Source organism: Actinomadura meridiana, from assembly GCF_039537545.1.
In the GTDB taxonomy this organism is placed as follows: Bacteria; Actinomycetota; Actinomycetes; order Streptosporangiales; family Streptosporangiaceae; genus Spirillospora; species Spirillospora meridiana.
The window spans coordinates 819,544-876,120 of record NZ_BAABAS010000005.1 but is presented as its reverse complement, the minus strand read 5'-3'; the positions used below and the strand labels follow the sequence as shown (position 1 = coordinate 876,120).

Here is a 56,577-nt window from a genome sequence, read left to right as displayed (position 1 = left end):
GACGGCAAGCCCGCCGTGATGCTGCACGGCGGCCCCGGTGCCGGTTGCACCCCGGACCACCGCCGCCAGTTCGACCCGGAGGCGTACCGGATCGTCCTGTTCGACCAGCGCAACTGCGGGCGCAGCCTGCCGCACGCGAAGGACCCGGAGGTGTCGCTGGAGGCGAACACCACCTGGCACCTCGTCGCCGACATGGAGCGGCTGCGCGAGCATCTGGGCGTCGACCGGTGGCTGGTGTTCGGCGGGAGCTGGGGCAGCGCGCTGGCGCTGGCCTACGCGCAGACGCATCCGGAGCGGGTGTCGGAGCTGGTGCTGCGCGGGATCTTCACGCTGCGGCCGTTCGAGCTGTACTGGTTCTACCAGGAGGGCGCGTCGCTGCTGTTCCCCGATCTGTGGGAGAAGTACGTCGCGCCGATCCCCGAGGACGAGCGTGAGGACCTCATCTCGGCGTTCCACGAGCAGTTGGAGTCCCCCGACCGGGACGTGCGGATCGCGGCGGCCAAGGCGTGGTCGACCTGGGAGGGCGCGACGATCACGCTGCGGCCCAACCCGGAGATGGTCGCCGACTTCGGCGAGCCCGACTACGCGGTGGCGTTCGCCCGCATCGAGAACCACTACTTCGTCAACGAGGGCTTCCTTGAGGACGAGCAGCTGATCCGGGACGTCGCCAAGATCCGCGACATCCCGGCCGTGATCGTGCAGGGACGTTATGACGTGTGCACGCCGCCCGCGACGGCGTGGGATCTGCACCGCGCGTGGCCGGAGGCGGAGTTCCATCTCGTGGACGACGCCGGGCACGCCTTCACCGAGCCGGGCATCCTGCACCGTCTGATCGAGGCGACCGATCGGTTCGCCGGGAAACTCTGAGTCTCTTCCTCGGACGGGTCGACGCCCCGTCGCGGCGTGAAACGGACCAGTCGGAAAGTCTCGGACGGCGAGACCGGAATCACCGGCCGGAGGGGGCCTCCGGAACCAGGTTTTGGAGGCCCCGCAAACCGTCCAAATTGCCGCAATTCTTACTATTTCGCCATCCACCTATTACCGTTTTGCCGGTAAAGATGCCACGTGATGGTGAGCCGAACCGATCCCGGGGACACGCCGTGGCGCCCTGTCCCACACCCGTCCCAGGGCACCCGCGACCGGACGACCTCGTCCGATACGACGTGACGCTCGCCGCACCCGAGCCGTTGACATGAAATCAAAGTGACTTACCTCACACAACCGATACACAAATCCGCTCCCCATGTCGCGACAGAACATTAAGGTGGCGTTCAGGAAGCGTCCGGGCGCAGTCGCCGCCGAAGGCGGCAGTACCTCCTGCGTATCACGGGGAAAAGCGGACAATCGTCAGTGTGAACGCTCACGGAATTGCACCGAATTCGGCAAAGCCCTTAACCCTACCCACCGCGGTAGGGCGGTAAACATCCTGCCGATAACATTACTCTGCGATCACGGCGCGAGATTCGCTAAGTTGCCTGGACATGGCAACGCAACCCCTGGAATCACCGACCCGGCGCCCCGGCGCAAGCGAGACGAACGCGGCCGTGCTACTCCAGGAGCCGAGCCCCGCCGACGGCCCGGAGCTGTGGCGACTGGCCCGGGACTCACGGGTCCTGGACGTCAACTCGCCATACAGCTACACCCTTTGGTGCCGCGATTTCGCCGAGACTTCCGTGGTGGCGCGCGACGATGACGGCGTCCCCTGCGGATTCGTCACCGGATACGTCCGCCCATCACGTCCGGACACGTTCTTCGTGTGGCAGGTGGCCGTCGGCCGCACCCACCGCGGCCGCGGGCTCGCCCGCCGCATGCTCGACCGCCTCGCCGACCGGCTCGCCCCGCGCGGGCACCGGTTCATGGAGGCCACTGTCACACCGGACAACGCCGCGTCGACCGCGATGTTCGAGGCGTTCGCCCGCGGCCGCGGGTGTCGACTCGCCCGCAGCCCGTTGTTCGGCTCAGAGCACTTTCCCGAGACGGGACACGCTCCCGAGGTGCTGTTCAGGATCGGCCCGATCGCCGGCGCGAACTGATGACACGTCATGCCCCGTCCGTCGCCCACCGCCTACCCTGCCTTGGAGGCAGAAATGGACGTCTTCGCCCGCCTGGAATCCGAAGTCCGCGGCTACTGCCGAAGCTGGCCCACGGTGTTCAACACCGCCAGCGGAAGCCACATGACCGATGAGAACGGCAAGACCTACCTGGACTTCTTCGCCGGCGCGGGAACGCTCAACTACGGGCACAACAACCCGCAACTGAAACGCAGGCTGCTCGACTATCTCGCGGGCGACTCCGTCGTTCACAGTCTCGACATGTACACCACGGCCAAACAAGACTTCCTGGAACGATTCAACGACATCGTTCTGCGGCCCCGCGGTCTCGACTACAAGGTCCAGTTCCCCGGCCCCGCGGGCAACAACTCCGTCGAGGCGGCGCTGAAGCTCGCCCGCAAGTACACCGGCCGCGAGACCGTCGTCAGCTTCACCAACGCCTTCCACGGGATGACGCTCGGCGCGCTCGCCGTCACCGGCAACTCGATGAAGCGCACCGGCGCGGGCGTCCCGCTGGGCAACAGCGTCGCGATGCCCTACGACAACTACCTGGACGGCAGGACGCCCGACTTCCTGCTGTTCGAGACGATGCTGGACGACAGCGGCAGCGGCCTCGACAAGCCCGCCGCCGTCATCGTGGAGACGGTGCAGGGCGAGGGCGGCATCAACGTCGCCACCGCCGAGTGGCTGCGCGGCCTCCAGGACCTGTGCCGCCGCCACGACATCCTGCTCATCGTCGACGACGTGCAGATGGGCTGCGGCCGCACCGGCGCGTTCTTCTCCTTCGAGGAGGCGGGGATCGTCCCGGACATCGTCTGCCTGTCCAAGTCCCTCAGCGGCTACGGGCTGCCGTTCGCGGTCACGCTGATGAAGCGGGACCTGGACGTGTGGGACCCGGGCGAGCACAACGGCACCTTCCGCGGCTTCAACCCCGCGTTCGTCACCGCCGTCGCCGCCCTGGAGGACTACTGGCGCGACGAGGACCTGGAGAAGCAGACCGTCGCCAAGGGCCGGCAGGTCCAGGCGGCGCTCGAGTCGATCGCGCTGTCGCACGCGGGCGCCGTCGACTCCGTCCGCGGCCGGGGCCTCGCGTGGGGCCTGGTGATGAACGACGCCGAGATGGCGCCGAAGGTGTGCGGCGAGGCGTTCGCGCGCGGACTGCTGATGGAGACCTCCGGTCCGGAGGGCGAGGTGGTCAAGCTGCTGCCGCCGCTCACCACGACCGAGGCCGAGCTGGACCGCGGGCTGGAGATCATCGCGGACTCGCTGGAGGCCGTCCGCCAGAAGGTCACCGTCTGACCCGTCCGCGATCCGCGGTCCACGTCCGCCCGGCGTGCCGGGGCCCCGGCGCGGGGCCCCGCCCGGGCACACCCGGAAAGAGGAGATTCATGATCGTTCGTTCCCTTGACGAGATCATCGGCACCGACCGCGACGTGCAGGCCCCGACCTGGTGCAGCCGCCGCTTCGTGCTCGCCAAGGAGGGCGTCGGATTCTCGCTACATGAAACGATCTTGTACGCGGGCACCGAGACGAAGATGTGGTACGCGAACCACATCGAGGCCGTCTACTGCATCGGCGGCACGGGGGAGCTCACCAACGACGAGACCGGTGAGAAGCACAAGATCGAGCCGGGCGTCATGTACCTGCTGGACGGTCACGAGCACCACACCCTGCGCGCCCACACGGATCTGCGCACGGTCTGCGTGTTCAACCCGCCCTGCACCGGCCGGGAGGTCCACGACGAGAACGGGGTGTATCCGCTGCTGACCGAGGAGGACGCGTGAGCATCATCGAGTCCCACCCGACCATCGACGACGCCTACCCCACCCGCAAGTGCGCCGAGGCGGCGCTGCTGTACCGGCAGGACCCGGTGGTGCGCGGCGGCCCCGCCGACGGCCCGGTCGACGAGGCCGACCTCGACGGATTCGAGGCGAACGGCTTCCTCACCGTGGACCAGTTGCTCGCCCCCGAGGAGGTCGAGGATTTCCGCGCCGAACTGCGGCGACTGTCACGCGACCCACAGATCCTGGCGGACGAGCGAACGGTCACCGAGCGGGGTTCCGACGAGGTCCGTTCGATCTTCGAGGTTCACAAGATCAGTGAGGTGTTCGCGAGCCTCGTGCGCGACCCGCGCGTCGTCGGCCGGGCCCGGCAGATTCTCGGCTCGGAGGTTTACGTCCACCAGAGCCGGGTCAACTACAAGCCAGGATTCACTGGCAAGGACTTCTACTGGCACTCGGATTTCGAGACCTGGCACGCGGAGGACGGCATGCCCCGGATGCGCGCGGTGAGCATATCCATCGCGCTCACCGAGAACTTCGTGCACAATGGCGGACTAATGATCATGCCTGGTTCGCACCGGACCTTCGTGGCCTGTGTCGGTGAGACCCCGGACGACCACTACAAGGAGTCCCTGCGCGGCCAGGAGATCGGGACGCCCGACCCGGCCAGCCTGTCGATACTCGCCGACAAACACGGCATCGAACTGTTCACAGGGCCCGCGGGTTCTGCCACCATGTTCGACTGCAACTGCATGCACGGGTCGAACGGGAACATCACCCCGTTCCCCCGCTCGAACGTGTTCATCGTGTTCAACAGCGTCGAGAACACGTGCGTCGAACCGTTCTCGGCTCCCGCACCGCGTCCGGAGTTCATCGGCGCCCGCGACTTCACCCCAGTGGGCGGCTGAATGAAGACAACAATTCAATAACCCGACACATCAACCCCGCGCCCGCCCGGGGGACCGTTCGGTCCTCTGGGCGGGCGCGGAGTTCACACATCCAGGAGATCGATGATGACTTCCTCGAGACGCGACTTCCTGCGCACCGCCGTGCTGCTGTCCGCCGCGGTACCGCTGGCCGCGGCGGGCTGCTCCACGACGGATCCGGAAGAGGAGCGTTCCGGCGGGGGAACGTTGCAGAAGGCGAAGGACGCGGGGTCGATCACGGTCGGCTTCGCCAACGAGGCGCCGTACGGCTACACCGACAAGTCCGGCAAGCTGACCGGGGAGGCGCCGGAACTGGCCCGCGCCATCTTCAAGACGCTCGGGATCGACGAGGTCAAGGGCGTCCAGGTCGACTTCGGCGGGCTGATCGGCGGGCTCAACGCCAAGCGCTTCGACGCGATCGCCGCGGGGATGTTCATCACGCCGGAACGCTGCGCCTCGGCGGCGTTCGCCAACCCGGAGTACGTCGCCAAGAGCGCCTTCATGGTCCGCAAGGGCAACCCGAAGGGCCTCAAGGGCGCCAAGGACCCGGCCGCGAAGGGCGTCAAGGTCGGGGTGATGACCGGCGCGGTCGAGGCCACCTATGCCGAGAAGACCGGGGTCTCCAAGGGGAACATCAAGACGTTCGCCGACCAGCCGAGCGCGTTCGAGGGGCTCAAGGCGGGCCGCATCGACTGCATCTGGCTGACCCGCATCTCGCTGGCCGACCTGCTGTCCAAGCACGAGAACGAGGGCTTCGAGGTGACCGAGCCGTTCACCCCCGTGATCGACGGCAAGGAGCAGTTCGGCGCGGGCGCGTTCGCGTTCCGCAAGGCCGACTCCGACCTGCTGACCGCCTGGAACACCGAACTCGACAAGCTGAAGCAGCAGAACAAGCTGCTGCCGGTCCTGCAACCCTTCGGGTTCACCCAGGCGGAGATGCCCACCGCGGACGACACCGCCGCCAAGTTCTGCAAGGGCTGAGCCGGTGGCTGACGTCCTCGACAGCTACCAACAGTGGCTGGACGGCGCGTGGGTCACGATCAAGCTCACCCTGCTCGGCGGCGCGCTGGCGCTGGGCCTCGCCCTGATCTTCGGGCTGGCGGGCACGTCGCGACACTCCTGGGTGCGGGTGCTGAACCGGGTGTACGTGGAGTTCTTCCGCGGCAACGCGACGCTGGTGCTGCTGTTCTGGTTCTTCTACGCGCTGCCGCTGCTCGGCCTGCGGTTCACCACCATGTTCGCGGCGATCCTCGCGCTCGGCCTCAACGTCGGCGCCTACGGCGCGGAGGTCGTGCGCGGCTCCATCAACGCCGTGCCGAAGGCCCAGTACGAGGCCACGGTGGCGCTGAACTTCACGCCCTACCAGCGCATGCGCCGCGTCATCCTGCCCCAGGGCATCGCGCTGATGCTGCCCCCGTTCGGCAACCTGATCATCGAGCTGATGAAGGGCACGGCCATCGTGTCGCTCGTCGGCCTGGTCGACCTGACCCGCGTGTCGAAGAACATCCAGGGCAGCACCGGCCAGACCGTCGCGGCGTTCTCGATGGTGCTCGTGCTGTACTTCGTCATCGCACAGATCCTTCTGTTGTTCGTCCGGTACGCCGAGCGGCGCGTGGACCGCATGCTCGGACGCCGACCGTCCCGTGAACCGTCCCTCGGGACGATCGCCGCGGGCGCGCCCGGAGCGGGGGTGGGCGGCTGATGAACGTCGAATGGGACTGGTCCTACTCGTGGGACATCCTGCCCGACCTGCTCGACGGCCTGCGCTACACGGTCATCGCCACGCTCGCTGGCTACGTGATCGCGCTGGTGCTGGGGCTCGTGTGGACGCTGCTGCGCCGCTCCCCCAGCCGGATCCTCAACCAGACCGTCCGGTGGATCACCGAGTTCATCCGGTGCACGCCGCTGATCCCCCAGCTGTACTTCGTGTTCTTCGTCCTGCCCGCCTGGGGCCTGACGATCGGATCGCTCACGGCCGGGATCATCACGCTCGGCGTCCACTACTCGACCTACACCGCCGAGGTGTACCGGGCCGGGATCTCCGACGTCCCGAAGGGCCAGTGGGAGGCGGCCACGGCGCTGAACCTGCCGCGGTCGCGGGTCTGGCTGGACGTCGTCCTGCCGCAGGCGATCCGCCGGGTCATCCCGACGCTCGGCAACTACCTGATCGCGATGTTCAAGGACTCGCCGTACCTGATGGCGATCAACGTCGCGGAACTGCTCTTCTCCGCCAACAAGGTGGGCGCGAAGACGCTCCAGTTCCTGGAGCCGATCACGATGGTCGGTCTCCTGTTCATCGTGGTCAGCGTCATATCCTCGATACTCGTCCGCCGCCTGGAGAGGCGCTATGCCACCAACTGACACGACACCCGACGACCCCACGCCCAATGACCCTCAGGGCGCGACCTCGGCGGAGGATGCGGGCACCGGCAAGGACGTGCCCACGCGCAAGGACGACCCGGCGAAGAGCGACCTGACGAAGGGCGACCCGGCCAAGGGCGTCCCGGCGAAGAGCGATCCGGCGAAGAGCGGGGCCGCCGCCGACCTGCCGCACGGCGAGGCGCCGGGCATCCGCTTCGAGAAGGTGGTCAAGCGCTTCGGCCAGAACGTGGTGCTCCGCGAGCTCGACTTCACCGTGGCGCCGGGCGAGCGGGTGACGCTGATCGGGCCGAGCGGATCGGGCAAGACCACGATCCTGCGGCTGCTGATGACGCTGGAGAAGCTCGACGAGGGCGTCATCTGGATCGGCGACGAGATGCTGTGGCACATGGACAAGGGCGGCAGACGCCTCCCTGCCAGCCAGAAGCACCTGCACGAGATGCGCAAGCAGGTCGGCATGGTCTTCCAGCAGTTCAACCTGTTCCCCAACATGAACGTGCTGCGCAACCTCACCGAGGGGCCGGTGCGGGTGCTGGGCGTGTCCAAGGACGAGGCGGTCGAACGCGCCAAGGGCCTGCTCGACATGGTCGGGCTCGCCGACAAGATCAACTCGCATCCGACCCAGCTGTCGGGCGGCCAGCAGCAGCGGGTGGCGATCGCGCGGGCGCTCGCCATGCAGCCGCGGGTGCTGCTGCTGGACGAGGTCACCTCCGCCCTGGACCCCGAGCTCGTCGTCGGCGTCCAGGACCTGCTGCGCGACATCGCCCGGCAGAGCGACCTGACCATGCTGTGCGTCACCCACGAGATGACCTTCGCCAGGGACATCTCCAACCGCGTCCTGATGTTCGACGAGGGCCAGATCGTCGAGGAGGGTCACCCCGACCAGATCTTCGGCGAACCCTCCGAACAACGCACCCGGGACTTCCTCCAGGCCGTCCTCGCCTCCTAGACGAACCGCCCCGACGACCACGAGCCGCCCGCGTCCCCCCACGGGACGCGGGCGGCTCGCGTTTCACCTGGACGCGGGCGGATCGTGTTTCGTCTGGACGCCGATGGGCCCGTGTTTCGGCTGGCCCCCGGCCTCAGCGGTCGGGGAGGGTGAGGTTCATGCGGGTCGCGGCGCCGTGCAGGAGGGCGGACAGGCCGCGCTGGAAGCGGTCGCGTCCGGACACGCCGCCGGTCAGGTGCGACCAGACCGTCGCGGGGTCGTCGGCACCGCTGAACAGCGCCTGGATGTGCGGGTAGTCGCCGGTGGCGATCTGCGCCTGGGCGAACCGGGCCGCGGCGGTGTCGGCCGTGGGCTCTCCCCCTGAACGCGCTTCGTCGGCGCGCAGGGCGCTGCCCTGGACGTAGTCGTCGACCATGCCGAGCAGCGCGAATCGCGAGGGCGCGTCCAGCCCGGTCCCGGCGACGGCGGCCAGCGACTGCTCGAAGTGCCGCATCGCGTTCGGCCCGGTCGGGGCGTTCCGCAGATGGTGCGGCGCCCACGGATGGCGCATCAGGACGTCCCAGGTGCGCGTCGCGATCGCGGTGAGCCCGTCGTACCAGCCGGGCGGCAGCTCCCCCGGCGGGATCAGCACCTCGGCCATGATCGCGTCGTCCATCAGCGCGACGAGCTCGTCCTTCGTGCGGACGTAGTGGTACAGGGTCATCGTCCCGGCGCCGAGGTCGGCGGCGATCCGACGCATGGACACCGCGGCGAACCCCTCGGCGTCGGCGATCGCCAGCGCGGCCGCCGCGAGCTGGTCGCGGGTGAACTTCGGCCGCCGAGTGCCGGGCTCCGGGCGGGTCCAGATCAGCGCCCCGTCCTCAACGCTTGCCATTCGTACACCGTACCGCTAGCGTTATTCGTACGCCGTACTAGAAGTTGGTACATTGTACGAAGGAGAGTGCCATGACGGATGTCGACGTGCTGGTCGTCGGAGCGGGGCCGACCGGGCTGACGCTGGCCTGCTGTCTCGCGGCGCGGGGCGTCACGTGCCGCGTCGTCGACCGGGCGGAGCGGTTCGCGGGCGGGTCGCGCGCCGACGGCATCCAGCCGCGCACGCTGGAGGTCTTCGGCGACCTCGGCGTGCTCGACCCGATCCTGTCCGCCGGGGACCTGGGCATGGTCATGCGCGCCTACCAGGGCGACGAGGTCGTCTGGGAGGGACGGATGACCGAACCCGCCGACCCGGCCCCGTCCGTGCCGTACCCGAACGTCTGGTTCGTCCCGCAGTTCCGCACCGAGGAGATCCTCCGCGAGCGGCTCGCCGACCTCGGCGGGCGCGTGGAGCCGTCCACCGAACTGACCGACCTCGCCCAGGACGCGGACGGCGTGACCGCCACGCTCTCCGTCGACGGGACGCCGGAGACCGTCCGCGCCACGTACCTGGTGGGCGCGGACGGCGGATCGAGCACCGTGCGCAAGCGCCTCGGCATCGCGTTTCCCGGCGAGACCGACGAGAACACCACGATGCTGTTCGCGGACGCCCGGGTGGACGGGATCACCCACGACCACGGGCGGATCTGGCCCTCCGGCGGCACCCTGGTGATGGCGACGCCGCTCGCCGGGACCGACCTGTTCGTCGTGACCGCGCCGCCGCCCGAGTCGCCCACCGCGTCGATCCACGACCACCTGCAACACCACATCACCACGGCGTCCGGACGCCAGGACATCCTGGTCCGCGAGGTGACCTGGCACACCGTCTGGCGGGAGAACACCCGCCTGGCCGAGCGGTTCCGCGACGGCCGGGTCTTCCTCGCCGGAGACGCCGGGCACGTGCACCCGCCGACCGGCGGCCAGGGCATGAACACCGGCATCCAGGACGCGTACAACCTCGCCTGGAAGCTCGCCGCCGTCCTGTCCGGCGCCCCCGACAGCCTTCTGGACAGTTACGAGCCCGAGCGGATGGCGGCGGCGCGCGCCGCGCTGGACATCAGCTCGGCCCTCCTGGAAAAGCACAAGCGCGGTGACGACGACGCGCACGTGCGCGGCCCCGAGGTGTACGGGCTGACGCTGAACTACCGGGGCGGGCCGCTCTCCCGCGACGACCGCGACCGGCCCGGACCGGTCACGGCGGGCGACCGGGCTCCGGACGCCCCGGTGACCACGGCCGACGGCCGCGCGTCACGGCTGTTCGACCTGTTCCGCGGCCCCCACTGGACGCTGCTGGGCTTCGGCGCCGCGCGTTCCGGTGCGGTCGCGGCCCTCGGTGACCGGCTCGGCGGGGCGCTGCGCGGGTACACCGTCGTCCGCCCGGGCGAGCCGGTCGGGGACGATGCCGTGCTCGACGTCAACGGACATGTTTCGGAGGGCTACGCGGCGGACGACGGCACGTTCGTGCTCGTCCGCCCGGACGGCTACCTCGGGCTGGTCACCGACAACGCGGAACGGGTCGTCGACTACTGGACGGCACTGCACGGCACCGATCGGGCGGTGGCCGTCCGGAGCTCCTAGGCCCCGGACGGCCGACCAGCCGATCCCGGAGGGGTCACCACGCCAGTCCCGGAGCGGTCACCACCAGGGCGCGGGCTTGCCCGGGGTGTGGAGCCAGACGTTGAAGAAGGCGTCGAGGTCCTGGCCGGAGATCTTCTCGGCGAGGGCCTCGTACTCCTCGGTGGTGGCATTGCCGTACCTGTGGTCCGCGAGCCAGGTGCGGGTCAGGTGGAGGAAACGGTCCGTACCGATCCTGTCGCGGAGGGCCTCCAGGGCCATGCCGCCGCGGAAGTAGATCGCGCGGTGGAAGATCTGGTCGCGGGTCGGGTCGGCGATGACGACGTCCCAGAACCTCCGGGCGCGGTTCCGGCATCTGCGGCGGGTCGGCGTAGATCTGCTTGAACGATTCCAGTGCGGACGGGCCGCCGTGCCACTCGGCCCAGAACTTCTCCGTCCAGAGCGCGTAGCTGCGGTGGCGCGTTGATGACCAGGCGGTCGCCCCGGGTCTCGGCCCTGGTGCCGAGGGCGGCGCAGGCGCGGGTGAAGCGGTCGGCGATCCAGCGGTCAGGACAGCGGGCGGCCGGGTCCCTTCTTGATCTGCTCGGCGAACAGGGCGGCGAGGGCGTGCTGCCCCGCGATGGTCGGGTGGTAGCTGCGCGGTTCCGCCGCGAACTCCGGCAGGTTCAGCAGCAGGCCGTTCATGTAGGCGTTGCCGCTGCCCACCTCGTGGCCCGCGAACGCGCTGTAGGCGTCGACGAACTCGACGCTGCCGGTGCCGTGCCGGGCGGCGATCCGTGCGTCGGTCTCCGCCGCCGACTGGCGGATGAGCTGTCCGAGGTCGTAGGCCCGCGCGTTCAGCCACCGCTGGTCGGACACGCTGATGTTGTCGCCGCCCACGCCGTCGACCTCGGAGAACGCCTTCGGATACCCCATCAGGATCACCCGCGCCCGCGGCGCCCGCGTGGTGATCTTGTCGAGCAGGCCGGGCAGGTTCTGCCGCAGCGCGGCCATCTGCCGGGCGACGTCGTCCCCCTGCCGGGTGCAGCTCCGGCTCCACGGCAACTTGATCACACACCCGGCGAGGACCCTGGAGAACCCGACGTCGTTGCCGCCGATGCTCAGCGTGACCAGGCTGGTGTCGGCGCCGATGCGGCCGAGCTGCGACGGCTCCCCGCCCCGCCCGTTCAGGAAGTCGGGGATGGTCGCGCCGGAGCAGGCCCAGAACGAGCTGCCCTTCGCGAACCGGAACGCCCGCGACACCTCGTGGTAGTACGCCTTCGACGTGCGGTGACACCGGTCGAGAGGGTTCTTGTCCCCCACGGTCGCCTCCGCGCCGAGCCCCGCCGAGTACGAGTCGCCGAGGGCCACGTAGGAACCCCAGGTCGCCGCCTCGACCGGCGTCGGCGGCTGCTCGGCCGCGACCGGATCGGCGCGCGCCTCCATCGGCTGGGGCTCGCGGCAGCCGCTGCCGAACATCTCGCAGCGTGCCGCGGGCAGCGCCACCAGCGGCAGGAGGGCCAGCGCCAGCAGCCCCACCAGCAGGACGATCCCGAAACGCCGTTCGCCGAGGCGGTCGCGCAGCCATGCCACCGGGTTGATCATCGTCCTCCCTCGTTCCATGAGCGGGACGCTCGCGGCGCTCTCCCGGTTCCCGCCTTTACGTTGTAGATCACGTGAGAGGTGGTGCCCACATCACGAGCCGCGCCCCCGACCGGTGCAGCCCGGCCCCGATCTCGGCGTCCCAGTGAGCCCTGATCCCCGGCCCCCACCGCTCCTTCGACAGCTCGACGAACCCGTGTCTGGCGTACCAGGGTCCGTTCCACGGGACGTCCCGGAACGTCAGCAGACTCACTCCCCGCGCCCCGGCCCGCGCCCTCACGGCGTCCAGCAACCGGACGCCGATCCCGCGCCCGACCAGGTCGGCACGTACCGAGATCTGCTCCAGGTGCGCGGCCCCGTCGACCTCGTCCAGGGCCGCGAAACCAACCGGCGGATCACCGGCCACCAGAATCTCCGCGCCCTTGTCGATCATGTCCTCCACCACGGTCGGTCCGGGTGGGAACACGATCCCGACCTCGGCGAACATCGCGTCGCCCGAATTCTCGATCGCCGCCAGCCCCGCCAGCTCCCCCGGCCCCGCCGCCCGAACCCGATAGTCCACCCCATGATCGTAGGTCGCCCGTCCCGCCGCCGCGCCGTCATCGGCCGTCATCGCGGGGCGGAAAACCAGATGCGGGCGGGCCCCGGCCGTGATCATCCTGGGGCATGGGATGGACGCTGACCGACGATCTCGACGTGTTCCTCGACCGGGCGGGCGATTTCCTGCGCGACGACCCCGTCGCCAACACCGTGCCCCTCACCGTGACCCAGGCCATGCGCGCCCGCGGCCCCGGCCTCTACGACTCCGCTCTCTTCGGCTGGTGGACGGACGGCGGGCGGGTCGGCGCCGCGATGCTCTGGACGTCCGGTTACCCGCCCCTGCTGAGCGCCATGCCGGAGCAGGCCGCACGTGAACTGGCGGGCGTCCTGGCCGGGCGCGACGGGGCGGCCGTCCCCGGCATCGAGGCGGCCTGGGGGATCGCCGAGACCTTCGCGCGGGCGTGGACGGACGCGACGGGCGCCGCGAGCCGCGTGGCGCTGCGCGAACGCCTCTACCGGCTGACCCGGCTGGCCGCCCCCGACCCGCCACCGGAGGGCGCCGCGCGCGTCGCGGGCGCCGCCGACCGCGACCTGGTGCTGGACCTGCACGCCGCGTTCCACCGCGACGCCGGGGGGCACGGCGAGATGAACCGGAAGGTCGTCGAGGGCAAGCTCGCTGAAGGCTGCCTCATGCTGTGGGAGGTGGAGGGCCGCCCGGTGGCCCTGGCGGGGCGAACGCCCGTCGTCGCCGAAATGGCGCGGGTGGCACCCGTGTACACACCGACCCGACATCGCAACCGAGGTTACGGAGCCGCCGTCACCACCGCGGCCACACGCGCGGCGCAGGACGCGGGCGCCGCACACGTCGTCCTGTTCACCGACCTCGCCAACCCCACCAGCAACGGCATCTACCAACGCCTCGGCTACCACCCGGTCGAAGACCGAGTCGTCATCGCTTTCACCTAGAACCCACCCCAAGACGGCCACGAACCCCCCGCCGCCCACCCCACGGCCACCCGCAGCCACCCGACCCCCGGCCCCTCGTGTGGGCGCGTTCGTTTGACGCTCGGGCTTCGGTGGGCGGGGTTACTTGACGCCCGCTTCCTTCATTTCGCGGAGTTCGCGTTTCAGTTCCTTGACCTCGTCGCGGAGGCGGGCGGCCAGTTCGAACTGGAGGTCGGCGGCGGCCTGGTGCATCTGGGCGGTCATCTGGTCGATGATGGCCTCCATCTCCTCGCGGGGGCGGTCTCCGACGAGGTCGGCGGCGTGCCTGCCGACCTCTCCGGTGCGCGCCGACGTGCGGGACGCGAGGCCGGGAACGGGGGCCTTGCCGCGGCTCTGCTGGCGGCCCGCGCCGCCGATCAGGGTCTCGGTGTCGGCGTCCTCGCGGGCGAGGGAGTCGAGGATGTCGGCGATGCGCTTGCGGAGGGCACGCGGTTCGATGCCGTGCTCCTCGTTGTAGGCCTTCTGCTTGGCGCGGCGGCGGCTCGTCTCGTCGATCGCGCGCTCCATGGACGGGGTGACCGAGTCGGCGTACATGTGGACCTGGCCGGACACGTTGCGGGCCGCGCGGCCGATGGTCTGGATCAGGGACGTCTCGGAGCGCAGGAATCCCTCCTTGTCGGCGTCCAGGATCGCGACGAGGGACACCTCGGGCAGGTCGAGGCCCTCGCGCAGCAGGTTGATGCCGACCAGGACGTCGAACTCACCGGCGCGCAGCTCGCGCAGCAGCTCGATGCGGCGCAGCGTGTCGACCTCGCTGTGCAGGTAGCGGACCTGGATGCCGAGTTCGAGGAGGTAGTCGGTGAGGTCCTCGGACATCTTCTTGGTGAGGGTGGTGACGAGGACGCGCTCGTCCCGCTCGGTGCGCTCCCGGATCTCGTGGATGAGGTCGTCGATCTGGCCCTTGGTGGGCTTGACGACGATCTCGGGGTCGATGAGGCCGGTGGGGCGGATGACCTGCTCCACGACGTCGCCCTTGACGCGGTTCATCTCGTAGGGGCCGGGCGTCGCGGACAGGTACACCGTCTGGCCGATGCGGTCGAGGAACTCCTCCCACTTGAGGGGACGGTTGTCCATCGCGGACGGCAGCCGGAACCCGTGCTCGACCAGCATCCGCTTGCGGGACGCGTCGCCCTCGTACATCGCGCCGATCTGCGGGACCGTCTGGTGGGACTCGTCGATCACCAGGAGGAAGTCTTCGGGGAAGTAGTCGAGAAGGGTGTTGGGCGCGGTGCCGGGGCCACGGCCGTCGATGTGCCGGGAGTAGTTCTCGATGCCGGAGCAGGTGCCGACCTGCCGCATCATCTCGATGTCGTAGGTGGTGCGCATGCGCAGCCGCTGCGCCTCCAGCATCTTGCCCTGCCGCTCCATCACGGCGAGGGTCTCGGCCAGTTCGGCCTCGATGCCGCCGATGGCCCGCTCCATCCGTTCGGGCCCGGCGACGTAGTGGGACGCGGGGAAGACGTACAGCTCGTCGTCCTCGGTGATCAGCTCGCCGGTGAGCGGGTGCAGGGTGGCGAGCTTCTCGATCTCGTCGCCGAACATCTCGATGCGGACGGCGAGTTCCTCGTACTGGGGGATGATCTCGATGGTGTCGCCGCGGACGCGGAACGTCCCGCGCGTGAACGCCAGGTCGTTGCGCGTGTACTGCATGCCGACGAGCTGCCGGAGCAGGTCGTCGCGCTCGATCTCCTGGCCGACGCTGAGCCGGACCATGCGGTCGACGTACTCCTGCGGGGTGCCGAGGCCGTAGATGCAGGACACGGACGCCACGACGACCGTGTCACGGCGGGTGAGGAGCGAATTGGTGGCCGAGTGCCGCAGCCGGTCGACCTCGTCGTTGATCGAGGAGTCCTTCTCGATGTAGGTGTCGGTCTGCGGGATGTACGCCTCTGGCTGGTAGTAGTCGTAGTACGACACGAAGTACTCGACGGCGTTGTGCGGCAGCATCTCGCGCAGCTCGTTGGCGAACTGGGCGGCGAGCGTCTTGTTCGGCTGCATGACCAGCAGGGGCCGCTGCACCTTCTCCACCAGCCACGCGATCGTGGCGGTCTTGCCGGTGCCGGTGGCGCCGAGCAGCACGGCGTCCTTGACGCCGCCATCGACGCGGGTGGCGAGCTCGGCGATCGCCTGCGGCTGGTCGCCCGACGGCGTCATCTCGGTGACGACCTCGAACGGCGCCACGCGCCGTCGCAGATCCGTGATCGGCCGCATCGTCGCCCCTCCCCTGCTCCGGCGGTTTTCAGCTTCCCCAACAGTACGCAAGCCCACCGACATTCCGAATCCGCCCAGCTCAGCCCCGATATTCGGCGGTCAGGACGCGGGCAGCGGGATCCTCGCCCGGACGGAGTAGCCGCCCTTGCGGGGCCCGGCCTCGAAGCTGCCGCCGAGGGCGGTGACGCGCTCGCGGAGACCGACCAGGCCGTTGCCGCCGCTCGGCAGCCGGTGCTCGGGGGCGGCGGTGGGCCGGTCGTTGGCGACCTCCACCTCGATCGCCTCGGGCAGCAGGTCGAGACCCACGCGGGTGTCGGCGGCGCCCGCGTGCTTGTGGACGTTGGTGAGCGCCTCCTGGACGAGACGGTAGACCGTCCGTCCGACGGCGGCGGGCATGGGGCGCTCGTCCCCGCGGATGGACAGGTCGACGCGCAGGCCCGCCGCGCCGGACTGCCCGACCAGTTCGCGGACGTGCGCGAGGGTCACGGCCTCCTGCGGCAAAGCTTCCTCGCCCTGCCGCAGGACCCCGATCACGTGCCGGAGTTCCTCCAGCGCCTGCCGCCCCATGTCCCCGATGACGGTGGCGGTCTCGGCGGCCCGGGACGGGTCGCGGACGGCGATCGCCTTGAGCGCCCCCGCGTGCACGACCATGACGCTGATCCTGTTGGCGACGACGTCGTGCATTTCCCGGGCGATACGGGTGCGTTCCTCTCCCCGCGCGCGCTCCGCAAGGAGGTGCTGTTCCCTTTCGAGGCGCGCGGCCCTTTCCCGGAGCGAGATCACGAGTTGCTTGCGCGCGCCCATGTACAGGCCGAGCAGGATCGGGACCCCGACGAACGCGATGCCGCTGATGGCCTGCACGACGAACGAGTCCGTCGACGTGGTCGGCGAGGGAAAGGCGAGCAGAACGATGTAGCCGAGCACCGCCACGGTCAGGACCGTCCGGCGGGACGCGGTGTAGGCGGCGAGCGAGTACAGGATGACGAGCGAGGCGAACGCGCCCCCGCCGGTGACCGCGCCGAAGACGAGCGCGAACACGGCGAGCTGGACCGGGTGGGTGCGCCGCACGACGAGGGCCAGGCCGAGGATGACGCTGCACCCCGACGTGACGGGCGGCGGAAGCCAGAAGTCCTGCTCGGCGAACCACATGAAACAGCCGTCGCCCGCGGCCAGCGTCACGGCGATGATGACGTCGAGAATGCGTGACCGCCGCTCGGGCCACGCCGACGACCACCAGCCCCGCGCCTGCATGCGATGAGCCTATAGCGACCTCTGGGGAGCCACGGACGTCCTGGTGGCGAAGGCCACGGGGGACGTTCTCGCAGGACACGGGAATCCCCTCGCCCACGGGACTTTCCCGCCCTCCCGCCCCTGTGGTTACGATGACGACGCCTCCGAGTAGGACGGGACGATTACTGAACATGGGCCGCTTCGCCAATTGGCTCGGGAAGAACGCCGACGCCGTGATCGCACTCGTGTTGGCGGTCGTCGTCGCGGTGGTCGGCCTCGGGGTGCAGTTCGACAACGAGTCAGAGATCACCAACAGCGCGATCCTCGCCGTGATCGGCCTGCTCGCGACGTCGGTACTGCGGGACCGCGGCCGCCGCCTCCCCGTCGAGGCGGAGGTGCGCGACACGCTGCGGGCGTCCTCGGCGACCCTCGACGACCTGAGCGGCAAGCTCACGCACATCGAGGGGTTCGAGAACGTCCTGTCCGACACCAAGCGGGCCCTGGACGAGAGCACCGTCGTGCGGGTCATCAGTGGCGTACAGGTGGCCCACGTCCTCGAAGAGGCCCGCCGCGACACCGACCGGTGGTTCTTCAAGGGCGGGACGGGCACCTACATCCGGGCGCGGACCCTCCCCGAATGCGTCGCGACGGCGCGCAGGGAGCGCCGGACGCTGCTGTTCCGCATGGAGATCCTCGACCCCACCAATGTGGAGGTGTGCGAGGCGTACGCGCGTCACCGGCGTTCGGTGTCGGATGGCCCTGACGCGACGGGCGAACCATGGACGCTGGAACGCACCCGCAAGGAGGCGTACGCCACGATCCTGGCGGCCTGCTGGCACAAGCAGCGGTTCGCGATGCTCGACATCGACATCGGTCTCGCGCGGACGATGACGACGCTGCGCTACGACCTGGCGGCGTCGCGGGTCGTGGTCACGCGCGACGACCCGCGCGGTGAGGCGCTGGTCGTCGACCACAACAAGTTCTATTACAGCTGGGTGAGCGCGGAGCTCCAGACCAGCCTGGACCAGGCCCGCCGCGTCCCCATCGAACAGGCGAGGCTCGCGCCGCTGGACGACGAGCCCACCGTCGAGGAGGTCCGCAAGCTGTTCGAGGTGATCGGGATCGATCTCGCGCCGGGGTACACCGACCGCGACGTGATCGAGATCATCCGGAAGGCGCTGCGGCCCAAGGACCCCTACGAGTGACCGTGCACGTGACCGTGAACTGGTGACCGGGTGAGGTACGAGCAGATCCGCAAGGAGATCGACGCGGGTACGGCGGCGCGGACGCTGCCGGTATGGGCAGGGCGTGTGTTAGAGGATGTCGCGGCGGGCCGCTCCTGCGTCCCGGCTGTACGCCACCCGCTCGGGTTCGTGTGCCTGCCAGTGGAACGCGACGGCGATTTCGGGGTGTGCCTGCACATCTGGACACCGGAGATACGTCCGGCACCGTCCACCACGTCGCCGGTGCACTGCCACAGCTGGGATCTGCTCAGTTTCGTCTTGTACGGGACGGTCCGAAACGTGCGGATGGACATCCAGTCGGGCCCCGACACGGCTCCCCGGGAAACGGCCCAGCAGATCTTCGAGGTCGTCAGCCAGGGGGACGTGGACGAGTTGAGGGCCACTGGGCGCGTCGTCCGTCACTCTCCTGGCGGTTCCAGCACGCACCGGACCGGCGAGTCGTACACGCTTCCGGCGGGCGTCTTCCACGCCACCCTCATCGAGGACGGCCCAGAGGCGGCGACGGTCGCGCTGGGCCGCCAGACGCCCGGCGGCGGTGATCTGTCCCTAGGCCCCCTGGACACGCCCACGCACCGGGTGCATCGTTCACCGTCCGAGCACGCCGACGCCGTGCGCGCCCTCCGCCGATCCGCCCAACAGATAGCCGACGCACACCCCACCCATGCACAGTCCGGACCAGACTCACCGTCCGACCACCATTCCGACCCCTGCGAGCGGCACCACCGCTCAGCGCGCCGGTAGACGGCTTGCCGGACCGATAGGAAAGGCAGAGTTCGATGAGATCTATGAGCCCGTCAGCGGCACTTCCGGTTGATCTCTTCGCGGCGCGCAGCGTGGCCGTGGCCGCGGCTGAGGCCGCGGGCGCGTTGCTCAGCGCTAGTGTGGGCGGGCCCTTGGGTATCCGTGCGAAGGGCTCGGACGGCGATGTGGTGACCGATCTCGACCTGGCGGCCGAGAAGCTGATCCTGGAGCGGTTGCGGGCGGCGTATCCGGGTCACCGCGTCATCGCCGAGGAGTCCGGGGTTCTCGACGGGGCTCCGGGCGAGGAGATGGTCTGGCTCGTCGACCCCCTGGACGGCACCAACAACGTGGCGATCGGCATGCAGGTGTACGCGGTGGGCCTGGCGTTGTGTGCGCGCGCCGAGCCCGTCTTGGGAGTCGTCCACGACCCGGCGTCCGGACGGACGTGGTCGGCGGTGCGGGGCAAGGGCGCTCTGGGGCCGGACGGTGCGCCGCTGGCGTTGGCCGACCGTCCACGGCCGGAACGAAAAGGCAACCCCGTCCTGGCGTGGACGCAGGGGCATCAGGTGACGGCGTCCGACCCGGTCGCGTGCGGGCTCCGGTCCGCGCTGGAGGCCCGGTGCACGCGGCTGCTCCAGCTGTGGGCGCCGTTGGTGGCGTGGACGATGCTCGCACGCGGTGACATCGACGGGATCGTCGGCTACCAGCCCGAGATCGTGGATCTGCCCGCCGGGGCGATCCTGGCCGCCGAGGCGGGCGCCGAGCTACGCCGCCTGGACGGACGGCCCTACGACCTGAGCATCGACCGTTCCCCAGCCGACCTGGGTTTCGTCGCCGCACGCCCCGAACTGCTCGACCAACTCCTGGAGACCACGGCGAAGTACTGAGCCGTCACCCGGCGACCAGCAGAACGGGAACGGTCGCCGCACACCCCGCCACAGCAAGAACCGTTCCAGTCAGGACGAATTTGCGCATGGGGACGCGCACGTCCCAGCGGCGGCACCATTCGAACCACAGCAGCGTGGCCAGCGACCCCCACGGAGTGATGACGGGCCCCACGTTCGTCCCGATCAGCAGTGACAGAAGCTGGTCCTTGTTCGACACCGGGACGGCCGACTCTCCAGCCACGTACGCGGGCAGGTTGTTCAGGACGTTGGAGAGCCCGGCACCGGAGAACGCCGCCCGGAACGCCCCGCCAAGACCATCGTCCTCGCCGACCAGCGCGCGCATGGCGTCGTCCAACCCGAATCGTTCAAGGGTAGGGACGACCAGAAAAAGACCCGTGACGAACACCATCAGCTGCCATGGGATCAGGGCGAGCCGCAGAGCCCCCCTGTCGCGGACGGCGAAGGCCGCCACGGCGATCACGGCTGGGACGGTCGCGGCGATACCGAGCTGGATGCCTGTGTGCACGCCCGCGAGGATCGCGCCGATGAAGATCAGGCTTGCGAACCCGGTGGCGGAGAACAGCACGCGGTCCCGGATGGGCGCGGGTTCCGGAGGGTCGTAGGAGTCGGCGCCGCGCATCCGGCGGCGCCAGTAGAACGCCCACAGGAGCGCCATGGTGACGGCCAGCACGGCCAGTTGCGGCGCCCACATGCGTGCGGCGAACGCGCGGGTCTCCAACGCGATCCTGTCGGCGGCGAGCAGGTTCGTCAGGTTCGACACCGGCAGCAGGAGACTCGCGGTGTTGGCCAACCACACCGTAGTCATGGCCAATGGGAGGGTCGCGATTCGCGCGCGCGCCGCCAACGCCAGCATGACGGGTGTCAGCAGCACGGCCGTGGTGTCGAGATTCAGGAAGATGGTCGTGGCCGACGCGAACGCCACACACAACAAGAACAAGGCGCCGTAGTTGCCACGTCCGGCCCGTGCCAGCCGTTGCGCGATGGCGTCGAAGACCCCCGCTTCCTTGGTCAGTTCAGCCAGGATGATGACGCTGAACAGGAAGAGGAGCAGAGGCGCGATCCGTCCGACGCTGGAACGCGCCGTGTCGGTGGGCAGCGCCCCGGTGGCGACGAACATGACGCCGAGAACGAGGACGGTGATCCGGATCCAGTCGAGGACACCCAAAGAGCGCGCCGCATGGCGCACGGTCTCGATCCGGGGTGACACCCGCGACATGATCCCATAGGCGGCACGGCGACCTGCTTTGGCGGTCCCGCCGCGCGATACTGGCGGCATGACACCCCCCGGTGGCCAGTCCAGGCAGGAGCGTCCGACCGACTTCTTCATCAGCTACTCCCCCGCCGACGAGCGGTGGGCGTCGTGGATCGCCTGGCAGCTGGAGGCCGCGGGGCACCGGACGATGATGCAGGCGTGGGATTTCGTACCCGGCACCAACTTCATCGACTTCATGGACCGCGGTCTGTCGGAGGCCAAGGCAGTGGTGGCGGTGCTGTCCAGCAACTACCTGCGCTCCCGGTACGGGCGGCTGGAGTGGATGGCGGCGCTGCGGGCCGACCCGGACGACCCGGCCCGCAAGCTGGTGACGGTCCGTATCGAGGACTGCCCGATCGACGGGCTGCTGTCCACGATCACCTACGTGGACCTGGTCGGGATCGACGACCCCGACGAGGCGCGCGGGCTGCTGATGCGGCGGATCGACCAGGCCCTCGCGGGCCATGCGCGGCCTCAGAACGGCCCAGGCTTCCCCGGACCGGACCGGGGGCTCCCGAGTAGCCGGGCGCCGCTCCCGGGGAGGCTGGAGAGCGCTGAGGGGCAACCGGAGGGGGCGCCGGGGCCCGAGGCGACCGGGGAGCGGGCCGTCCGGCGGGCGCCCGTGGCGGCGCCGCCGTTTCCCGTCGTGGATGGCGGCGACGGGCCGCGCGACCACCTCAGCGTCCTGCACGTCTCCGGCCCCCGGTTCGGCCGGACGCTCGCCGAGCCCGGCGAACCGACCACCGCCACCGAGTTGCAGGACCGCATCTGGAGCGACGTGACGCGGCTGGCCGATTCCGGTGTGCCGCGTCCCGATCTGCTGGTCGTCACCGGCAACCTCACCCATTCGGGCAGCCGCCGGGAGTTCGCCGAGGCGTTGTCGTTCCTGACGAGCCTGCGCGCGCTCCTGGGCTTGGAGGCGCAACGCGTCGTGGTGGTGCCTGGCACCCACGACGTGACCCGGGCGGCGTGCCAGGCGTACTTCTCCAGTTGCGAGGCCGACGACATCCAGCCCCAGCCGCCGTACTGGCCCAAGTGGCGGCACTTCGCGGGCTTGTTCAAGGAGTTCTACCAGGGCATCGACGCGCTCATCTTCGACAGCGCGCAGCCGTGGACGCTGTTCCCCATCCCGGATCTGCGGGTCGCCGTGGCCGGGCTCAACTCAACATTGCCGCAGACCCACCGCGAGTCCGACCGGTACGGGCACGTGGGTCGGGCCCAGGCCGCGTGGTTCAACGAGCGCCTGCGGCACTTCGAGGAGGAGGGGTGGCTCCGGCTGGGAGCGGTCGAACACACGCCCGTCCCAGGTGAACCGGGTGCGCTGCGTGACCCCGAGACCGTCGAGATGCTGCTGAGTGGGCACGTCAACCTGTTCTTCCAGGGGGCGCAGTCGGAATTCGGCGCGATTCCCCTACTGGACAGCGGTGTCCCGTCCGTCCCGGCGCTCGGGCCCGGACGCCACCAGATCGTCGTCCTACGCCGCGACGGTCTGGACCGGTGGATCCCCGAGGACGCCGCGCGGCGAGGGTCCGAGCGTCTCGATGTGCCCTGGTCGAGCGTCCACGGAACGTTCCCGGCCCCGGCCGCCGCCGAGACTCCGCCCGCGCCGCCCGTGCCTGAACTCGGCCCGGAGACCAACAGGACCCTTGACCCGGTGCCCGACCCCACGGCGCAGCTTCTCGACCGTCTGACGGAGGCGTGCGAGACGCGCTTCGAACGCGCCACTATCCGGCGCATCGTCCCGTCCCCGGGTGAGGGCGGCCGTTCCGACCCGCCGCACCTGCTGCTGACCCACCTGGAGGACGGGTTCGTCCGCCAGTACCGCATCGGCGCCCACGTGGGTCAGGTGACCGAGGCGGATGTGGAGGCGTTCGTCCGGCATGTGCACGCCGACGGCACCGACCATGGTTCCGAACTGGTGTACCTGGGTCCGGCACCCGCGCGGTCACTCCGGGAGGACGCCCTCCGGCGCGGCATCCGCGTGCGCAGCCTCACCGAGTTCCAGGGCCTCGTCGACCTGTCGGAGTACGTGACGGCCCAGACCGGACGTCTCTCCGCAGGGGGCCTGTACCCGCCGACCCTGTACGTCCCGCAGCGCTACCGGGAACTCGACCGTCTCCGCCCGGACGCCCCGTCCAACTCGGCGAACGGCGACGTCCACGACGACGTGGTCGGCGAGATGTTGCGCCTTCTGGCCGCCGACCACGGCCGGTTCCTGTTGCTCCTCGGTGACTTCGGGCGCGGCAAGACGTTCGCCCTGCGGGAACTGGCCCGTCGCATCCCCGAGGACCTGCCGCACGTCGTCCCGATCCTGATCGAGTTGCGCGCCCTGGACAAGGCGCACTCCGTGGACGGACTCGTCGCCGCGCACCTCGCCAACCACGGCGAGGAGCTCATCGACCTCAAGGCGTTCCACTACATGCTCCGGCAAGGGCGCATCGTCCTGCTGTTCGACGGGTTCGACGAGCTGGTGACGCGGATGACCTACGACCGCGCCGCCGACCACCTCGACACGCTTCTGCAGGCCGCCCAGGACAAGGCCAAAATCGTGGTGGCGAGCCGCACTCAGCACTTCAAGTCCCAGGCGCAGGTGCTCACCGCCCTCGGCGAGAAGGTCGGCGTCCTGCCACACCGGCGCGTCCTGGGCCTGGAGGACTTCGCACCCACGCAAGTCCGTTCGTACCTGGTGAACCGCTACGGGGACGAGGACACGGCGGAGGCCCGCCTGACCCTGCTGTCCGGCATCGAGGAACTGCTGGCTCTGACGTCCAACCCGCGGATGCTGTCGTTCATCGCCGACCTGCCCGCGGAACGTCTCCGCGCTGTCGCGCAGGCCCGCCGGGCCGTCAGCCCCGCCGACCTGTACCAGGAGATCCTGTCGTCGTGGCTGGCGTACGAGGCCGACCGTGTCGGCGGCGCGGGCGGCCCGTCCGGGCTGAAGGTCGACGACATGTGGCGCGCGGTCGGCACGCTCGCCCTGCGCCTGTGGGAAGGCAACGAGCAGTTCCTGCGCCTCGCCGAGCTGACCGACGTCGGCGACACGCTCACCGGCCTCGCCGGGGGCCGCATGTCACCGCAGCAGGTGACGCACGCGGTCGGTGCCGGAAGTCTGCTCGTCCGCACCGACGAGGGCCTGTTCGGGTTCATCCACACGTCCGTCATGGAGTGGCTCGTCGCGCGGCACATCGCGGACGAGTTCGCCAAGGGCACGGCACCCGACGCGCTGGGCCGACGCGCGTTGACCCAGCTCGCCGTCGACTTCCTGTGCGACCTCGCCGACGCCCGCTCCTGCCAGGACTGGGCCGCCACGATCCTCGCCGACCCTGACGCCGACGACATCGCCCGCGCGAACGCCATCCGCGTCACCACACGTCTGCGCACACCGGCCCACACCGATCTGCGCGGCGCGCGCCTCCAGGGCGAGGACCTGTCCTACCGCGACCTACAGGAGGTCGACCTGACGGGAGCCGACCTCAGCGACGCGCAACTCGTCGGCGCCAACCTGTCGCGCGCCATCCTGCGGGACGCGTCCTTGGCCGGGGCCCGCTTGGACGAGGCCGTCCTCACGGGAGCCGACCTGCGCGGCGCGGACCTGTCACGGGCCCGTCTCGCCCGCGCCGACCTGCGGGACATCACCGTCGACGGCAGCACGTGGACGCGCGCCGCCCTGGTGGACGCCATCCTGCCCGACCGAATCGCCGACAGGCCCGAGTTGCGCGAGGCCGCGATCGCCCCCGGACGACCCATCGACCTCCAGGTGCGCCCAGCGGCAGTGGGCGTCCCGTACGGGTTCCACTTCCAGACCAGCCGCCTCCCGCAGCCACTCGCCTACAGCCCGGGTGGTTCCGTCCTTGCTGTGGGCAACGAGGACGGCGGCGTCCTGGTGTGCGACGCCATCACCGGCACTCCCCTGCGCACGCTCCAAGGCCACACAGACCGCGCCTACGCGGTCGTGTTCAACTCGTCAGGCAGCCTTCTCGTCACCGGCGCGGCGGACGGAACCGTCCGCCTGTGGGACCTTGCCACCGGCCACACCACGCACACCTTCACCATCCACCCGGAGGGCGTGTGGCCCGTAGTCGTCGGAGGACGCTCCCCCTCCGGCGCCGAACTCATCGCGGCGGGCGCGGCCGACGGCACCATCCGCATCTGGGACGCCGAGTCCGGCGCCCTACTGCACGAACTGTCCGGACACACCGCGCCCGTCTACACGGCGGTGTTCGACCCGGCGGCACCCCTGATGGTGACCGGCGACAGCGCCGGTACCGTCCGCGTGTGGGACCTCACCACAGGCGAGCTACGCCAGGAACTGACCGGCCACCGTGGCGCCGTGTACCGGGCCGTTTTCCACCCCAACGGCGCCCTCCTGGCCGCAGGAGACGCCGCGGGCGTCGTCAGGCTCTGGGACATCCGCACCGGCGAAATCAACAAGGAACTCCTAGGCCACACCGGCCGTGTCTACGCCATCGCGTTCCACCCCGAAGGAAACATGCTCGTCACCGGCGACACGGCCGGGTCCGTCCGCGTCTGGGACGACGAAGGCAACGACAAGCTCCTGAACGGCCACGGCGGCGCCATCTACCAGGCCACGTTCAGCCCCGACGGCGGCCGCCTAGCCACCGCCGACAGCTCCGGATCCATCCGCCTGTGGGACCCGCGCACCGGACGGCAACGCCTCGAACTCACCGGACACCGTGGCGCAGTATGGCCGTTCACGTTCCGCCCGGACGGCGCCCAACTCGCCACCAGCGGCAACGACGGCACGGCCCGCATCTGGGATGCCGAGACCGGACAGTGCCGAGTCGTCCTACGCGGGCACGGTCGGCGGGTCACCGGCGTCACGTTCAGCCCTGACGGCGGCATGCTCGCAAGCAGCGGCAACGACGGACTCGTCCGACTCTGGGACCCGCGCACCGGCCGCATGATCCGCGAACTACGCGGAGTCGCCGACAACCTCACGTCCGCCGCGTTCAACACCGGCGACTCCCAGCTCGCCACCGCCACCAACGACGGCGGCGTCCACCTTTGGCAGGCCGGGACCGGCACGTTCGAACGGGAACTCAACGCCGAGACCGACCACGTGTGGGCGCAGGCGTTCTCCCCCAACGGGACCGTCCTCGCCACCGCCAACGACGACGACACCGTCCGACTCTGGTACTGGACGACCGGCCGCGAGACCGTCAACCTGGCGGACCACCGGGGCCGCGTCCGTTCCATCGACTTCCACCCGGGCGGCGACATGGTCGCGACCGGCTGCGATGACGGCCTCGTCCGCCTGTGGCACCCCCGCACGGCCGAACTCACCACCACCCTCAGCGGCCACACCGACCGCGTCTACCGTGTGGCGTTCTCCCCGTCTGGCGAGACCATCGCCAGCGCCAGCAACGACGGCACCACCCGTGTGTGGGACCCGTCGACCGGCGAGACCCTGCACACCCTCACCGGACACACGGGCCGCCTGTGGACGACCGCGTTCCACCCGTCCGGCACGCTCCTCGCCACGGCGGGCGACGACATGATCGTCCGCCTGTGGGATCCGTCCACCGGCGAAGCCCTCCACGCCCTCACCGGCCACACTCGCCGCATCTGGTCGGTCGCGTTCAGCCCGGACGGAACCGTCCTTGCCACAGCAGGCGACGACGGCGCCATCATCCTGTGGGACGTCACAGACAAGACAACGCCCACGCACCGCGCCACCCTGCTCGGCCTGGCCGAAGGCTGGGCCGCGCTCGCCCCAGACGGCCGCTACAAGTCGGAAGGCAACTCCACCGCCGAATTCTGGTACGCCGTGGCCATGTGCCGTTTCGAACCCGGCGAACTGGACCCCTACCTACGCGACGTCCACCAACTCCCCCTGGACGCCCCGTTCTGACGCACCCGCACCATCAGAAGTCCAGGACATGCCCGTGCGCGATCCTGGCGCAGGCGTCGTTGGGGATGGGGCACCACACTGATCTTGATCACGGTGCCCGGCTCGGCAGGCGCCACGTCAGCCGCCGCAGCGGGCGCCAGGGCGGCGACACCGCCCGCGACCAGGCTCAATCCCAGAATCATCCGAAGCGCGGCGCGCGTCATGACAACTCCTCACCGCTAGAGCGAACAAAGCAATTACACCACCGACTAGAAACTCTCCCCCGTCCGAAACCGGCCATGTTCGGACGCTCCATGACCATTTCCGCATTTTCCGTCGACCGCCCGGAAGCCCTGGTCAGCCACTGAGAATTTCTGACCACACACGGAAGCTCCGGATATAACATCCGACCCCCTTCCAGTGATCACCCAACGAACAAGCACGACCGCGCAGCGTGCACCGTTACGTACGTCGGCCGCGACCGCTCAATGAATCTGGACACGGTCCACCCACCGTGCCAAGGTTCCGCCATGACACGAGTCAGATCATTCAGCAAACCGTGGACGCTCCTGGTCGCGATCATCCTCGTGATCACCACAGTGGGCCTGGCCGCCCCGGCCTCAGCCCAGCAACAGGTCGTCGAACCGCTGTACCGCCTCTACAAGGGCGCGCCGAGCTACGACCACTTCTACACCGCCAGCGCCGCCGAGAAGGACAACGCCGTCAAGAAATACGGCTACCGATACGAGGGGATAACAGGCGACGTATTATCGTCGCCTGACTCGGCGCTAGTCCCCCTTTACCGACTCTATCGAGCCGCGATCTACGACCACTTCTACACCACCAGCGCCACAGAAAAGAACAACGCCGTCAAGAAATACGGCTACCGATACGAAGGAATCGCCGGTTACGTCTACCCGGCCTCATCCAAATCCGGTACGCCCCTGTACCGCCTCTACATCGGCGGCTCGCACAGCGACCACTTCTACACGGCGAGTGCCGCCGAACGCGACAGCGCAGTACGCGGCGGCTACAAGTACGAAGGCGTCGCGGCCAGACTCTGGTGACCTGAACAGTTGAAACGGCCCGCCCTCTGCGAAACCTGGGTCTCAGGGGGCGGGACGGCGGGTGAGAGCGTCCCAGAGGGCGTCGGTTTGGGCTCTCAGAGCGTCGAGGGTTCCGGAGTTGTCGATGATGTGGGTCGCGACGGCGCGGCGGGTCTCGCGGGACGCCTGGCTGGCCATGCGGGCGCGGGCGTCCTCCTCGGTCATGCCGCGACGGGCGACGAGCCGGTCGAGCTGGACCTCCTCGGGCGCGTCCACCACGACGACCTCGTCGTACTGCGACTCCAGCCTGTTCTCCGCCAGCAGCGGGACGTCGTAGACGACCACCGCGTCGGCGGGAGCGGCGTCCATCAACTGCTTCGTCCGCTCCCCCACCAGCGGATGGACGATCGCGTTCAGCGCGGCGAGCCGCTCCGGGTCACCGAACACGATCCGGCCCAGCTTCGGACGGTCGAGCCCACCGGACGGCAACAAAACGTCCGCGCCGAACTCCGCGACCACGGCCGCGAGGCCCGGCGTTCCCGGCTCCACCACGTCACGGGCGATCCGGTCGGCGTCGATGACGACGGCACCAAGCTCGCGCAGCTGCGCCGACACCTCGCTCTTACCGGACCCGATTCCCCCGGTCAGCCCCACTTTCAGCACGCGCTCACCCTATTTGGTCAGGCGGTTCCAGCGGGGACGAGGGGTTTGCGCATGTGAACGAGCGTCAGATGCGCCGCCACGCGCTCACGGTGTGTCTCGCTGTAACCGAGACGGCGATACAGGCGCAGATTCGCTTCACTGAGATGCCCCGTGAACAGCACGCAGGAGTCGGCGCGTCCGCCCACCTCCGCCTCCAGCGCGCCCAGGAGCCGTCCCCCGATCCCCTGACCCTGGAGGTCGGGAACGACGACGAGCCGCCCCACCAGACACGTGTGGTCGCTGAACTGGGCGCGGACGCCGCCGACGAGGCGTCCGTCCAGCACGGCCTTCAGCACGACCGCGTCGCCGGTCAGAACCTTCCTGAACTGCTCGACGGACTCGACCAGCGGGGGAATGAACGGGTCGCCGTACAACTGCGCCTCCGCCACGTACGCGGCGCGCTGGACGGTCATCAGCTCTCCGGCGTCCTGCGGGCCCGCCCGTTCGATCTCGACCGTCGCTTCGCTCATGGGGACGACCCTAGCGGCGGAGCGGAGGGCGGGTCCGGTCAGCCGCCGATCCGGACGGTCACCGCGACGGGATAGTGGTTCGAGGCGTCCGACACCGGCACGTCGTACTCGGTGACGAGAATGCCGTCCGACCCGAAGATCCAGTCGACGTGCGCGCCGTCCGACCTGGTCGGGGACGAGTCGCCCCCGATCACGGCGCTGCGCAGGTCGGTGCCGTCGGTCATCGCGGCCAACTCCGGGCTGCCGGGCTCGGCGTTGAGGTCGCCGCCGATGACCGTGCGGGGCGCGCCGCCCCAGGCCCGCAGCAGCGTCACGATCGACCGGCGCCGCTCGTCGACCTTGTCGTCGCCGCCCTCCAGGTGTGTCGACCACACGTCCATGGTCGTACGGCCTACGCCGAGCCGCGCCCACACGTAACCACGGATCTCCGACCAGTCGCCGCGTGACATCCGACCCGTCCCGGAACTGCGCACCGGAAGGGACGTCAGGATGGCGTTGCCGAACTGACCGTCAGCGGCGGGACCCCAGATCAACGTCATGCCAAGCCGCCGCGACAACCACACACCCACGTCGGCGGTACCGGACAGCAACGACCCACGCCCGGCCTCCTGCAACAGGACAACCTGCGCCCGCTGCCCTTCAATGACACGCGCGACGCCCTCCGGGTCAAGGCGCCCGGACTGGTCAACGGCGTCGTGAATGTTGTAGCTGAGCACCCGCACCTGTCCGGGAACGGCGGACGCCTGCGCCTTGCCGTCCGGCGCGGCCACGGTGAACACGACCGTCCCGAGCAGCAGACCAAGCGCGGCGACACCCGCCGTCAGGGCCCGCAACGGCGCGCGCGCGGGCAGCGGACCGCCCCGCGCGGCGGCGATCGCCGCAAGCGCACCAAGCAGGATCCCGGCCAGACCGGGAAGCACATTATTCGGGAACGGCAACGGCGAAATGGCACTGACCTGGTAGGGAACAAGCACCACAACAATGAGCAGCCCACCGAGCGCCGCCCCAACGTCGATCCGCCACACGGGGCCGCCGGTCCCGGCACGCCGCAGCGGCGCCCGGCACGCGACCGCCAGCAGCCACGCCGACAGCACCTGCCCGAGGATCACGATGGCGACGACCTCGACGCCGGAGACCGCGTACGTCCCGGCGACGGCGCCCGCCCCAACCCCGAGGACGGTCCCGCCCAGCACGCACACACCGCCCGGCACGGCCCGCACCGCGAGCCCGGACGCGAGGAACGCCAACGCGAGCCCCTGCCCAACGACGATCACGACATGCGCGACGGCCAGCGACCGCCACCCCGACGACGCCACGAACGCGGGACTGGACAGCACGAGCACCTGCAACGCAAGGAACGGCCCGAACGCGGCGGCGCCGAGCGCGTCCCGCCAGGAGATCCCGGGCGCGGCGACCGGCCCGGACGACACCTCCCGGTACAGCGCGGCGGCACCCAGCCCGACGAACGCCAGGCACGCCAGCCACGGACCCACACCCGACCGCCACACCGGGTCCCAGGTGGCGAAGCACATGCGCACAGCGGTGTCGATCGACAAACCCGCCACGGTAGCGGTGGCGAACCCGACCCCCGACAACCCACGCGCACCCTCGTACAGTGCGGCGACGGCGACCATGCCGATGGCCGTCCCGGCGAACGCCAGCCAGATGCGCGGATCGATCGCCTGCGCGAGGAGCCGGACGGCGAGCAGCCCCCCGACCCCGCTGAGCATCAGGGCGCGCGGCCCCGCGTAGCGACGGATCAGCGGCGCCACGAAACCCGCGAGGTACACGGCCAGCACACCCGCGGCTGCCGCGCCGGTACCGGCGTCGTCCGCGAACCGGTCGAGTTGGGGAAGCGAGAACCGCAGCGTCTGCGCGAGCACCGCGACGGTCACCGCGATCAGCGCGAGCCTGGCGGGGCCCCGCGGGACGATCGGCGGCCCGGCCGGGGCGGGACCGCCGGTCCTGACATCCGCGGCGGTGTCGGCGTCTGTGCTGGCCAATTGAACGATGCTCCCGGGGGACGAGCGGACCTACGGGACGACGGCGAGGCTATCGAAAACGGCACGGCCGGGGACGGCAAGAGGCCGATCCTTTCGGATCGGCCTCCGGCCGTACTCAGAACGTCACCGAACGGGTGTCACTGACCGCCGGACAGCTTCTCCCGCAGCGCGGCGAGCGCCTCGTCGGTGGCGAGTGCGCCACCGCCGGACTCGCTCTCCCCGCCACCGGAGTAGGAGGTCTCGCCACCACCGCCGCCGCCGCTGCCGCCCGCGGGCTCGCCGCCGGCCTCGGCCTCGGCCTTGCGGGCCTCTTCGATCTGCTTGCGGTGCGCGTCGAACCGGGACCTGGCCTCGGCGTACTGCCGCTCCCAGGTCTCACGCTGCTCGTCGAAGCCGTCGAGCCACTCGCCCGTGTCGGCGTCGAAGCCCTCGGGGTACTTGTAGTTCCCCTGCTCGTCGTACTCGGCGGGCATGCCGTACAGCGTCGGGTCGAAGTCCTCTTCCTCGATGCCCGCGGCACCCTCGTTGGCCTGCTTGAGCGACAGGCTGATCCGGCGCCGGTCGAGGTCGATGTCGATGATCTTCACAAAGATCTCGTCGCCGACCTGGACGACCTGCTCGGGGATCTCCACGTGGCGCTCGGCCAGCTCGGAGATGTGCACCAGGCCCTCGATGCCCTCCTCGACGCGGACGAACGCGCCGAACGGCACCAGCTTGGTGACGCGGCCCGGCACGACCTGCCCGATCTGGTGGGTGCGGGCGAACTGCTGCCACGGGTCTTCCTGCGTCGCCTTGAGCGACAGCGAGACCCGCTCGCGCTCCATGTCGACGTCCAGGACCTCGACCGTGACCTCCTGGCCGACCTCGACCACCTCGGACGGGTGGTCGATGTGCTTCCAGGACAGCTCCGAGACGTGCACCAGACCGTCGACCCCACCGAGGTCGACGAACGCCCCGAAGTTGACGATGGACGACACGACGCCCTTGCGGACCTGACCCTTCTGGAGGGTGTTGAGGAAGGTCTGGCGGACCTCGCTCTGCGTCTGCTCCAGCCACGCGCGCCGCGACAACACCACGTTGTTGCGGTTCTTGTCCAGCTCGATGATCTTGGCTTCGAGCTCGCGTCCGACGTACGGCTGAAGGTCGCGGACCCGACGCATCTCGACCAGCGACGCGGGCAGGAAGCCGCGCAGGCCGATGTCGAGGATGAGGCCGCCCTTGACGACCTCGATGACGACACCGGTGACGATGCCGTCCTCGTCCTTGATCTTCTCGATCGTGCCCCAGGCGCGCTCGTACTGGGCGCGCTTCTTGGACAGGATCAGCCGACCCTCCTTGTCCTCCTTCTGGAGGACGAGGGCCTCGACGTGGTCGCCGACGGTCACGACCTCGTTCGGGTCGACGTCGTGCTTGATGGACAGCTCACGCGAGGGAATGACGCCCTCGGTCTTGTAGCCGATGTCGAGGAGGACCTCGTCACGATCGACCTTGACGACAGTGCCCTCGACAATGTCGCCGTCGTTGAAGTACTTGATGGTCTCATCGATCGCCGCGAGGAAGGCTTCCTCGGACCCGATGTCATTGACCGCTACCTGCGGGATGGTCGAGGTGGCCTCGGTGCTGCTCGTCATGTGTCGGCTGGCTCCGGTACGGACATGGAAGTCGTGATGGGCGTTGCGCGGAGGGCCGTTATCCGCCCTGCCGAAGACCGGAAGGAACGCGGTCGCTGCCGCGTCAGTGAACCGAACCGTTGTCGCCGACCTGACCGAGCGCGAGCCTGCTCCGTCCGAAGCTCGCGCAGGCCCACAGCGCAGCGATCAGGATATGGGACCAGGCTCGCGGGGTCAATCCGCAGCGGGGCGGCGGCGATCAGTATGTCCGCGCCCGGCGCCGGTACTCCTTGGCCAGCCGGTCCTCGGCCGTCTTGGGAAACGTCACGGTGTTCGGATCCCCGTCAGATGTGTACCGCTCATCGGGGTTCTTGTCCAGGTACTCCAGCCAAGCGGTCGAGCAGTACTTCGTGCAGTCGTTCTCCTTGATCTTGCCCTCGGACCGCACCCGGTCGATGTTCCACCGGTCGAACTCGTCCGCGAACGGCGACACCGACGGCCGCCACCCCGCGAGGAAGATCCCCTGGAAGGAATACCGCGAGCCGTCCTTCCGAGCCCACTTCCCCTTACGCGGGACGGCCCCGAAGGGGTAGGCGAACGTCGTCGTGTGCCGCCCGGCGAGCTGGACGATTCGGTCCTCCATCCCACCGATCTCCTTGTGCACGCCGTCCTCTGACATGCCGGACAGATCAGGGTGCGTCACCGTGTGGTTGCCAAGCTCGAACCCGTTCTGAACAAGCCACCTCAGCCCGGCGGCTGCCTGCGCGTCCGCCATCCCGAACAGCTCCTTGTTCAGGTAGAACGTCGCCACCGGCCGGAACCCCGGGTTCTCCGCCGCGACCCGCTGGATGATCGCCACCGCCGTGTCCGCTTTCGGCCGCCCGGCCGCGTCGAGCGCGAAGTGCCCGGGCGTGCTGTCGTCGAACGTCAACACCACGGGGTGCTTGCCCGCCGGAACATTGATCCACCCGCTGACGAACTCCGCCGCCGTGATCGGCACGTACCCGCCCTTGGCGAGCCGCGTCAGCTCGTCGTAGAGCTCCTTGGTCGACCGGTCGAGCGACATCTCGGGCTTCGGCACGATCCGGTGGTACATCAACACCGGGATCTGCCCCAACTCGTTCGCCTTGACGGCGGCCGCCCCAGGCGCCGCCGCCGGAATCGGCTTGAGGGGCGTAGCGGACGCCGTCGGAGACCCACTCGGCGCAGGCGACCCGCTCACCTTGGCCGCCGGAGCCGCCGAGGACGAGTTCCCGACCCGCCCCGCTGGACTCTCCTTCTCGGCCCCCCGCCGATGCGCGGGAAGCGTCAACCCGAGCACCACCGCGCAGACGACCACAACGCCAGCGATCTTGTGAAGCAGAGGCACGCTACCCCCCGCCGGTCGACCCGAACAGGACCCGGGGACAGCGTACGGCCCCCCAGACATCTACGGACACCCGCCCGGATACCCGCATGATCCCTACGCACCCACCACCCCCCACGCTTTTAACCCACTCCCCCAACACCTTGACCCAGAAGATCAAACCCTGAACTCCCCATGGCGAGCCCCACAACCACCCAGACAAACCCATGACCCGCGCCGACCAACGAGTTGAGGACGCACAATCACCGCTGGTAGCGTCCTCCACATGTCGAGTCCCGAGGCATCCAGAAGCTAGCCACCGGACGACCGGTGGCGCCCTTCCCAGTCGCGTGCGCACTCGCGCCATGAGATGACCCAATTCCTCTGGCCACGCCACATCAGCGACTGATCAGCCACCGCACGACATTCCACCTCATTCACCTGAGCCCCATGCCTCAGGAATCGCCGTGTTCAGTCGCTCCCTCGCGACTGTCCCGCGGAAGTTTCCAACTATCCTTTCGCCACAGTCGTGGAGTCTTCTCGTGCCCTTCGTCATCTATGTTCTCGGGCTCGCAGTATTCGCCCAGGGAACATCAGAATTCATGCTGTCCGGTCTGCTGCCGGACATCGCCGACAGCCTCAACGTGTCCGTCGCGACCGCGGGCTCGTTGACATCGGCGTTCGCCATCGGAATAGCCGTCGGCGCCCCACTGGTGGCACTCCTGGGCCGCCGCTGGCCCAGGCGAGTCGCTCTACCGGCATTCCTCGTCACCTTCGAGCTGATGCACGTCCTGGGCGCCACAACGAGCAGTTTCCCCGTGCTACTGATCACCCGGCTGATCGCCGCCCTCGCCAACGCGGGCTTCATCGCCGTCGCCCTAACGACGGTAACGGCCATGGTGGACGAGAACTCCAAGGGCCGCGCCACATCGGTACTGCTCAGCGGCGTGACCGTCTCCCTGATCGCGGGCGTGCCACTCGGCGCGCTCATCGGGGCCCACTGGGGCTGGCGCGCGGTGTTCTGGACGGTGGCGGCCATCTCCATTCCGCCCACCATCGCCATCCTGCGGGCAGTACCCGCCGACACCACACAGCCGAGTGAACGAAGCACACGCCACGAACTTCACGCGCTGACCCGCCCTGGCCCGGTCGTCCTGCTCCTCCTTGGGGCACTGGTCAATGGCGCGACGTTCTGCACGCTGACCTATTTGGCTCCTGTGATCACCGACCTCACCGCACTCAGCGCGTCCTGGATACCCGCCGCCCTGGTGGCATTCGGAATCGGCGCTTTCACCGGCGTCACCATCGCTGGTCGCCTAGCCGACACCAGACCCACACAACTCCTGGCGGGAGGCACAACAGTCCTAGCAGTCGGTTGGCTCCTGTTCGCAATGAACCCGACCGACCCGACCACAACATTCGTCTTCGTTTTCATCCAAGGCGTGTTCTCATTCGCGGTAGGTTCCACCTTGTTGTCCCAAGTCCTCTACAAGGCGGCGGACGCCCCAACGCTCGCAGGCGGCTTCTCGGTCGCGGCCCTCAACGTAGGCACAGTGATCGGCCCCATCCTCGGCGGCCTAACCCTCAACACGGCCCTCGGCTACCGCGCCCCAATCCTGGTAAGCGCAGCCCTAACCTGCACAGCCCTACTCCTAGGCACCGCAACCCTGGCACGCAAGCCAATTCACACCCTGATCACCGGAGGGCCCACCGCCGAAGAGGCTCGCGGCGGGCCCTCACCTACCTCCCGACGTTCCTCCGAACGACACTGATCAAGTCACCGAATTTTTCGACCAGATAATCACGAACTCCCGACTCAATCAGATCCCCGACACCCCCACAGTCACCCAAGCACTCAATAAGCCGCCACATGACGAAGTGAGTGGAACTGATCTCGTACACAACCTTCGAGTCTGCCGAAGCACTCGGTGGAACGTTCACCCCGGCGTCCGGAAACCTCTCAACGACATTCTCACCAACCGCCTCCCAGGCCGCCCCAGTGTCAGGATAGCGACGGAGAACACAGAAAAGGTCGACACTAAAAGAGCGACCACCAGCAAGACCCGAGAACTCACACTCCATCCGCCAGAAATGCCAGTGCACCACTACCCGTCCTCCATCTTTCGAGCCCCCACCGCCAGGTGACCTAACGAACGAAGCCGATGAACCGGAACAACCCCGTCCTCAAAGAGCTTCTCAAACCACTCCAGCTCGTTCCGCACTGTTTCGAACTCCCCAACGATGACCCGATTCACGGGCGGTTTCCTGACACTCCAGACATCACGTTCGGTGCGGATGATGTCCCAATCCGGAAACCGGATGCGCAAGACTTCCAGTTGCCAGCACATCCAGGCGATACGGAAAACGCGCATTCAAAGCTCCCTCCTGACTTGATCCTGGCGCCGACCGTCAAACGTGGACTTCGAACCAGACGTTGCGTCCATGCTCATCCACGTGCGTTCCCCACCCATCCGCCAGCGTTTCAACGATGAACAGCCCCCGCCCGCCTTCCTTCTCTATATCCTCTCGTGCGTCAATCTGTGGCGCACTGTCCTTCGCCCCGTCGTCGATGACCTCGATGCGAATCTTTTCCGGCAGTTCCACGATAACGAGCATGATGGTCCCGGTCTCGCCATCACTCTTCGAATCCGAGTGAACGATCGCATTCGTGACCGTCTCACTTGCGCACTGTTCTACAAGCTCTACGACATCTCGCCGATAACCGGAAAGAGTCTGTCGGATCGTCCGACGCGCCAACAACACTTCCTCCGGGCAGCACCTCAGAAGCAGTCCCTTCATAAGGGGTGCGGGCGCCTCCGCCGTAAACGCCTGATGAGTCCGCTTTTGTCGCACATGCTCGCCCATGCCCGATATCACCTCCCAGCACAGTTTCTTTTTGCCGAACAGCGAACAGCATGGGCCACAGCGAGGTACGTTCGCTACGTTCTAGAAGCAACCGCAACAAGGGAGATCAGCAATGGCCCTCCGTGACGCTCTCGACCCAGACCGCTCGATCTGGCACTTCATCGCCGTCCACCTGCGCCGTTACCGAGAGGCAAACGGACTTTCCGGGCAGGCACTTGGTGACCTACTTGACTGTGACCGTTCCACTGTTTCGCGTTATGAATCGGGGCTCCTCAAGATCCCCCGGAAGCACGCCAAGATCGTTGACCGCGTATGGCAAACAGAGGGCATGTTCACAGCGTTGATCAGGTTCGCAGAGCAGGCAGCTGACGGAGACTGGTTGATCGGTCTAGCTGAGTACGAGAAGCGCGCAACACGCATCCGTCTGTGGGAGGCTCTGCTAATACCAGGGCTGCTGCAAACGGAGGACTACGCAAGGGCCGCGATCTTGCGCGGCGTAGCGGAGGACCCAGAGGAGACGCTGCGGGTTCGCATGCAACGGCGGGCGGACGTGTTCGACAAGGACAAGCCCCCACGCTTTACCGCATTCTTGAACTGGACGGTCCTAGCGCAGCCCGTAGGGCCGCCTGAGGTAATGCGCAAGCAGATTGCACACCTGATCGAGATGAGCGACCTTCCGCACGTCAGCCTGCGCGTGGTGGAGAGAACCGCCGGTGCACACCCCGGTCTTGACGGCTCATTCAAGATCGTCACGGTCGATGACCGGGAACTCGCCTACGTGGAGGCAGCAACGCGCGGGCGGTTCCTGATGGACCCCTACGACCTCCAGGAAGTCGCAGTAAGGTACGACCTGATAAGCGACATCGCCGCCCCAGTGGGGCCATCTCGGACCCTGCTAGAGCAAGCATTGGAGAGCTATACATGAGCGAGTGGCGCAAGTCGAGCCGCAGCGGAACCTCTGGCGGTGACTGCGTGGAGGTTGCAAGCCTCGCGGGAGACATCGGCATGCGAGACAGCAAGGACCCACACGGCCCCAAGCTCACACTCCCCTGCACAAGCTTCCACAAACTGGTAACCGCGATCAAGCAGGGAAACCACGACCTGCCCTAACAACGCACGAGCACCACACGCGGAGCCCCGACTTACCTCGGCAGATCGGGGCTCTACGTTGGATAAGTCCGAGCGACCAGTAGCCGCTGAGGCCTTCAACCATCACGAGCCCGGACGAAAGTTGGTCGAACAAGTTTCAGCAACACGCCGGGCCAACAACACAACCGGCGGATCGCTGCAGAATCTGCCTCCAGCAAGAGCTTCTCCCCTCCACGTACCAGCAGCTTTACCATGGGGCCCTCATCACCCCTACGAGGGTTCGCAACTTGCCCTGCGATGGTCTGGCCACTACCTGGGAGGAGGAGGCCAACGCCGGGATGGGTACAAGTCGGCCTCGTCCAGGACCATCACAGCTGGGGCAACGAATCGTGGGCTTGGACGGGGCTGGCGCCGCGTGGGGTTGCTTGTGGGCGCTGCTGGGGCGAAGGGGTGCCGTATGGGCACTTGGTTGTGCAGGTCGGGTGGGTGTGTTCTGGTTTGACTTAGAGTGCGCTCTAACTTTTAGGCTGCTTGTGTGGCTGAGGACGAGGCGGAGCTGATTCGTCCGGAACTCGGGGAATCAGCGTCGGTACTCGTCGGCGGATGTGGAGTGGGTGAAGTTTCTGCTCCGGCTGCGGGAGACGGGGACGCCGATCGCGCGGATGCATGAGTACGCGGAACTCCGAGCACGCGGGGCGGGCACTACCGTTTGCGTTTGCTTGAAGCCCCATCAGACAGGGCTGCGGGAGCAGATCGATCGGCTGCGCGCGCCTGAGAAGGCGTTGGCCGAGAAGATCGCGATCTATCGGGGCGATCTCGCGGCGCTCCAGGGAAAGCAAGAGAAGGGGTCTGAAGATGATTGAGGCGACGGAGCGGCAGCGGCGGTTTGACGAGGGCAAGGCGGTTCTGGACGCGATCGACGGGGAGGCCGGGGCGAACGTCATCGAGGCGCTCGGTGACATCTCGCCAGAGCTTGGTCAGCAGGTCGTCGCCTGGGGCTTTGGGGAGATCTACTCTCGGCCCGGCCTGGAACCGCGTGATCGGCAACTTGTGACGCTTGGGATGCTCACCGCTCTCGGTGGTTGCGAGCCGCAGTTGGAAGTCCACGTCAACGCTTCGCTCAACGTGGGGCTCACCCCGCAACAGATCATTGAGGCGCTTCTGCACTCGGCTGTTTATTGCGGGTTCCCGCGTGCGCTCAACGCCACTTTCACTGCGAAGAAGGTCTTTGCCGAGCGGGGGCTGCTGCCGGTCGAATGACCGCTGCTCAGTCCGAGTTGAACCACATCAGGATGCCGGGGCCGTCCGGTGTGATGACCGGGACCCACGCCTCGTCGGCCTCTTGGATCCGGCTCTCGTCCAACCGCAGGCCATGCGGTTCCTCGGTGGTACCGTCGCACGCCCAGTAGCGGACGGTTCCGATGATGCCGCGGAGCCTGGCGCGTTCGTCGTCCGACCACGTGTGGTTCCAGGTGCCGGCACCACGGAAGCCCGTCTCGAACAGGTCGCGTAGGGCGTCCAGCTCGTCAGGGGCGGACAGCGGTACGAGAAAGCCCTCCGCCTGACCCTGCCGACAGGCGGTTCCGCCGTACTGCTGCTGGTAGAAGACTCCAGTGTTCGCCTGGACCACTACGTGCAACCAGCCGCCACCACTGGTGCCGTCGGGGTCGAGGAAGACGAAGCGTCGAGAGCTCATGGCGGCAGCCTTCCGGGCTGCCGCTGTGAACTCAACGGTGGGTGGTTAGTGGGCTGCGTCTTGCCAGGTTTGGCCGGTGCCTATGGAGATGCTCAGGGGGGCTCTTAGGTCGTAGGCGGTGGCCATTTCTGTGGTTACCAGGGTTTTCAGGGTCTCTAGTTCGCCTGGGGCTACTTCGAAGACCAATTCGTCGTGGACTTGGAGGAGCATGCGGGATGTGAGCTTCGCGGAGCGGAGGGCTCTGTCTACGTTGAGGCTGGCTACCTTGATGATGTCTGCGGCGGAGCCCTGGATGGGGGCGTTCAGGGCCATGCGTTCGGCCATTTCGCGGCGTTGGCGGTTGTCGGAGTTGAGGTCCGGGAGGTAGCGGCGGCGGCCGAGGATGGTTTCGGTGTAGCCGTCCTTGCGGGCCTTGTCGACGATGTGGCGGAGGTAGTCGCGGACGCCGCCGAACTGTTCGAAGTACTCCTCCATCAAGCCGCGGGCCTCGTCGGGGGCGATGCGGAGTTGTTGGGAGAGGCCGTAGGCGGACAGGCCGTAGGCGAGGCCGTAGTTCATGGCCTTGATGCGGGCGCGTAGTTCGGAATCTATTTGTTCGGGTGGGAGGCCGAACACTCGGGACGCGGTGATGGTGTGGAAGTCGGCGCCGGAGTTGAAGGCCTCAAGGAGGGCCTCGTCCTCGGAGAGGTGCGCCATGATGCGCAACTCGATCTGCGAGTAGTCGGCCGTGAGGAGGGACTCGTAGTCCGGGGAGACGACGAACGCCTCGCGGATCTGGCGGCCCTCGGCGGTGCGGATCGGGATGTTCTGGAGGTTCGGGTCCGTGGAGGAGAGGCGGCCCGTGGCGGCGATCAGTTGGTTGAAGGTGGTGTGGATGCGTCCGGCGTCGTCGGCCATGGGGATGAGGGAGTCGACGATGCTCTTGAGCTTGGCGACCTCGCGCCAGCGCAGGATGTGTTCGAGGACGGGGTGCGGGTCCTTCTCCAGGAGGTTGGTGAGGGCCTCGGAGTCGGTGGTGTAGCCCGTCTTCGTGCGCTTGGTCTTCGGGAGGTTCAGCTCGTCGAACAGGACCTGCTGGACCTGTTTCGGGGAGCCCAGGTTGAACTCGTGGCCGACGGCGTTGTGCGCCTCTTGCTCTTGCTCCTTGACCTGGCCGCCGAGGGAGGCGGAGAGGTTCGCCAGGTGGTCGTTGTCCACGGCGATGCCCGCGCGTTCCATGTCGGCCAGGACGGCGGTCAGGGGCAGTTCGACCTCGCGGAGGAGGCGGGTCGCGCCGCGTTTGTCGAGGTCTTTGTCCAGGACGTCTGCCAGTTCGGTTACCGCGCGGGCTCGGACGGCCAGGGCTTCTGCCGCTTCTTCCTCGCCGGAGCCGTCGAGGGTGAGCTGGCCGTTGTCTTCGGTTTCGCTGCGCAGTTCGCGGTGGAGGTAGCGGAGGGCCAGGTCGGCGAGGTCGAAGGTGCGCTGGCCGGGGAGGGCCAGGTAGGCGGCGAGCGCGGTGTCGCTGGTGAGGCCGGTGAGGGTGATGCCTCGGGCGGCCAGGGCCAGCGTCGGGCCCTTGGCGTCGTGGATCGCTTTGGGACGGTCGGGGTCGGCCAGGTAGGCCGCCAGGGCGCGTTCGTCGGCCTCGATCAGCTCGGCCGGGTCGAGGTGGACGGCGGGGCCCTTCGCCGATGCGAGGGCCAGGGCGGTGATCTCGCCGGTGCCTCGGCCCCAGGTGCCGGTGACGGCGACGCCCAGGCGGTCGGCAGAGTTCGCGTCCAGCCAGGTGGCGAGGGCGCCGGGCTCCAGGGCGTCGAGTTGGACGTCGAAACCCTCGTCGGCCTCCGGCTCGGCCGTGGAGAGGGTGGCGTACAGGCGTTCGCGCAGGACGCGGAACTGGAGCGAGTCGAACAGGGTGTGGATCTCGTCGCGGTCCCACTGGCCCATGCTGAGCTGGGGCGGGGTCAGTTCGAGGCCGACCTCGGTGTCGAGCTTGTTGATCTGGTGGTTGCGGAGCACACCGGACAGGTGTTCGCGGAGGCTCTCGCCCGCCTTGCCCTTGATCTCGTCGACGCGGTCAACGAGGGTGCCCAGGTCGCCGTACTTGGTGAGCCACTTGGCGGCGGTCTTCGGGCCCACGCCGGGCACGCCGGGCAGGTTGTCGCTGCTCTCCCCCACCAACGCGGCCAGTTCGCGGTAGCGCTCGGGCGGGACGCCGTACTTGGTCTCGACGGCGGCCGGGTCCATCCGGGACAGCTCGGACACGCCGCGGATCGGGTACAGGACGGTGACGTCGTCGTTGACGAGCTGGAACGCGTCCCGGTCGCCGGTGACGATCAGCGTGCGCATACCCGCGTTCACGGCCTGGACGGACAGGGTGGCGATGATGTCGTCCGCCTCGAACCCGGCGACGGACATCCGCGGGACGCGCAGCGCGTCCAGCACCTCGAAGATCAGGCTGACCTGGCTGCGGAACTCGTCCGGCGTCTTCTGCCGACCCGCCTTGTACTCGACGTACTGCTCGTGCCGGAACGTCGGCTCGGAGCGGTCGAACGCCACGGCGATGTGGGTCGGTTCCTCGTCGCGCAGGACGTTGATGAGCATCGACGTGAAGCCGTACACCGCGTTCGTCGGCTGCCCGTCGGTCGTGGAGAAGTTCTCCACGGGCAGCGCGAAGAACGCCCGGTAGGCCAGGGAGTGCCCGTCGAGCAGGAGGAGCCGGTCACGCTTGTCAGGGGTCGCTGCTTTCTTCGCCACACCAGGACTCTAGTCTGCGTCGACGACACTTTTGTGGAGCTCCGACGCGGTGACGGGAAGGTGGACGCGGTGACTGACACGGGGGTGGAGATCCTCACCGGGGGAACGCAGGGCGACCTGGCGAAGACGATGGGCATCGAGTTCATCGAGGCTTCGGCGGAGCGGTTGGTGGGCCGAATGCCCGTCGCGGGCAACACCCAGCCGTACGGGCTGTTGCACGGCGGCGCGTCGTGCGTGCTCGCCGAGTCGCTCGGGTCGATCGGCGCCGCGCTGTACGCGGGGGCGGGACGGATCGCCGTCGGGATCGAGATCAACGCCACCCATCACCGGGCGGTGAGTGAGGGGCATGTCACGGGCGTGGCGACGCGGGTGCACGGTGGGCGGACCCTCGCCACCTACGACATCGTCATCAGCGACGACCGCGATCGGCGGGTCTGCACGGCTCGCCTGACGTGCATGCTCCGGGACGCTCCCAAGTCGTGATCCAGTCTTTCTTTGCGGTGCGCGGCCCGGGGTCTGTAGCGTGGATCGGAACGGCCCGGGGTCACCGAGTAGACAACGTACGCGCCCGGGGAAGGTTCGTACGGCCCCAAAGGTGACCCCGGGTCAACGCATGTCCGGGGACATTCGAGCCACACCCGGTGCGACACCGGTGTAGGTCCGTTGGTGGTTGCGGTTGCGTTGCGAAACGTCCCAGGCCGTTCAGGTGCGCGCCGTTCGGTCGTAGCGTCCGACATATGCGCCTCCGTGACACACGTCCGTGGGCACCCGCCGCGATCGTGCTCGGCTCCGCCGTCGTCGCCGCCGCCGTCGCGCTGCCGGGCGGCTCCGGGTCCGAGCACGCCACGACGACGCCCACCTACCATCTCCCCGCCGAGAAGGTCCGGGAGAGCGAGGCCGTCCCGGAAGGTAAGACGGGACGCAGCGCCGACATGCTGTACACCGTCATCGGCTTCCGCGAGGGCATGACCGAGGTCATGGGAACCCACGCCGCGATGGAGTCCCGAGGGACGTTCACCCGGATTCGGCTTCTGGCCGTGAACGCCGGGCGCGACATTCAGGTTTTCGACGTCTGGCAGCAGCGTCTGGTCATCACCGGAGGGAAGGTGCTGTCGCCCGACGTCAACGCGACCATGATCAAACGGCAGCCGGAGCGGTTGTCGGTCGGGGCGGCCATGCGCGTCGAGTTCGATCTGTGGTTCGACGTGCCGCGCGGTGCGAAGGTGGGGGCCGTCCGGCTGTACGGGTCGCCGCCGGTGGGCGCCGTCAGCGATCCCGATCCCGCCGAGATCGCGTTGCCCTGATCCCGGGCCTCAGCACGGCGGGGTGCCGTGAACGGCGACGCGCCCGCCCAGAACCGGCGAACCGGACTGGACGGGCGCGTATCGCGAACTGAGCCGTCGGCGGGGTCAGTCTTCCTCGGACTCCTCGGTGGTCTCCGCTGTCGCGACGTCGGATTTCGCGGACGCCGCATCGGAATCCGCGGACGCTGTGTCGGAATCCGCGGACGCTGTGTCGGAATCCGCGGACGCGACGTCCGGTGCCGGGGCCAGGTTCTCCCCCGACGCGCCGCCGAGGTACGCCGCGCGGACCTGCGGGTCGTCGAGCAGCTCGCCCGCCGGGGCCGACTTCACGACCCGGCCCGTCTCCAGCACGTACGCGCGGTGCGCGACCTGAAGCGCCTGCTGGGCGTTCTGCTCCACCAGCAGCACCGTGGTGCCGCGCCGGTTGATCTCCTGGATGATCGAGAAGATCTGCTGGACGAGCATCGGCGCGAGACCCATCGACGGCTCGTCGAGCAACAGCACCTTCGGCTTGGCCATCAGCGCGCGCCCGATCGCGAGCATCTGCTGCTCGCCGCCGGACATCGTGCCGCCCGCCTGGGTGCGCCGTTCGGCGAGCCGGGGGAACAGCTCGTACGCCTCCGCCAGTTCCTTGGACGAGTCGTCCTTCCGGGCGTAGGCGCCCATCAGGAGGTTCTCCTCCACCGTCATGCCGGGGAAGATCCCGCGCCCTTCGGGGGCCTGCCCGATGCCCGCCAGCACCCGCTTGTGACCGGGCATCCGGCTGATGTCCCTGCCGTCGAAGCGCACCGCGCCCGACGACAGACTGCGCAGGCCCGACACCGTCTTCAGCGTCGTCGTCTTCCCGGCGCCGTTCGCGCCGATCAGCGTGACGATCTCGCCCTGTTCGACGGACACCGAGATGCCCTTCAGGGCCGCGATCTTCCCGTAGTGGACGTGAATGTCGTCGATCTCAAGAAGCATCGGCCGGTGCCCCCAGATACGCCTCGATGACGCGCGGATCGTTCTGCACCTCGGCCGGCAGGCCGTCGGCGATCTTCTGCCCGAAGTCCAGGACCGCGACCCGGTCGCTGATGCCCATCACCAGGCTCATGTCGTGCTCGATGAGCAGCACCGTGACCCCGGTGTCGCGGATCCTGCGGATCAGCTCCTGGAGCGCGACCTTCTCCGCCGGGTTCATGCCCGCGGCGGGCTCGTCGAGCAGCAGCAGCTTCGGCTCGGTCGCGAGGGCCCGCGCGATCTCCAGCCGCCGCTGGTCGCCGTACGGGAGGTTCTTCGCCGCCTCCTCGCCGCGGTGCGGAATGCCGACCAGTTCCAGCAGTTCGCGGGCCCGTGCCCGGCCACCGCGTTCCTCCCGGCGGTGCCAGGGCAGGCCGAGGGCGGCGCCGACGAAGCCCGTCCGGTGGTGCGCGTCGGTTCCCACGAGGACGTTCTCGATCGCCGACATGTTGTGGAAGAGGCGCACGTTCTGGAACGTCCGCGCCACACCCAGCTTTGTGACGGCGTAGCGCTTCTTGCCGTCGATGCGCTTCCCACGGAACACCACGCGGCCCTCGGACGGCCGGTACACACCGGTCGTCACGTTGAAGACCGTCGTCTTCCCGGCGCCGTTCGGGCCGATCAGCGCGAAGATCTCGCCCTCGCCGATCGTGATGTTCACCTTGTTGAGCGCGACCACGCCGCCGAACCGCATGACGATGTCGCGCAGCTCGAGGACGGGCGTGGCGCTCTTCGTCTCGCTCACTTGCCCTCCTCCAGCGTGTCGGTCGGACCGAAGTCGGACCCGACCGGTCCGGCCACCTCGGCCCCCATGCTGCCCATGCCGCCGGTGCCCTCGGCCAGTTCGGCCTTCCGTTGCCGGGACGGCCACAGCCCCTCCGGACGGAAGATCATCATGGCCACCAGCGCGGCACCGAAGATCAGCATCCGGTAGTCGTGCAGGAACCGGAAGCGCTCGGGCAGCCACGCCAGCACCGCCGCGCCCAGCATCGCGCCGGGCAGGTTGCCGGAACCGCCGAGCACCACACCGGCCAGGATCAGCGCCGACACCAGGAACTCGAAGTTCAGCGGGGTGATCGACGTCTGCTGCGACGCGAACACCACGCCGCCGCTGCCGCCGATCGCGGCGCCGATCGCGAACGCGGCCAGCTTGAACTTGAACGTCGGGACGCCCATCAGCTCGGCGGCGTCCTCGTCCTCGCGGATCGACGCCCACGCGCGGCCGACGCGCGACCGCTCCAGTCGCTTCACGAAGATGATCGCGACGATGATGAACAGGAGCAGCAGGTAGTAGTACGGCCGGGAGTCCAGCAGCCCGTACTTCAGGGGCTGCACGCCGAAGATCTCCCACTCCGACAGCGACGGCGGGTGCGGGATGCCCTGCACGCCACGTGGGCCGTTGACGTAGTCGAGGTTGTTGGCCGTCCGTTTGACGATCTCACCGAAGCCGAGCGTGACGATCGCCAGATAGTCGCCGCGCAGCCGCAGCGTCGGGGCGCCCAGGATCACGCCCGCCAAGGCCGAGAAGCCGATCGCCAGACCGAGCGACTCCCAGAACGTCCAGTGGTACTTCGTCGCGAAGATCGCCATCGTGTACGCGCCGACGGCGTAGAACGCCACGTATCCGAGGTCGAGCAGGCCGGCCATGCCGACCACGACGTTCAGGCCGATCGCCAGGAGCACGTAGATCGCGATCTGGGTGCTGAGCATCCCGGGCCAGTCGACACCGCTCGGCGCCATGAACCCGCCGATCGACTCGCTCGGCAGCAGCAGGCCACCGATGATCAGCAGGCCGTAGACGAGCCAGCGCACCAGGCCCGGCGCGTCGGCCCAGGCGTCGCGGAGCGGATCGAATGAGAGCATGCCGCGGACCTGGGCCAGTCCGCCGGTTCCGTTTCCGTTCTTGGAGAGGTTCATGCGCGCGCCTGCTGGAGGGACTCACCGAGGATGCCGGTGGGACGGAACATCAGGACCAGGATCAGCAGGGTGAACGCGACGACGTCGCGCCACTCCGATCCGAACAGACTCGACCCGTACATCTCCAGCAACCCCAAAGTGAAGCCGCCGGCGAGCGCTCCGCGGATGTTGCCGATACCGCCGAGCACCGCCGCGGTGAACGCCTTGATGCCGAGCAGGAACCCGACGAAGTAGTTCGTGGTCTCGAACCGCAGGAAGTACAGCGCCGCGGCGACCCCGGCCATGATCCCGCCGACCAGGAACGTCACCGAGACGACCCGGTCGATGTTGACGCCCATCAGGACCGCGGTCTCCGGGTCCTGCGCCGTGGAACGGATGCCGCGGCCGAGCTTCGTCCGGTTCACGAACTGGTCCAGCGCGACCATCATCAGCACCGCGCCGACGAAGATGATCAGTTGGTCGTTGCGGATCACGATCCCGCCGGTGTCCACCACGTTCGTGAGGTGTTTGAAGTGCTCGTTGACGTCGAGCTTGCCGCCCTCCTTCGACGTGCCGAAGATCCAGCGGACCCCCACCGTGCCCATCAGCTGCTGGATGAAGATCGACGCGCCGATCGCGGAGATCAGCGCCGCCAGCCGCGACGCCCCTCTCTTGCGCAGCGGCCGGTAGGCCGTCACTTCCAGCAGCATCGCGCCGCCGCCCGCGACCGCGCCCGCCACGACGGCCATCAGCACCACGACGCCGATCAGGGCGAAACCGCCCACGTCGGAGACGCCCATGGTGCGCGCCGTCCACAGCGCGGCGAAAGTACCGACCATGAAGACGTCGGCATGCGCGAAGTTGATGAGCCGGAGCACGCCGTAGACCATCGTGTAGCCGAGCGCCAGCAGCGCGTAGATCGCGCCCAGCGCCAGCCCGTCGATGGTCGACGGCCAGAATTGATTGATGAAGTCGTCGAGCACCTTCGGTCGCCTTCGTCGAAAGGAGCGGGAGCGCTGTAGCGCTCCCGCTCCCGCGCCATCAGGGGCCCCCGGAACGGGGGGCGATCGGTGAACCTTTCATCGGACCGGTCGCGCGGACCCATCGCCCGCGCCGACCGGCCCCGCATGAAAGTGCTCAGGCCAGGCGTGGTGACGCCTAGGAAGTGGCCTTCGCCTCACCGCTGTTGCCGAGGAGCACGATCTTGTTGCCCTGCACCTCGTAGATGAAGATGTCCTGCGCGGCCAGCTCGCCCTTGGCGTCGAACTTGATCTGCTTTCCGACGCCCTGGAAGTCCTCGGTCTTGAGGAACTCGTTGATCTCCTCGGGCTTGGTCTTGCCGGCCTTGATCGCCTCGATGAACGCGGTCGCCGCGTCGAAGCCCTCGGTCGAGTAGATCGCGACCTCGGAGTTGTACTTCGCCTTGTAGTCGTCGGCGAACTTCTTGGCCTTGGCGTTCGTCTTGCCGGAGGCGTCGATGAGGCAGCCACAGCTCAGCAGCGCGCCCTTCGCGTTCGCCTCGCCCGCGCCCTCGATCAACCCGGCGGCGACCGAACCGTCGCCCGACATCATCTTGCCCTTGTAGCCGCCCTCGCGGAGCTGCTTGAACAGCCGTCCGGCGACCGCGTAGTAGCCACCGAAGTAGACCGCGTCGGGCTTGTACTGGTTGATCTTGTTGACGGTGGAGGAGTAGTCCGTCGCCTTGTCGTCCACGGCGTCCGACTTGGTCTCCACGCTCTTGGCGCCCGCGGCCTTCGCGATGGCGTCGGTGAGGCCCTTGCCGTAGGCCTGGTTGTCGGAGACCAGGTACAGCTTCTTCGCCCCCGAGTTCACCAGGAAGTTCGCGGCGCCCGCGCTCTGCACGGCGTCGTCGGCGACCACCCGGTGCCAGAACTTCCGGCCCTTCTCGGCAAGCTCGATGCTCGTCGCCGACGGCGACACGCTCGGGATCTTCGCCTCTTCAAGGATCGGGTCGACGCTCTCGGACTCACCGGAGAAGGCGGGCCCGATCAGGCCCACGATCTTGTCCTCCTTGACCGCGCCCTGCGCCTGGGTCGTGGCCTGCTCCGCCTTGCCCTGGCTGTCATACGTCTTGAGCTTGATCTTGACCTTGGGGTTGGTGGCGTTGTACTGGTCGATCGCCAGCTGCGCGCCCTGCTTGGGCGGAATCACCAGACCCGAGTTCTCACCGGTCAGGTCACCCATGAACCCGATCGTGACCTCGTCGCCGCCGCCACTGCCACCCTTATCGTCATCGCCACCGCAGGCCACGGCGCTGAGCGCGAGCGTCGCGCTCACCACCACCGCGCCGGCGATCCTCATCTTGTTGCGCCGCAAGGTGCCCAACCTTTCCATCCGGATCCGGGAGAGGAACGGGTACGAGTCAGCCCCGGGCGCCGATGCTCGGTTGGAGAAATCGGTCACTCGGGGACCAGATATGTCGTACACCGTGGACCCGCCCCAGAACAGGACCCCCGGATAGAAGGGTTACTCGTTCGTTACAGCCCCGTGCTCATCGGACACCCTGCATTAACAGGGATGATTACGCACAGCGACCATTCGGGCCCGGTCCGGAACTTCGCCATTGGCCCTTGACAACGCCCGCACTGACAGCGATAAGGAGTCAACCCGTGGCGGACTCGCCGCCCTGCGGCCCGTTGTCGCCCGAGCCGCCCTCGCGCGGACCGCCCGTCGCGCCCTCGACGACCGCCTCCGCGACGGCCCGCATCGTGAGGCGCCGGTCCATGGACGTCTTCTGGATCCAGCGGAAGGCGTCGGGCTCCGACCACCCGTGGGCCTGTTGCAGGAGGCCCTTCGCGCGGTCGACGACCTTGCGCGTCTCCAGCTGCTCCTTCAGACCCGAGACCTCCGCCTCCAGCGCGCGCAGCTCGGTGTACCGGCTCACCGCCATCTCGATGGCGGGCGCGAGGTCGGTCTTGGAGAACGGCTTGACGAGGTAGGCCATCGCCCCCGCCTCCGTCGCCCGCTGGACGAGTTCGCGTTGCGAGAACGCGGTCAGGATCACCACCGGGGCGATCCGCTCCGCCGAGATGCGCTCCGCGGCGGAGATGCCGTCGAGGACAGGCATCTTGACGTCCAGGATCACCAGGTCTGGCCGGTGCTCCACGGCCAGCCGCACGGCGGCCTCGCCGTCACCGGCCTCCCCGACGACCTCGTATCCGTCCTCCTGAAGCATCTCCTTCAGGTCCAGCCGGATCAGGGCCTCGTCTTCCGCGATCACAACTCGCCGAGCGCTCTCCACACCCCTGACCCTACCGAAACCCGCTACCCTGACCTGAGGAGCCCCCGTCAGGGCACTGCCCGGTTATCACCAACCTTCATGTCCGGTTTTTCCGGACATAGGCCCCGATATCCCAACGGCAGAGGAAATGTGCTCAAACCACATCAAGTGTGGGTTCGAATCCCACTCGGGGCACACCGACGGAGCCGCCGCCCGACCAGGACGGCGGCTTTGCCATGTCCGGCGTCCCGCGCGCCCTGGACGTCGCGGTAGCGGGGTGTGACGGGGCAGGCGTCGCGTTTCCGGAGCGTCGTGGAAATGAGATCAGGCGGTGATCGGCGACGGTGCCGCCGGGCCGGGCACCGCGCGGGTCGAGGCGCGCGGTGACCGGTGAGGAGCCAGTGGCGGGTCAGTGCTGGACGGTGATGGCGTCGCCGATGATGTGGACGCGCAGCGCGTTCGTCGATCCATGGGTGCCGGGGGGCGAACCGGCGACGACGACCACCTTGTCGCCCTTCTGACAGCGGCCCAGCTCCAAGAGGGCCTGCTCGACCTGCGCGAACATGGCGTCGGTGTGGTCGGCGTGCGGGACGACGAAGGTCTCGACACCCCAGACGTGCGCGAGGCGCCCCCGGACGGCGGGCACCGACGTGAACGCCAGCAGCGGGATCGGGGACCGGTAGCGCGACAGGCGGCGGGCCGTCTCGCCGGACATCGTGAACGCGGCCAGCGCCTCGGCGTGCACGATCGCGCCGACCTCGGCGGCCGCGCGGGCGATGGCGCCGCCGACCGTCTCGGGCATCCGGTGCAGGGTGTGGGTGGCCTGGAGGGCGGCCTCCTCGGCGGTCTGCACGATGCGGCTCATCGTCAGCACCGACTCGATCGGGTACTGCCCGACGCTGGTCTCGCCGGAGAGCATGACGGCGTCGGCGCCCTCGAAGACGGCGTTGGCGACGTCGGAGGTCTCGGCGCGGGTGGGACGCGGCGCGGAGATCATGGATTCGAGCATCTGGGTGGCGACGATGACCGGCCGGGCCTTCTCGCGGCACAGCTCGATGGCGCGCTTCTGGACGATCGGGACCTGTTCGAGCGGCAGCTCGACGCCGAGGTCGCCGCGGGCGACCATGATGCCGTCGAAGGCGGCGACGATCTCGGGGAGGCGCTCCACGGCCTGCGGCTTCTCGATCTTGCCGATCAGCGGGACCCGGACGCCCTCCTCCTCCATGATCTGGTAGCAGATGTCGGCGTCGGCGGGAGTGCGGACGAAGGACAGCGCGACGAGGTCGACGCCGAGGCGCAGCGCCCAGCGCAGGTCGCGCTCGTCCTTGTCGGTGAGCGCGGGAACGCTGACCGGGACGCCGGGCAGGTTCAGTCCCTTGTTGTCGGAGATCATGCCGCCGACGGTGACGGTGGTGCGGACGTGGTTGCCGTCGACGCCGGTGACCTTGAGGGCGACGCGGCCGTCGTCGATCAGGACGCTGTCGCCCGGGCTGACGTCGCCGGGCAGGCCCTTGTAGGTGGTGGACACCTCACGGCGGGAGCCGGGGACGTCGTCGGTGGTGACGGTGAACTCGTCGCCGACCGTGAGCCGGACGGGGCCGTCGGGGAAGCGCCCGATGCGGATCTTGGGGCCCTGTAGGTCCGCGAGGATGCCGACGCCGCGCCCGGTGGCGTCGGCGGCGGCCCGGATCCGGTGGAACACCGCCTCGTGGTCGGGGTAGTCGCCATGGCTCATGTTGAGCCGGGCGACGTCGATCCCGGCCTCGACGAGGGCGGTGATCTGCTCGGTGCTGGAGCAGGCGGGGCCGATGGTGCTGACAATCTTCGCTCGACGGGTCACGCCATAACCGTACTTAGTTACCCGCCGGTAGGTATGTTCATGCAGGATATGGTCTCCCGCGGTTCACCCAGTGGTCTAGGTCAGAGGTCTAGACCACAGGGGTCAGCGCTGGAACACCTCCACCGCGGCCTGGCCGAACGCCTTGAGATCATCGGGCTTGCGGCTGCTCACGAGGACGTTCGGGCCGTCCTCGCAGATCTCGACCTCCTCGTCGACCCACGTCGCCCCGGCGTTGCGCAGGTCGGTCCGGAGACTCGGCCACGAGGTGATGGTGCGGCCCCGGACGACGTCCGCCTCGACGAGCGTCCACGGGCCGTGGCAGATGACCGCCACGGGCTTGCCGGCGTCGAAGAACGCCTTGGCGAAGGCGACGGCCTTCGGGTCCATGCGCAGGAAGTCGGGGTTGGCGACACCGCCGGGCAGGACGAGCCCGTCGAACTCCCCCGGATCGGACGCGGCGACCGTGGCGTCGACGGGGAAGGTGTCGCCCTTGTCGAGATGGTTGAACGCCTGGATCTCACCGGAGGAGGTGGAGATCAGCCGGGGCGTGCCCCCGGCCTGCTGGACGGCCGTCCAGGGCTCGACGAGTTCGACCTGCTCGGTGCCCTCGGGCGCGCAGAGGAACGCGATGGTCCGGCCCTGGAGATCATGGTTCGACATGGTGAAAGCTCCTGGTTTGGATGGATTTCCTCTGCCCCTGCCCGTGCGCGCGGATGGTATGCAGGAAGGGTGAATCCGACCGCGTATCGGGAGTATCCGGCGCCGGGGCTGGCGTGCTCGTGGACGGCGGCGCTGCCGCCGGACGCCGAGCCGTTCACGCAGCGCGTCGTGCCCGACGGGTGCGTCGATCTCATCTGGTCGGCGGACGGGCTCCTGGTGGCGGGGCCGGACACCGGGCCGATCCCGGCGGTCATGCGGCCGGGCGACGCGGTGGCGGCGGTGCGGTTCGGGCCGGGCACGGCGCCGCCGGTGCTGGGCGTCCCGGCGGACGCGATCCGCGACGGGCGGCTCCCGTTGCGCGAGCTGTGGGGCGGCGACGCCGACCGGCTGGCCGCGACTGTGGCGACGGCGCCCGACCCACGCGCGGCGCTGGTCGCGGCGGTCCAAGCGCGGATACGGCCCGTGGATCCGCTGGTCGGGGCGGTGCTGGCGGGCGTCGTGGAGCGTTCGGTGCGGGACGTCGCCGACGATCTCGGCATCAGCGAACGGCACCTGCGACGGCGTTCACTGGCGGCGTTCGGCTACGGGCCGAAGACGTTGCAGCGGGTGTTGCGGTTCCAGCGGGCGCTGAGCCTGGCGCGGGCGGGCGAGCCGCTGGCCGGGGCGGCGTTCGCGGCGGGCTACGCCGACCAGGCGCACCTCGCGCACGAGGTGCGGGACCTGGCGGGCGAGCCCGTCCGCAACCTGCTGTGACCCGAACCTGATGTGGTTCAGGGCTTGAGACGGCCGTAGGCGCGCAGGGTCCTGAGCCGTTCGACGGTGATGTGGCCGCGCCACTCGGGTCGGGTGATCGGCGTCCAGATCGGGAAGGCGACATTCCACCCGCCGTCGTCGTCCTGCGCGTCGACGAGGGCGTCGAGATGGGCGTCGATGGTGTCGGCGGTGAAGAGTCGGCGTCCGTACCCGTCCGGGGTGGGGGCGAAGTCGAGCGGGGTGTGGTGCGCGCCCTCCGCGTCGGGATCGAGGGCCGCGGCGAGGGCGTCCCGGACGCGGATGAAGGCGGCCTCGGCGCGGTCCCGGTCGGGGACGTGGTCGAGGAACGTGAGGATGGACAGCGCGTCGTACGCGCCCGGTTCGTCGGCGCCGTCCTCCAGGTGGCGCCAGCAGAAGTCGGTGGCGGGGCCGAGCCAGGGGTGGCGCGACCCGGCGCGGTGCAGCATCCCGGCGAGGCTTCCCGTGGGGTTGATGGCGCCGGGCGGGTCGTCCTGCGTCTGCCACCACGGTGCGTGCGGTGTGTCACGGACGCTGGGCAACACGAACGGGGCTCCCCCACCATGCTTGGTGATCGACGACAGGTAGTCGCCGATGCGGGTCGCGGCGGGGTCGTCGTCGGCGCCGCACTGGTGAAGGACGTCAAGGGCGTGCTGCGCGGGGACGGGTTGGCTGCCCTCGCCGCGCAGGTCGGGTTCGAGGGCGTGGCCGTAGCCGCCGTCGGGGTTCTCGTAGGCGCGCAGGGCGGCGAGGACGGGTCCGGCGGGCCCGCCGCCGAAATGGAGGGCGAACCGGTGCCGGTCGATGAGACGGCCGTTGACGCGCATGAACGCGGCCGCGCGGTCGAGGCCGATGCGGGTGAGAACCTTCATGCCGCCAACGCTAGGGGCGGCCGGATCCGGCCGTCTTGTAGGAAACGGACACCACACGAAGCGGATGCGACACGAGCGGGCACGGGTGGGCCCGGCCACCCCAGCGGTGGGTGGCCGGGCCCCTGAGGTCCCGCGCGCGGGGGGTTGCGGGAGCGGGCGGTTCGCGGCGGCGCGCCGGGTCTCGGGCCGTCCGGACGCCGCGTGGTGAACCTGGGCGGGACGGTAGCCGACGGGCCGGGAGACTACAAGTGGGCGCCCGGTGCGGGCGGTCCGGCGGTCGCTCGGGGGACGTGGGCTGTTCCGGTGAGGGGTGCGTTCGTGGTCTGCTGTGCGTCATGAGTGATCCGCTTGACGAACGTGACGTGGCAGGTGAGCCGCTCGCCGTGGTGGCGGGGGCGGCGGGACCGTATCTGGACGGGCTCGCGGAGCGCCCCGTGCACGATCGGTCACAGGACACCCTGCTGGACGAGTTGGGCGGGCCGCTGCCAGAACGGGGCGACGGAGCGGTCGCGGCCGTGGAACACCTGGTCAGGCTGGGGACTCAGGCGGCGACGCACTCGTCCGGCCCGCGCTGCTTCCATTTCGTGGTGGGCGGGGCGACCCCGGCGGCGATGGCGGGCGACTGGACGACCTCGCTCCTGGACCAGGGCGCGGGCCTGTGGGTGCTGTCACCGCTCGCGACGAAGGCGGAGACCGTCGTCCTGGGCTGGCTGAAGGAGCTGTTCGGGCTGCCCGCGTCGTTCGGCGGCGTGCTGACGCCGAGTGCGACACTGGCGCACGTGACGGGCCTGGCGTGCGCCCGCTACTGGTGGGCCGACCAGTACGGCGTGGACGTGACGTCCCGTGGCCTGGCGGGTCTCCCGCCGATGCCGGTGTTCAGCAGCGGCCTGGTGCATGTGAGCACCCGGAAGGCGTTGCAGATCCTGGGCTGCGGACGCGACACGGTCCGGACGTTCGCGAAGGACGACGCCGGACGGCTCGACCTCGCGGCGATGGACGCGGAGCTGGCGCGCGTCGACGGCCGCGCCGTGATCGTGGCGAACCTCGGGGACGTCAACACGGGCGACTCCGACCCGATTCCCGAGCTGGCCGACCTGGCGGAACGGCACGGCGCGTGGCTGCACGTGGACGGCGCGTTCGGCGTCTTCGCCGCCCTGTCGCCCCGGACCGCTCATCTCGCGGCCGGATTGGAACGTGCCGATTCGGTGACGGCGGACGGGCACAAGTGGCTGAACGTGCCGTACGAGAGCGGATTCTCGTTCGTCCGCGACCCGGAGCTGATGACGCGGACGTTCGGCGCGTGGGGCGCGGCGTACCTGCCGGACGAGGACGACGAGCGGATCAACTACAACACGCTGGGCCCGGAGTCGTCGCGGCGGGCGCGGGCCCTGCCGATCTGGGCGACGCTGCGCGCGTACGGGCGCGACGGCTACCGCGCGATGGTGGAACGGCACCTGGACGTCTCCCTGCACCTGGGCGACCTCGTCGAGAAGGCGCCCGACCTGGAGCTGCTCGCGCCGGTGCGGCTGTGCGTCGTGTGCTTCCGGTACCGTCCGGACGGCGTCCCGGAGGAGCGCCTGAACGAGCTGAACGCGCGGCTCGGTGAGGCGCTCCTCGCGGACGGCCGCGTCTTCGCGGGGACGAGCACGTACCGGGGCATGACGGTCTTCCGGCCCGCGCCGCTGAACTGGAGGACGACCAAGGCCGACGTGGAACTCCTGGTGGACGTCCTCCGGGAACTCGGCGCGCCCATGACCGGCTGACCGGTCAGGTCGCGCAGTCGTTCCAGGGCGCGCGCGACGACCCGGGTCCCGAGAAGCGAACGCTTTCGGGCCCCGGGCCGTCAGGGTCAGGCGGTGCGGTCAGGCGATGGGACGGGCGGTCGGCGGGATGGGATACGGCAGCGACGTCTCACCGGTGAGGTGGGCGTCGACGGCGTGCGCGGTGGCGCGGCCCTCGGCGATGGCCCACACGATGAGGGACTGGCCGCGGCCCATGTCGCCCGCGGCGAACACGCCGTCCACGGACGTCCGGTAGTCGCGGTCGCGGGCGACGTTGCCGCGCTCGTCCAACTCGACGCCGAGCTGGTCGAGCAGGCCCTCGCGCTGCGGGCCGAGGAAGCCCATCGCGAGCGTGACCAGCTCGGCGGGGATCTCCCGCTCGGTGCCCTCGACCGGCTGGAACCGGGTCTGCGGGCCGCCGACCTCCACGAGCCGCAGCGCGCGGAGATTCCCCTCGTCGTCGCCGACGAACTCGGTGGTGGACACGGCGTACACGCGGTCGCCGCCCAGGTCGG

The 56,577-nt window shown here is 68.9% G+C and carries 50 protein-coding genes, 1 tRNA gene and 1 pseudogene (2 of these 52 cut by a window edge); 26 read left to right on the top strand and 26 right to left on the bottom strand.

Going from position 1 to position 56,577, the window contains the following annotated elements; genetic code table 11:
- The 9 genes from pip to ehuA all read left to right on the top strand — a co-directional run.
- Positions 1-867: the 3' portion of a prolyl aminopeptidase gene (gene pip / locus ABD808_RS13320; protein WP_344895249.1), read on the top strand. The gene continues 102 nt to the left of window position 1, outside the view; 867 of the gene's 969 nt are visible here — the last part of the coding sequence; its start codon lies beyond the left edge, outside the window; the stop codon is at positions 865-867.
- A gap of 614 nt (positions 868-1,481) precedes the next feature.
- Positions 1,482-2,033 (top strand): diaminobutyrate acetyltransferase, encoded by a 552-nt coding sequence (ectA, locus tag ABD808_RS13315; RefSeq protein WP_344895246.1) that lies wholly within the window; start codon positions 1,482-1,484, stop codon positions 2,031-2,033.
- Positions 2,034-2,087: 54 nt separating this feature from the next.
- Positions 2,088-3,350 (top strand): diaminobutyrate--2-oxoglutarate transaminase, encoded by a 1,263-nt coding sequence (gene ectB, locus ABD808_RS13310; RefSeq protein WP_344895243.1) that lies wholly within the window; start codon positions 2,088-2,090, stop codon positions 3,348-3,350.
- A gap of 89 nt (positions 3,351-3,439) precedes the next feature.
- The gene (locus tag ABD808_RS13305; RefSeq protein WP_344895240.1) at positions 3,440-3,835 is read left to right on the top strand and encodes an ectoine synthase; all 396 of its coding nucleotides are present in this window, start codon (positions 3,440-3,442) and stop codon (positions 3,833-3,835) included.
- A complete protein-coding gene (gene thpD / locus ABD808_RS13300; RefSeq protein ID WP_344895237.1) occupies positions 3,832-4,740 on the top strand; it encodes an ectoine hydroxylase in 909 nt (302 codons plus the stop codon). Before ABD808_RS13305 ends, thpD begins: the two co-directional genes overlap by 4 nt.
- 105 nt (positions 4,741-4,845) lie before the next feature.
- Positions 4,846-5,739 (top strand): ectoine/hydroxyectoine ABC transporter substrate-binding protein EhuB, encoded by an 894-nt coding sequence (gene ehuB / locus ABD808_RS13295; protein WP_344895234.1) that lies wholly within the window; start codon positions 4,846-4,848, stop codon positions 5,737-5,739.
- Positions 5,740-5,743: 4 nt separating this feature from the next.
- Positions 5,744-6,460 carry an ectoine/hydroxyectoine ABC transporter permease subunit EhuC gene (ehuC, locus tag ABD808_RS13290; RefSeq protein WP_344895231.1) on the top strand — a complete coding sequence of 239 codons (717 nt, stop codon included), beginning with the start codon at positions 5,744-5,746 and terminating at the stop codon, positions 6,458-6,460.
- Positions 6,460-7,119, top strand: coding sequence for an ectoine/hydroxyectoine ABC transporter permease subunit EhuD (gene ehuD / locus ABD808_RS13285; RefSeq protein ID WP_344895229.1), 660 nt, complete (start codon positions 6,460-6,462; stop codon positions 7,117-7,119). Before ehuC ends, ehuD begins: the two co-directional genes overlap by 1 nt.
- Positions 7,106-8,086: an ectoine/hydroxyectoine ABC transporter ATP-binding protein EhuA gene (gene ehuA, locus ABD808_RS13280; RefSeq protein WP_344895226.1), complete on the top strand. Its 981-nt coding sequence runs from the start codon at positions 7,106-7,108 to the stop codon at positions 8,084-8,086. Before ehuD ends, ehuA begins: the two co-directional genes overlap by 14 nt.
- A gap of 133 nt (positions 8,087-8,219) precedes the next feature.
- On the opposite strand, the gene ABD808_RS13275 is transcribed toward ehuA, so the two are convergent.
- The gene (locus ABD808_RS13275) at positions 8,220-8,960 is read right to left on the bottom strand and encodes a TetR/AcrR family transcriptional regulator (RefSeq protein WP_344895223.1); all 741 of its coding nucleotides are present in this window, start codon (positions 8,958-8,960) and stop codon (positions 8,220-8,222) included.
- A gap of 71 nt (positions 8,961-9,031) precedes the next feature.
- Between ABD808_RS13275 and ABD808_RS13270 the strand changes: the two genes are divergently transcribed.
- Positions 9,032-10,576 carry an FAD-dependent monooxygenase gene (locus ABD808_RS13270; protein ID WP_344895220.1) on the top strand — a complete coding sequence of 515 codons (1,545 nt, stop codon included), beginning with the start codon at positions 9,032-9,034 and terminating at the stop codon, positions 10,574-10,576.
- Positions 10,577-10,633: 57 nt separating this feature from the next.
- Here ABD808_RS13270 and ABD808_RS13265 read toward each other — a convergent pair whose 3' ends face one another.
- From ABD808_RS13265 to ABD808_RS13255, 3 genes are all read right to left on the bottom strand, one after another.
- A complete protein-coding gene (locus ABD808_RS13265; protein WP_344895412.1) occupies positions 10,634-10,867 on the bottom strand; it encodes a hypothetical protein in 234 nt (77 codons plus the stop codon).
- 252 nt (positions 10,868-11,119) lie between these two features.
- A complete protein-coding gene (locus ABD808_RS13260; protein ID WP_344895217.1) occupies positions 11,120-12,175 on the bottom strand; it encodes an SGNH/GDSL hydrolase family protein in 1,056 nt (351 codons plus the stop codon).
- Positions 12,176-12,224: 49 nt separating this feature from the next.
- A complete protein-coding gene (locus tag ABD808_RS13255) occupies positions 12,225-12,812 on the bottom strand; it encodes a GNAT family N-acetyltransferase (RefSeq protein WP_344895214.1) in 588 nt (195 codons plus the stop codon).
- Positions 12,813-12,820: 8 nt separating this feature from the next.
- On the opposite strand from ABD808_RS13255, the gene ABD808_RS13250 reads away from it, so the two are divergent.
- Entirely contained in the window at positions 12,821-13,660 is an 840-nt protein-coding gene (locus tag ABD808_RS13250) for a GNAT family N-acetyltransferase (RefSeq protein WP_344895211.1), read from the top strand.
- 120 nt (positions 13,661-13,780) lie between these two features.
- Here ABD808_RS13250 and uvrB read toward each other — a convergent pair whose 3' ends face one another.
- Positions 13,781-15,910 (bottom strand): excinuclease ABC subunit UvrB, encoded by a 2,130-nt coding sequence (gene uvrB / locus ABD808_RS13245; RefSeq protein WP_344895208.1) that lies wholly within the window; start codon positions 15,908-15,910, stop codon positions 13,781-13,783.
- A gap of 99 nt (positions 15,911-16,009) precedes the next feature.
- Complete coding sequence (locus ABD808_RS13240) at positions 16,010-17,161, bottom strand: sensor histidine kinase (protein ID WP_344895205.1); 1,152 nt, start codon at positions 17,159-17,161, stop codon at positions 16,010-16,012.
- Positions 17,162-17,331: 170 nt separating this feature from the next.
- Between ABD808_RS13240 and ABD808_RS13235 the strand changes: the two genes are divergently transcribed.
- Genes ABD808_RS13235 through ABD808_RS13225 form a run of 3 tightly spaced genes read left to right on the top strand, consistent with a single transcriptional unit; the run spans position 17,332 to position 20,012 of the window.
- Positions 17,332-18,345: a hypothetical protein gene (locus tag ABD808_RS13235; protein ID WP_344895202.1), complete on the top strand. Its 1,014-nt coding sequence runs from the start codon at positions 17,332-17,334 to the stop codon at positions 18,343-18,345.
- A 30-nt stretch (positions 18,346-18,375) separates the two neighbouring features.
- Positions 18,376-19,125 (top strand): hypothetical protein, encoded by a 750-nt coding sequence (locus ABD808_RS13230; protein WP_344895199.1) that lies wholly within the window; start codon positions 18,376-18,378, stop codon positions 19,123-19,125.
- A gap of 44 nt (positions 19,126-19,169) precedes the next feature.
- The gene (locus ABD808_RS13225) at positions 19,170-20,012 is read left to right on the top strand and encodes an inositol monophosphatase family protein (protein ID WP_344895196.1); all 843 of its coding nucleotides are present in this window, start codon (positions 19,170-19,172) and stop codon (positions 20,010-20,012) included.
- 4 nt (positions 20,013-20,016) lie between these two features.
- Here the strand turns inward: ABD808_RS13225 and ABD808_RS13220 are convergent, their stop codons facing one another.
- A complete protein-coding gene (locus ABD808_RS13220) occupies positions 20,017-21,249 on the bottom strand; it encodes an ArsB/NhaD family transporter (protein ID WP_425548925.1) in 1,233 nt (410 codons plus the stop codon).
- Between the two features lie 58 nt (positions 21,250-21,307).
- Between ABD808_RS13220 and ABD808_RS13215 the strand changes: the two genes are divergently transcribed.
- Both ABD808_RS13215 and ABD808_RS13210 read left to right on the top strand, forming a co-directional pair.
- Entirely contained in the window at positions 21,308-27,157 is a 5,850-nt protein-coding gene (locus tag ABD808_RS13215) for a TIR domain-containing protein (protein WP_344895190.1), read from the top strand.
- Between the two features lie 509 nt (positions 27,158-27,666).
- The gene (locus ABD808_RS13210; RefSeq protein ID WP_344895187.1) at positions 27,667-28,203 is read left to right on the top strand and encodes a hypothetical protein; all 537 of its coding nucleotides are present in this window, start codon (positions 27,667-27,669) and stop codon (positions 28,201-28,203) included.
- Between the two features lie 42 nt (positions 28,204-28,245).
- On the opposite strand, the gene coaE is transcribed toward ABD808_RS13210, so the two are convergent.
- The 5 genes from coaE to ABD808_RS13185 form a co-directional block, all read right to left on the bottom strand.
- On the bottom strand, positions 28,246-28,845 hold the full coding sequence (gene coaE / locus ABD808_RS13205) for a dephospho-CoA kinase (RefSeq protein WP_344895184.1): 600 nt from the start codon (positions 28,843-28,845) through the stop codon (positions 28,246-28,248).
- A 17-nt stretch (positions 28,846-28,862) separates the two neighbouring features.
- Complete coding sequence (locus ABD808_RS13200) at positions 28,863-29,354, bottom strand: GNAT family N-acetyltransferase (protein WP_344895181.1); 492 nt, start codon at positions 29,352-29,354, stop codon at positions 28,863-28,865.
- Positions 29,355-29,392: 38 nt separating this feature from the next.
- Positions 29,393-31,357 (bottom strand): endonuclease/exonuclease/phosphatase family protein, encoded by a 1,965-nt coding sequence (locus ABD808_RS13195; protein WP_344895178.1) that lies wholly within the window; start codon positions 31,355-31,357, stop codon positions 29,393-29,395.
- Positions 31,358-31,494: 137 nt separating this feature from the next.
- Positions 31,495-32,988 carry a 30S ribosomal protein S1 gene (rpsA, locus tag ABD808_RS13190; RefSeq protein WP_344895175.1) on the bottom strand — a complete coding sequence of 498 codons (1,494 nt, stop codon included), beginning with the start codon at positions 32,986-32,988 and terminating at the stop codon, positions 31,495-31,497.
- A gap of 238 nt (positions 32,989-33,226) precedes the next feature.
- Positions 33,227-34,336, bottom strand: coding sequence for a polysaccharide deacetylase family protein (locus ABD808_RS13185; protein WP_344895172.1), 1,110 nt, complete (start codon positions 34,334-34,336; stop codon positions 33,227-33,229).
- 518 nt (positions 34,337-34,854) lie between these two features.
- Here ABD808_RS13185 and ABD808_RS13180 point away from each other — a divergent pair.
- Complete coding sequence (locus ABD808_RS13180) at positions 34,855-36,084, top strand: Cmx/CmrA family chloramphenicol efflux MFS transporter (RefSeq protein ID WP_344895169.1); 1,230 nt, start codon at positions 34,855-34,857, stop codon at positions 36,082-36,084.
- A 333-nt stretch (positions 36,085-36,417) separates the two neighbouring features.
- Here ABD808_RS13180 and ABD808_RS13175 read toward each other — a convergent pair whose 3' ends face one another.
- Both ABD808_RS13175 and ABD808_RS13170 read right to left on the bottom strand, forming a co-directional pair.
- On the bottom strand, positions 36,418-36,684 hold the full coding sequence (locus tag ABD808_RS13175) for a hypothetical protein (protein WP_344895166.1): 267 nt from the start codon (positions 36,682-36,684) through the stop codon (positions 36,418-36,420).
- Positions 36,685-36,721: 37 nt separating this feature from the next.
- Entirely contained in the window at positions 36,722-37,177 is a 456-nt protein-coding gene (locus ABD808_RS13170) for an ATP-binding protein (protein ID WP_344895163.1), read from the bottom strand.
- A gap of 112 nt (positions 37,178-37,289) precedes the next feature.
- Between ABD808_RS13170 and ABD808_RS13165 the strand changes: the two genes are divergently transcribed.
- From ABD808_RS13165 to ABD808_RS13150, 4 genes and pseudogenes are all read left to right on the top strand, one after another.
- Positions 37,290-38,102, top strand: a complete 813-nt coding sequence (locus tag ABD808_RS13165) for a helix-turn-helix domain-containing protein (RefSeq protein WP_344895160.1) — start codon at positions 37,290-37,292, stop codon at positions 38,100-38,102.
- A complete protein-coding gene (locus ABD808_RS13160; RefSeq protein ID WP_344895157.1) occupies positions 38,099-38,287 on the top strand; it encodes a DUF397 domain-containing protein in 189 nt (62 codons plus the stop codon). The genes ABD808_RS13165 and ABD808_RS13160 overlap by 4 nt, the downstream gene beginning before the upstream one ends.
- Positions 38,288-38,844: 557 nt before the next feature.
- Positions 38,845-39,129 (top strand): annotated as a pseudogene (locus ABD808_RS13155) (MerR family transcriptional regulator); the annotation flags it as partial.
- Positions 39,122-39,526, top strand: a complete 405-nt coding sequence (locus ABD808_RS13150) for a carboxymuconolactone decarboxylase family protein (protein WP_344895154.1) — start codon at positions 39,122-39,124, stop codon at positions 39,524-39,526. The pseudogene ABD808_RS13155 and the gene ABD808_RS13150, both read left to right, overlap by 8 nt.
- A 7-nt stretch (positions 39,527-39,533) precedes the next feature.
- On the opposite strand, the gene ABD808_RS13145 is transcribed toward ABD808_RS13150, so the two are convergent.
- Together ABD808_RS13145 and polA are read right to left on the bottom strand one after the other, a co-directional pair.
- Entirely contained in the window at positions 39,534-39,962 is a 429-nt protein-coding gene (locus tag ABD808_RS13145) for a DUF6210 family protein (RefSeq protein WP_344895151.1), read from the bottom strand.
- Between the two features lie 45 nt (positions 39,963-40,007).
- Positions 40,008-42,698 carry a DNA polymerase I gene (gene polA, locus ABD808_RS13140; protein WP_344895148.1) on the bottom strand — a complete coding sequence of 897 codons (2,691 nt, stop codon included), beginning with the start codon at positions 42,696-42,698 and terminating at the stop codon, positions 40,008-40,010.
- Between the two features lie 129 nt (positions 42,699-42,827).
- On the opposite strand from polA, the gene ABD808_RS13135 reads away from it, so the two are divergent.
- Together ABD808_RS13135 and ABD808_RS13130 are read left to right on the top strand one after the other, a co-directional pair.
- Positions 42,828-43,181, top strand: a complete 354-nt coding sequence (locus ABD808_RS13135; protein ID WP_344895409.1) for a hotdog fold thioesterase — start codon at positions 42,828-42,830, stop codon at positions 43,179-43,181.
- Positions 43,182-43,435: 254 nt separating this feature from the next.
- A complete protein-coding gene (locus ABD808_RS13130; protein ID WP_344895144.1) occupies positions 43,436-44,002 on the top strand; it encodes a DUF4352 domain-containing protein in 567 nt (188 codons plus the stop codon).
- A gap of 105 nt (positions 44,003-44,107) precedes the next feature.
- Here the strand turns inward: ABD808_RS13130 and ABD808_RS13125 are convergent, their stop codons facing one another.
- The 6 genes from ABD808_RS13125 to ABD808_RS13100 form a co-directional block, all read right to left on the bottom strand.
- Positions 44,108-44,965, bottom strand: a complete 858-nt coding sequence (locus ABD808_RS13125) for an ABC transporter ATP-binding protein (protein ID WP_344895141.1) — start codon at positions 44,963-44,965, stop codon at positions 44,108-44,110.
- The gene (locus tag ABD808_RS13120; RefSeq protein WP_344895406.1) at positions 44,955-45,695 is read right to left on the bottom strand and encodes an ABC transporter ATP-binding protein; all 741 of its coding nucleotides are present in this window, start codon (positions 45,693-45,695) and stop codon (positions 44,955-44,957) included. The genes ABD808_RS13125 and ABD808_RS13120 overlap by 11 nt, the downstream gene beginning before the upstream one ends.
- A 47-nt stretch (positions 45,696-45,742) precedes the next feature.
- Positions 45,743-46,918, bottom strand: coding sequence for a branched-chain amino acid ABC transporter permease (locus ABD808_RS13115; RefSeq protein ID WP_344895138.1), 1,176 nt, complete (start codon positions 46,916-46,918; stop codon positions 45,743-45,745).
- The gene (locus tag ABD808_RS13110; protein WP_344895136.1) at positions 46,915-47,880 is read right to left on the bottom strand and encodes a branched-chain amino acid ABC transporter permease; all 966 of its coding nucleotides are present in this window, start codon (positions 47,878-47,880) and stop codon (positions 46,915-46,917) included. The genes ABD808_RS13115 and ABD808_RS13110 overlap by 4 nt, the downstream gene beginning before the upstream one ends.
- A gap of 175 nt (positions 47,881-48,055) precedes the next feature.
- Entirely contained in the window at positions 48,056-49,219 is a 1,164-nt protein-coding gene (locus ABD808_RS13105; RefSeq protein ID WP_344895134.1) for a branched-chain amino acid ABC transporter substrate-binding protein, read from the bottom strand.
- Positions 49,220-49,520: 301 nt separating this feature from the next.
- Positions 49,521-50,159 carry an ANTAR domain-containing response regulator gene (locus ABD808_RS13100; RefSeq protein ID WP_344895131.1) on the bottom strand — a complete coding sequence of 213 codons (639 nt, stop codon included), beginning with the start codon at positions 50,157-50,159 and terminating at the stop codon, positions 49,521-49,523.
- Between the two features lie 101 nt (positions 50,160-50,260).
- On the opposite strand from ABD808_RS13100, the gene ABD808_RS13095 reads away from it, so the two are divergent.
- Positions 50,261-50,333, top strand: a tRNA-Leu gene (locus ABD808_RS13095).
- A gap of 214 nt (positions 50,334-50,547) precedes the next feature.
- On the opposite strand, the gene pyk is transcribed toward ABD808_RS13095, so the two are convergent.
- Both pyk and ABD808_RS13085 read right to left on the bottom strand, forming a co-directional pair.
- Positions 50,548-51,978 (bottom strand): pyruvate kinase, encoded by a 1,431-nt coding sequence (gene pyk / locus ABD808_RS13090; protein ID WP_344895128.1) that lies wholly within the window; start codon positions 51,976-51,978, stop codon positions 50,548-50,550.
- Between the two features lie 102 nt (positions 51,979-52,080).
- Positions 52,081-52,638 (bottom strand): type 1 glutamine amidotransferase domain-containing protein, encoded by a 558-nt coding sequence (locus ABD808_RS13085; RefSeq protein ID WP_344895125.1) that lies wholly within the window; start codon positions 52,636-52,638, stop codon positions 52,081-52,083.
- Positions 52,639-52,707: 69 nt separating this feature from the next.
- On the opposite strand from ABD808_RS13085, the gene ABD808_RS13080 reads away from it, so the two are divergent.
- Positions 52,708-53,391 carry a helix-turn-helix domain-containing protein gene (locus ABD808_RS13080; RefSeq protein ID WP_344895122.1) on the top strand — a complete coding sequence of 228 codons (684 nt, stop codon included), beginning with the start codon at positions 52,708-52,710 and terminating at the stop codon, positions 53,389-53,391.
- A 17-nt stretch (positions 53,392-53,408) separates the two neighbouring features.
- On the opposite strand, the gene ABD808_RS13075 is transcribed toward ABD808_RS13080, so the two are convergent.
- Entirely contained in the window at positions 53,409-54,281 is an 873-nt protein-coding gene (locus ABD808_RS13075; RefSeq protein ID WP_344895119.1) for a hypothetical protein, read from the bottom strand.
- Between the two features lie 335 nt (positions 54,282-54,616).
- Between ABD808_RS13075 and ABD808_RS13070 the strand changes: the two genes are divergently transcribed.
- A complete protein-coding gene (locus ABD808_RS13070; protein ID WP_344895116.1) occupies positions 54,617-56,044 on the top strand; it encodes a pyridoxal phosphate-dependent decarboxylase family protein in 1,428 nt (475 codons plus the stop codon).
- A gap of 99 nt (positions 56,045-56,143) precedes the next feature.
- On the opposite strand, the gene ABD808_RS13065 is transcribed toward ABD808_RS13070, so the two are convergent.
- Positions 56,144-56,577 carry the end of a glutamate synthase subunit beta gene (locus tag ABD808_RS13065; RefSeq protein ID WP_344895113.1) on the bottom strand. Its footprint extends 1,030 nt past the window's final position, so 434 of the gene's 1,464 nt are visible here — the last part of the coding sequence; its start codon lies beyond the right edge, outside the window; it ends in the stop codon at positions 56,144-56,146.

Bases quoted from the DNA above. Each gene is read 5' to 3' on its own strand.
- ABD808_RS13135 (WP_344895409.1), top strand. From the start codon at position 42,828: ATGGGCATCGAGTTCATCGAGGCTTCGGCGGAGCGGTTGGTGGGCCGA.
- ABD808_RS13250 (WP_344895211.1), top strand. From the start codon at position 12,821: ATGGGATGGACGCTGACCGACGATCTCGACGTGTTCCTCGACCGGGCG.
- ABD808_RS13160 (WP_344895157.1), top strand. From the start codon at position 38,099: ATGAGCGAGTGGCGCAAGTCGAGCCGCAGCGGAACCTCTGGCGGTGAC.
- ABD808_RS13220 (WP_425548925.1), bottom strand. From the start codon at position 21,249: ATGTCGCGGGTGTCACCCCGGATCGAGACCGTGCGCCATGCGGCGCGC.
- ABD808_RS13200 (WP_344895181.1), bottom strand. From the start codon at position 29,354: ATGAGCGAAGCGACGGTCGAGATCGAACGGGCGGGCCCGCAGGACGCC.
- ABD808_RS13105 (WP_344895134.1), bottom strand. From the start codon at position 49,219: ATGAGGATCGCCGGCGCGGTGGTGGTGAGCGCGACGCTCGCGCTCAGC.
- ABD808_RS13235 (WP_344895202.1), top strand. From the start codon at position 17,332: ATGGGCCGCTTCGCCAATTGGCTCGGGAAGAACGCCGACGCCGTGATC.
- ABD808_RS13085 (WP_344895125.1), bottom strand. From the start codon at position 52,638: ATGTCGAACCATGATCTCCAGGGCCGGACCATCGCGTTCCTCTGCGCG.
- ABD808_RS13170 (WP_344895163.1), bottom strand. From the start codon at position 37,177: ATGGGCGAGCATGTGCGACAAAAGCGGACTCATCAGGCGTTTACGGCG.
- ABD808_RS13225 (WP_344895196.1), top strand. From the start codon at position 19,170: ATGAGCCCGTCAGCGGCACTTCCGGTTGATCTCTTCGCGGCGCGCAGC.
- ABD808_RS13130 (WP_344895144.1), top strand. From the start codon at position 43,436: ATGCGCCTCCGTGACACACGTCCGTGGGCACCCGCCGCGATCGTGCTC.
- ABD808_RS13150 (WP_344895154.1), top strand. From the start codon at position 39,122: ATGATTGAGGCGACGGAGCGGCAGCGGCGGTTTGACGAGGGCAAGGCG.
- ehuD (WP_344895229.1), top strand. From the start codon at position 6,460: ATGAACGTCGAATGGGACTGGTCCTACTCGTGGGACATCCTGCCCGAC.
- ectA (WP_344895246.1), top strand. From the start codon at position 1,482: ATGGCAACGCAACCCCTGGAATCACCGACCCGGCGCCCCGGCGCAAGC.
- ABD808_RS13145 (WP_344895151.1), bottom strand. From the start codon at position 39,962: ATGAGCTCTCGACGCTTCGTCTTCCTCGACCCCGACGGCACCAGTGGT.
- ABD808_RS13120 (WP_344895406.1), bottom strand. From the start codon at position 45,695: ATGCGGTTCGGCGGCGTGGTCGCGCTCAACAAGGTGAACATCACGATC.
- ABD808_RS13255 (WP_344895214.1), bottom strand. From the start codon at position 12,812: ATGATCACGGCCGGGGCCCGCCCGCATCTGGTTTTCCGCCCCGCGATG.
- ABD808_RS13165 (WP_344895160.1), top strand. From the start codon at position 37,290: ATGGCCCTCCGTGACGCTCTCGACCCAGACCGCTCGATCTGGCACTTC.
- ectB (WP_344895243.1), top strand. From the start codon at position 2,088: ATGGACGTCTTCGCCCGCCTGGAATCCGAAGTCCGCGGCTACTGCCGA.
- ABD808_RS13115 (WP_344895138.1), bottom strand. From the start codon at position 46,918: ATGAACCTCTCCAAGAACGGAAACGGAACCGGCGGACTGGCCCAGGTC.
- ehuB (WP_344895234.1), top strand. From the start codon at position 4,846: ATGACTTCCTCGAGACGCGACTTCCTGCGCACCGCCGTGCTGCTGTCC.
- ehuA (WP_344895226.1), top strand. From the start codon at position 7,106: ATGCCACCAACTGACACGACACCCGACGACCCCACGCCCAATGACCCT.
- uvrB (WP_344895208.1), bottom strand. From the start codon at position 15,910: ATGCGGCCGATCACGGATCTGCGACGGCGCGTGGCGCCGTTCGAGGTC.
- ABD808_RS13275 (WP_344895223.1), bottom strand. From the start codon at position 8,960: ATGGCAAGCGTTGAGGACGGGGCGCTGATCTGGACCCGCCCGGAGCCC.
- ABD808_RS13260 (WP_344895217.1), bottom strand. From the start codon at position 12,175: ATGGAACGAGGGAGGACGATGATCAACCCGGTGGCATGGCTGCGCGAC.
- ABD808_RS13210 (WP_344895187.1), top strand. From the start codon at position 27,667: ATGACACGAGTCAGATCATTCAGCAAACCGTGGACGCTCCTGGTCGCG.
- ABD808_RS13240 (WP_344895205.1), bottom strand. From the start codon at position 17,161: ATGCAGGCGCGGGGCTGGTGGTCGTCGGCGTGGCCCGAGCGGCGGTCA.
- ABD808_RS13075 (WP_344895119.1), bottom strand. From the start codon at position 54,281: ATGAAGGTTCTCACCCGCATCGGCCTCGACCGCGCGGCCGCGTTCATG.
- ABD808_RS13215 (WP_344895190.1), top strand. From the start codon at position 21,308: ATGACACCCCCCGGTGGCCAGTCCAGGCAGGAGCGTCCGACCGACTTC.
- ABD808_RS13175 (WP_344895166.1), bottom strand. From the start codon at position 36,684: ATGCGCGTTTTCCGTATCGCCTGGATGTGCTGGCAACTGGAAGTCTTG.
- ABD808_RS13270 (WP_344895220.1), top strand. From the start codon at position 9,032: ATGACGGATGTCGACGTGCTGGTCGTCGGAGCGGGGCCGACCGGGCTG.
- rpsA (WP_344895175.1), bottom strand. From the start codon at position 32,988: ATGACGAGCAGCACCGAGGCCACCTCGACCATCCCGCAGGTAGCGGTC.
- ABD808_RS13125 (WP_344895141.1), bottom strand. From the start codon at position 44,965: ATGCTTCTTGAGATCGACGACATTCACGTCCACTACGGGAAGATCGCG.
- ABD808_RS13305 (WP_344895240.1), top strand. From the start codon at position 3,440: ATGATCGTTCGTTCCCTTGACGAGATCATCGGCACCGACCGCGACGTG.
- ABD808_RS13070 (WP_344895116.1), top strand. From the start codon at position 54,617: ATGAGTGATCCGCTTGACGAACGTGACGTGGCAGGTGAGCCGCTCGCC.